Origin of the sequence: Pseudomonas sp. SWI36, from assembly GCF_002948105.1 — a bacterium.
In the GTDB taxonomy this organism is placed as follows: Bacteria; Pseudomonadota; Gammaproteobacteria; order Pseudomonadales; family Pseudomonadaceae; genus Aquipseudomonas; species Aquipseudomonas alloputida.
Window position 1 is genome coordinate 3,440,442 of sequence record NZ_CP026675.1, and the last position, 56,621, is coordinate 3,497,062.

Below are 56,621 nucleotides of genomic sequence, written 5' to 3' on the forward strand. Positions count from 1 at the left end.
GGTTGCCCAGGCGTTGACGTCACCGCTCTGCTTGCCGGTGGCGACCTGGTCGTCGCCCACCTGCTGGGTGCTCAGCTTGTCGCGGTCACCGGTCAGCCAGGTGACGCTGCCCCAGTAATTCACGGTGTGGTCGTTGCGCCAGTTGTAGGCGTCGCTGTTGGCCTCCAGACCCAGCCAGGTGAGGTCGCCAGTGCGGGTCTTGTCCAGCGCGTCGACCGTTTCGCCGGGGCTCTTCAGGCTGCCGCTGTCATGTGTGTGGTGAGCGCGCAGGCCAACCCAGTGGCCAGGGGTCCACTGCGTGGCGACGTTGCCGTAGATGTGTGTGCGGTCCTTGTCTTCCGGGGCCAGTTCGGTGAGGTCGGTGCGGTATTCGCTGAAACGCTGGGCTACGCCAAGGTCGGCCTTGAGCAGCGTGGTGTCGAAGGTCCAGTTCAGCGCTTCGATGTTGGTATCGCGCCACATGCCATCGTCGCTGCGCAGGCGCTGGCGACCGAAGCGCAGCTGCTCGCCAGGGTAGGCGGTAAGGCCGCTGTAGCCGACCCAGAACTCGCGCATGGCCAGGTAGCTTTTGTCTGGTTGGCGGCTGTCGTCGCCGGTGTCGGTGCTGGTGCCGTCGTCGTTCTGGCGCAAGGTGTCGGTTTCGATGGTGTCGGTCGCAGCGACTGCCTGGCCCATGGCGTAGGCACTCCAGTTACCGCGCTCGCCATACACCCACGGGCGCAGATCCAGACCCAGGCCGTTGACGTCGCCGCCAGAGCGGGTGCCGAGGTCACGGTCGTCTTCCGACTGGCCGGTGATTTTCACGTCCAGGCCGAAGTTTTTTTCAGCGGTCATTTCCGCCAGGGTCGGGCAGGACCACAGCAGGGCGAAGCTCAGGCCGATGCCGGCTTTCACGAAGGGATTGAGCGTCATAGCGAGTCCTCACCGTCTACTTCTTTTTCGTCGTCTTGCAAGGCTTCGAGGGCCAGGGTGCTGTTCGCGCCCTGCGCCATGCTGCCGCGTGCACGCTTTTCCTGGTCCAGCAGTTGCTGGGTCTGGTTGCGCTGGTCAGGTGTCAGTTGCTGGTCGAGCTGCTGCAGCAGTTCGGCTGATTGCGGCGTCGGGTTGGCCTGCGACAGCTGGGCGAACACCCAGGCGTTGCCCGGTTGCGGGCGGATGCCGTGACCCTCGCTGAACAGCTGGGCCAGGGCATAGTCGGCGCTGTTCTGCCCGCCACGGGCGGCGGCCAGCAGGTGGTCGACGGCCTTCTGCGGCTCGACATTGCCCAGGTAGCCGCGGCGGTAAAGCTGGCCCAGGTAGTAATGGGCGCTGATCTCACCGGCTTCGGCTGCGGCTTGCAGGTGCTGCTCGGCTTTTTGAGCGTCGGCTGGCAGGGTTTTGCCTTCGTAGTACAGACGGCCCAGCAGCAGTTCGGCGCGGGGCTGTTCAGCTTCGCGGCCTTTGTCGATGTAAGCCATCAACTGGTCGGTGTCGCCCAGTTCGGGGAAGTCGTATACCAGCTGTGCCAGGCTGACCCAGGACGCCGGGTTGGCCGGGGCTACTTGCTCGAGCAGCTCCTTGGCGGTTTTTTCGTCGGTCTGGCCAAGGCTACGGTCGGCCAGCACCCGGGCCACGCTGTCAACCCGGGTGGCCGGTACGGCGCCACGGGCATAGGCGGATTTCAGCTGGCCGAGCAGGGCGGCTTGCTGATCGGCCTGGCCACGTTTCTGGTACACGGTGGCCAGTTCGACGTAGCAGATGTCGGTGGTGTTCAGCGCGGCCTTGCAAATCTTTTCCACTTCACCCAGGTGCTGGTCATAGGTGCCCTGGGTGCGGTACAGCAGCACCTGGGCCAGGCCCGCTTCCGGGTTGCCGGCGGCGCGCCACTGGTCGATCTGCTGCTGCGCGTTGACCTTGGGGAAACTCTGCGGGTAGCTGAGGTAGAGCATTGCCAGCGGAATCAGGGTATTGCTTTGGCCCTGTTGCGCGGCCTGCTTGAGCAGGGTTTCGGCTTCCTCACGTTCGGCCTGGGTGCTGTCCGGCTTGGCCACCAACAGGCGGCCAAGGCGTGCCTGGGCGCGTGGCGACGTGGCGGCCGCAGCGCGATAGGTGGCCTCGGCTTCCTTGATTTGCGAGGGGTCGCGGGTGGCCACCTTGATGTCCGCCAGGCCGACTTGCGCTTCGCTGTAGCCCAGGTCGGCCAGCGCCTTGTAGTTGCGCTCGGCCAATGCCGTGTCACCGCGCTTCATGGCCTCGTTGGCCAGGCGCTGGTCGGGCAGGCCGGCACAGCCGGCCAACGTGATGGCGGCGGCCAGTGCACACAATCCCAGATTCACGCGGACCCTGTGGGAGCGGGCAAGCCCGCGAATTGGCATGGCCGACGATGCTGTCCCTGCTGGCCTCTTCGCGGGCATGCCCGCTCCCACAGGATAGGTGTTGGTATCAGAGATCATTGTCCGTCCCTCACAGGCCACGGGCCACGGCTTTGTCGATCAGCCAGTTCAGCGATGGGCCACGGTCGCTGTTGACCGAGGCCGGGCGGCCGGCCAGTTCGGCGGGCAGGCCGCTGTCTGGCTTGATCTGCACGCGGATGTCGGAGGACAGGTCTTCGCTGTTGAGGCTGGTGCTGCTGACGATCTGACCGGTGCGCACTTCGTCTTCGCCGGCCACCTGGAAGTTGACCCGGGTACCCGGCTTGACCTCGTCGAACTGGCGGTAGCTGAAGCGCGCCTCGACCATCGGGGTGGTGGTGCGTGGGATCAGCTGGAAGATTGGCTGGCCCTTGGCGGCGTACTGGCCGTCGTCCACCAACTGGCGCGCGACCACGCAATCGCAAGGGCTGGTGAGGGTGCCGGACAGCTGCTTGCCGAACAGTTCCTCGATCTTCGCCGGCTCCAGCTGTGCGTCTTCAAGGTTGCCCTTGAGCATGTCCAGCATGCTGGTGGTGAAGCTGGCCAGTGGCGCGCCCTTGGCGATCTGCCCACCGCTTTCGACCAGGCTGCTTACGGTACCGTCGCGCGGCATGGTGACGTTGGTGGTTGGCACTGCGACCACACCGGCTTCGGCGTGGCTGACGAAATACATGCCATACAACGATTTGGCGACGAAGCCGAAGGCCGCAACGCCGACCACGAACACGCCCAGTGTGACGGTGACTGCCTTGAAGCGGCCGAAGGCGCTCAGGCCCGACCCACCGTCCTTCTGCTTGCGCGCCTTGGTGAAGTTGTCACGCTGCAGGGTGCTGAGGACGTCGCCGATGCTGATCAGCTCACCCGACAGGTGGCTGGTGATGATGTGCCGCAACGTGGCGATGTCGCGAGGTTCAAGGTTCTGGAACTGCGCACCGATACGGCCATTGTCCGGGTTGTACGAGCGCACCTGGAACTCGATGTCCATCGACAGGCCCAGGTTGTCGACCACGAACTGCAGGCGCCCGCGCAGCACATCGCCCACCGACTGCGGTTGCTTGGCGTGGAAGCTCAGGCCGCCGGCAGAAAGGTCTTCGACCTTGACTTCGTGGACCTGGCGCTGGGCATCCAGGAACCGCAGCTTGGCGGGAATGCGTACCCGGGCGTGTTGGCGCTGGGCTTCGGACTCATGCACGACATTGACGTTCACGGCGGTATTCATGGTGGTTTGTTCCTGTTAGATCCGATCCGGGTTGGGCTCACACGACCATGAACAGCACAGCAACGAAGATGCTGGCAGCCGAGAAGGTCATGGTCCGCGAGGACCAGGTGTTGAACCATTGTTGAAAGCTGGCGAGGTCACGCTTGAGGGCAGTGGGCTGACGCGTCCACGACTGCTTGTCGAGGCGGAAGAACACGTAGATCTTCATCAGCGCGCCGATGATCTGGTTGTAATAGAGAATCAGCGGGTAGGCCGGGCCTACGTTGTGGCCGGAGCACAGCAGCATGATGGTGAGGATCAGGCGGGTGATGCCGATCCACAGCAGGTACACCAGCAAGAAGGCCATGCCGAACTTGAGGCTGGCGATCACCGCCACGGTCAGGCCCAGCAGGCTGGTCCACATCGACACGCGCTGGTCGAACAACACGATGCTGGTGAACAGCCCCAGGCGACGCAGGCCAAGGCCCAGTGCCCGTGAGTTCTGCCGCAGGTTGTTGCCGTACCAGCGGTACATCAGCTTGCGGCTGGCCTTGAGGAAGCTTTTTTCCGGCGGATGCTCGACCGTGTTGATGGCGGCGTCCGGCACGTAGAAGGTGTCGTAGCCCAGGCGCATCAGGCTGAACCAGCTGGACTTGTCGTCCCCGGTAAGGAACTTGAAGCGGCCCAGGCGCCAGTGCATCAGCGAGTCGCTTTCGACGTCGGCGATGAACTCGGGGTTGGTCACCACGCTGGCGCGGAACATCGACATGCGCCCGGTCATGGTCAGTACGCGCTTGGACAGGGCCATCGAGCACATGTTGATGTGGCGCTGGGCGAAGCGCAGCTTGTGCCACTCGCTCATGATGTAGCCGCCGCGCACTTCGCAGAATTCATTGGTGGTCAGGCCGCCCACATTGGGGAACAGCTTGAACCACGGCACGGTCTTGCGCACCACGCCGTCGGCCAGCACGGTGTCACCGTCGATCACCGCCACCACGGCGTTCTCGTCCGGCAGCATGCGCGAGATGGCGCGGAAGCCGTAGGCCAGGCCATCGCGCTTGCCGGTACCGGCAATACGCACGATGTCCAGCTTCACGTGGGCCGGCGGGTTGTACTTGGCCCACAGGCTCTTGACCAGCAGTTCATCGGACATTTCCACCAGCGAGCAGACCACGGTGGTGGGGAAGCCGCAGTTGATCGCCTCGCGGATCACCGAGCTGTACACCTGGGCGGTAGTCAGCGCTTCGATACGGAAGCTGGTGACCATCAGGTAGACATGCGACGGGTCGGTGGCATTACCCATTTTCTGCACCTTGCGGCGCAGGTACGGGTACACGCCGTAGAGGAAGATCATGCCGCGGATGAAATGGGTGGCGCCCATGGAGTAGCGCCAGATGCCGACTGCGCCGACCAGGAAGATGAAGTGCTTCGACTGCGAGTCGAAGATATCAGCTGGCAGGGCCAGGGCGATCAGCATGAGCAGGCTCATGTAGAGCAGCCACCCGGCGCACTGCAACAGCACTGTCTGGAGCCTTTGCATGTTCAGCATCCGTCGAGAATTCGGGAAAGGGTGGGCAGCGAGGAGGCGGCTCTTGTCGAGTGCCTCGTCGCTGCCCGGCCGGGCACTTACCAGCAGATGCCTTCGGTACGGGCGGTGGTGCTGGTCGGTTTGTTCATGAAGCCGACCAGGTCGATCACCTGCTTGCCGGCTGGCGCTTGCAGGGCCAGCGCACGGAACTGCTCGTCACGGTTGCCGAGGACGATGATGTCGGCGTTGTCGATCACCTGCTGCAAGTTGGCGTTGAGCAGCGACGACACGTGCGGGATCTTCGACTCGATGTAATCCTTGTTGGCGCCGTGAACACGGGCGTACTGGACGTTCTCGTCGTAGATGTCCAGCTGGTAGCCCTTGCCGATCAGGCGCTCGGCCAGTTCCACCAGCGGGCTTTCGCGCAGGTCGTCGGTGCCGGCCTTGAAGCTCAGCCCCAGCAGGGCGACCTTGCGCTTGTCGTGGGCTTCGATCAGCTCGAAGGCGTTCTGCACCTGCGATTCGTTGCTGCGCATCAGCGAGTCGAGCAGCGGTGCACGGACATCAAGGCTGGCGGCGCGGTAGGTGAGGGCGCGTACGTCCTTGGGCAGGCAAGAGCCGCCGAAGGCAAAGCCAGGGCGCATGTAGTACTGGGACAGGTTGAGGACCTTGTCCTGGCAGACCACGTCCATCACTTCGCGGCCATCGACGCCCACGGCCTTGGCGATGTTGCCGATTTCGTTGGCGAAGGTGACCTTGGTGGCGTGCCATACGTTGCAGGTGTACTTGATCATCTCGGCCACTTCGATCGGCTTGCGGATGATCGGGGCGTCGAGCTCTTCGTACAGGGCCTGGAGGATGTCACCGCTGGCGCTGTCCAGTTCGCCGATCACTGTCATCGGTGGCTGGTCGTAGTCCTTGATGGCGGTGCTTTCACGCAGGAATTCCGGGTTGACCGCCACGCCGAAGTCGACGCCGGCCTTCTTGCCCGAGCAATCTTCGAGGATCGGGATGACCACGTTCTTGACGGTGCCAGGCAGTACGGTGCTGCGCACCACGATGGTGTGACGGCGCGTGGTGTCACGCAGCACGTAGCCGATTTCGCGGCACACGGACTCGATGTACTCCAGGCCCAGGTCGCCGTTTTTCTTGCTGGGGGTGCCCACGCAGATCATCGACACATCGCTGGCACGGATGGCTTCGGCGAAGTCGGTAGTGCCGCGCAGACGGCCATTGGCGATGCCCTGTTGCAGCAGTGCTTCCAGGCCAGGTTCGACGATGGGCGACTTGCCCTGGTTGATCAGGTCGATCTTGGTGCTGGACACGTCCACACCGATCACTTCATGGCCACGCGCCGTCAGGCAGCCTGCACAGACTGCACCCACATAACCCAAACCAAAGATGCTGATACGCATCGCTATCACCTCATGTGTTTATCACGCCGACGCCTCCGCAGAGAGCCGGGCTGGGTTGATTAACAACAGTTTTCGGGCGCACGGATCCATGGCGAATGCACACTTCGCCGAGCGCAGGCAAAATAAATCCGGAACGCAAAAAGTTATGCGCTCAAAGTTGGCACTCAATAGCCATTCATTAAAAAACGTGCCCTGAAATGCAGCCGTCTTTATTGCAATGCGCTACTTGGCGCGTTGCTGTGCTTGTTTTTTCAAGTGAATAAATCCTTTGAAATCAACCACTAGGACGATTTGTAAGGGGCGCGTCTCTCCTGCATGGACAAGGTCTTCAGAGGTTTCCGTGATCCCTGTCGATTTTCTCATGGCGGGCAGTGGATACCCGCTGCTGTCATCTGTAAGTCATCTCTCACAGCCCGTAGGCAGGAAAATCGTTACGGCACTATGAGCGATTGGCGTTGGCAGAAGTTCCTGAGCCCGTTTCGCCCGAATGAAAGATTTCTAAATATTTATTCAGTTGCGGACAGTTTCAAATTGATAGCACGCGGGTGTTTCACCCCCGTGTATAAAGGACGTAACTGTTACGAGATATTTTTATGCCAGCATCTGAAAAATTTTTTCAGAATTCGTCAAAAAAGGTATGAACGGTCTTATGGCGTTTGGCGATAAAGGGAGGTGCGACGGATTTTTGGCGTCGGATTCGTGGCGTGATGGCGGTTTGCACAGTGCCCTGTTGCAGGGCAGAGGCGGATCACGGCGGCTGACCTCTTCGCGGCTTCAGCCGCGAAGAGGTCGTGACAGGCTCACTCCGAGGGGTGATCGCGCAGGAACACCAAATGGTCCGGCTTGGACTGCTCGGCACTGTAGTAGTACCCCTGAGCATCGAACTGCTTGAGCTGTTCCGGGGTGCTGATGCGCTGCTGGATGACGAAGCGGCTCATCATGCCGCGGGCTTTCTTGGCGTAGAAGCTGATGATCTTGTACTGGCCGTTTTTCTGGTCCTTGAAGTCGACGTTAATCACCCGGGCCTTCAGTGCACTGCGTTTCACTGCACTGAAATACTCGTTACTGGCCAGGTTCAACAGCACGTCATCGCCTTGGTCGGCCAGGGCCTGGTTCAGCCATTCGCTGATGCGCGTGCCCCAGAAGGCGTACAGGTCCTTGCCGCGGGCGTTGGCCAGCTTGGTGCCCATCTCCAGGCGGTAGGGCTGCATCAGGTCGAGCGGGCGCAGCAGGCCATATAGGCCCGAGAGCATGCGCAGGTGGCCCTGAGCGTAGCTGAAGTCGTCTTCACTCAGGCTCTGGGCATCGAGGCCGGTGTACACGTCACCCTTGAACGCCAGCAGCGCCTGCTTGGCATTGGCCGGGGTGAAGTCTGGGGTCCAGCTGCCAAAGCGCGCAGCATTCAGGCCGGCGAGCTTGTCGGACAGGTGCATCAGCTCGCTGATCTGCGCCGGCGACAGTTCGCGCAGCTGCTGGATCAGGGCCTGGGATTCATCCAGGTACTGGGGCAGGGTGAAACGCTCGGTCACTGGCGGGGTGTCGTAGTCGAGGGTCTTGGCGGGGGAAATCACCGTCAGCATCGGGTCGGCTCCTGGCATCGTTGGCCGAGGATTCTACGGGGTGGGCGGTACAAGTCCAAACTATGGCGACGATAGTCACAGCCCATGGTCGGTGCAGACGCTATAGTTCGCGTTTTGCCGTTGCGGAGCCTTCCACTGTGCGCATTGCTTCTGCCTTGCTGGCCGGCCTGCTGAGCCTGGCCGTGCAAGCCGCCCCTTCACCTCAGGTCAGCCTGGACCGCAGCCTGTGGCCCGAACAGCTGGACAGCCCGGCGCTGTTCGATGTGGCCTCTCGGGCAGAAATCCTTTCGTTCGCTCAAGCGCTGCACGAAAGCGAGTTGCTGGATGACGCAAGCCTGGCGGCCCGGCTGGGGTTGCGGCAGATCAACCTGCAGAAGGTGCGCCAGGTTCGGGCGCGCATGTGGCAGCGGTTGTGGGAGGGGTATCAACAGGCGCAGCGCAGCTGTGAGCAGGATGCATCATTCTGCTACCCGGTTACGTCCATGGCGGAGTTGCGCACACAAGCGGCGACGTTCGCTACCGATGTCGGTGCGTTCTATACCGGCTGGATCGAGCCGAGCCACCAGTTCCATGTCCGCTACCTGGACGAGCAACTGCGCAAGGCGGCGTTGCTGCCGCAGACCAGCAGCGAAATCGAGCGGCTGTCTTCGCGTGAGCGCAAGGGTGACGAACTGAACGACCGCATGTTCCTGCTGACCTTTGTCGGTGGGCCCGGGCCCGAGGGGGGCAGTACGGATCTACTCACCGATTACCTGCGCCGGCAAAAGCTCGAAGGCACGTTCTTCACGCTTGGTAACCGCTTGCAGCAACGCCGTGATGGCGCCTCGGCACACGCCTTGCGCCTGCTCTATGGCGGGCAGTGCGTGGGCATCCAGGGTTGGGAGTACCGCTCCCATGCGCAGTGGACCGACTGGCAGGATTCGCTGCGGCGCAGCCAGGCGCGGGTGCAGGCTGATCTGCCCGAGCAGTATGTGCCGCTGTTCCGCCCACCTTATGGCCAGCGCCGGGCTGACGGCGAGGCGTTCATGGCCCGCCAGAAGTTGCGGGTATCGTTGTGGGACATCGATGCCCAGGATGACGGTGCATTGAGCGCAGAGGCGTCCGCACAGCGCGTATTGACCCTGATGCTGTTGTGGCGCAAGGGCGTGATCCAGTTTCATGACAGCCTTCCCAAGGCGCAGCCGGCGGTGGATTGGCTGTTGCGCAATACCGCGCAAAGCGGCATCGGCTGGGAGGATTGCCGGGAATATGGATACCGCGAATAGAGGGTATGACTTCTGAGCGTAGTCCCCTCTGACGCTGGCGCCAAGGCCTCTTCGTCAATCGGAAAAATAAACTTCAAAAATGCGTAAAAGTGCTTTTTTCGGTCATGGTTTTTGCGGTATGAAGAAACCAGACAGCCGATTCCTGCAGCACAGGTGGCGTCATCCAGGCCCACCTAGCCAGGTTCGCTTCCCGCCCGTAACAACGCGGATACGGGGACAGCGGCAGTCACTCTGCGGCGTAACAGACCACGCCGTGTGGCTTCGACATAAGGTGACCGAGTATGGATGACCAAGGACGCAACCCTTCCTCCAGCAAGCCAATCCTGTATGTGCTCGATACCAACGTCCTGATTCACGACCCTAACGCGTTACTGAACTTCGAGGAGCACCATGTCGCCATCCCGATGACGGTGCTGGAGGAACTCGACAAGCTCAAGACCGGCAAACAGAGCATCGCCGCCGAATGCCGCCAGGCCATCCGCCTGATAGACCAGACCCTCGGTGACGCTTCGCCCAGCGATGTCGAGCAGGGCGTACCGATCCAGCGCAACAAGAGCGGCCCCAAGGGGTTCCTGTCCATCCTGATGACCCCGCGCAACGAGCCGAACAAGCTGCTGCCGGAAAACCTCAACGACAACATCATCATCAACCAGTTGCTCGAAGTCCGGGCCCGGCGCACCGACCTGGACGTCGTGCTGGTCACCAAAGACATCAACATGCGCCTGAAGGCGCGCGCTTGCGGTATAGCGGCTGAGGACTACAGCACCGACCAACTGGTCGATGACGTGTCCTTGCTGTCCAAGGGCTACCATTCGGTCACCGGCTCGTTCTGGGACCGCGTGAGCAAGGTCGATACCCGCCAGGAGCGCGGCCGCACCTGGCATCGGGTGCAGATGATCGACAACCTGCCAGCCGTGCACGTCAACGAGTTCATCATCGATGAGCAGGGTTTCGTCGGGTGGATCAAGGGCATTCGTGACGACGAACTGTTGCTGCTCGACCTGCACCAGGAGCCATTGCTGCACCAGGAAGCCTGGGGCCTGAAACCACGCGACATTCACCAAAGCCTGGCGTTGTTCGCCCTGCTGGACCCGGATATCCACCTGGTGAACCTGACCGGCGCCGCCGGCTCCGGTAAAACCATCCTGGCGCTGGCTGCGGCCATCGAGCAAACCATGGTCAGCAAGCGCTACCGGCGCATCATCGCCACCCGCAGCGTGCAGGGGCTGGACCAGGAGATTGGCTTCCTGCCGGGTACCGAAGCAGAGAAGATGGAGCCGTGGCTGGGCGCCATCACCGACAACCTCGAAGCCTTGCACATGGATGACGAAAGCACCCATGGCAGCGTCGAATACATCCTTGAGCGCGTGCCGCTGCAGTTCAAGTCGCTGAACTACATCCGTGGCCGTAGCTTCCAGCAGAGCCTGATCCTGATTGACGAGTGCCAGAACCTGACGCCGCACCAGATGAAAACCATCATCACCCGTGCCGGCTCCGGGTCCAAGGTGGTCTGCCTGGGTAACCTGGCGCAGATCGACACCCCCTACCTGTCCGCGACCAGCTCGGGCCTGACCTACCTGACCGAGCGCTTCAAGGACTTCCCCCATGGCGTGCACATCACCCTGCAGGGCGTGCCTCGCTCGGTGCTGGCCGAGTACGCCGAGTCTCATTTGTAAACCCTGTAGCCGGGCAGATTACTGCCCGGCCTCCTCGTGGACACGCCCGTTCACAGGATCTCCACTTGATTCGAGGCCGTGGAGCTCCTGTGGGAGCGGGCGTGCCTGCGAAGAGGCCAAACCTGCCGACACATACCTCTGCTCAAACCTGACCCACAGGTTTACACTGCGAACTCCCTTCACAGGAGCAGAGCAGTGCTGACACATCTTGATTCCCAGGGGCGGGCCAACATGGTCGACGTCACTGAAAAGGCCGTGACCGAGCGCGAGGCTACCGCCGAGGCGCGGGTGCGCATGTTGCCGCAGACCTTGCAGATGATCGTCGACGGTGAACACCCCAAGGGTGACGTGTTCGCCGTGGCGCGCATTGCCGGGATACAGGCGGCGAAAAAAACCAGCGACCTGATTCCGCTGTGCCACCCGCTGATGCTCACCAGCGTCAAGGTCGAGCTCAGCGCCGAGGGGCAGGATGCCGTGCGCATCGTCGCCCGCTGCAAGCTGGCCGGGCAGACCGGTGTGGAGATGGAGGCGCTGACCGCCGCCAGCGTGGCCGCGCTGACGATCTATGACATGTGCAAGGCTGTGGATAAAGGTATGGTCATCGAGCAGGTGCGCCTGCTGGAAAAACTCGGTGGCAAGAGTGGCCATTACAAGGTGGAGGCGTGATGAAGGTCAAGGTGATGTACTTCGCCCGTTACCGCGAACTGTTGGGCGTGGATGCCGAGCGGGTGGAGGGGGCGTTCAAGGTGCTCGATGATGTGCGCCAGGCCTTGGTAGCCAAGGGCGGGCAGTATGAAGTTCTGGCCGAGCAGAACCTGATGTGCGCGCGCAACGAAGAGCTGTGCAAGCTCGATGAACCGCTGGAAGAGGGCGATGAAGTGGCGTTCTTCCCACCGGTGACCGGAGGCTGAACATGGCTGTGCGAGTGCAGGAAGGCGCGTTCGACCCGGGGGCTGAGACCAATGCCATGCATGCAGCCAATGTGGGCGTGGGCGCGGTGGTCGGTTTTGTCGGCTATGTGCGGGATTTCAACGATGGCCGCGAAGTGGCGGGGATGTTCCTCGAACACTATCCGGGCATGACCGAAAAGGCCCTGGCCAAGATCGTGGTCGAGGCCGAGCAGCGTTGGCCGCTATTGAAGGTGGAGGTGCTGCACCGCATCGGTGCGCTGGAGCCGGGCGAACCGATTGTGTTCGTAGGGGTGGCCAGTGCCCATCGGCAGGCGGCGTTCGATGCCTGCAACTTCATCATGGACTACCTGAAGACCCGGGCGCCGTTCTGGAAGAAGGAGAATACCCAGGAAGGGCCAAGGTGGGTGGAGGGGCGGCAGAGTGACCAGGATGCGGCTGGGCGCTGGTAATCAAGGCGCCACCGGTCGCCTGTAGGAGCGGGTTTACCCGCGAAAGGGCCGGCCCTGCTGGCCAATCTCCACCCGCCGTTCACCGTTGCCGCCACTACCGTATTCGCGGGTAAACCCGCTCCTATGTATGGACTCGCCCACACTGTCTAGCTGCTTTTTTGAACATAGGAACCCGGTTGCATCTATGTATCAGGCCTGTTCGAGGAAGCTTTTTGCTTCTGGCCAACATCGTGGTGAGCTCGCAGTGTGCCGTTTACATGGAGGCCACTATCAGGCCTGTAGGAGCGGAGGCATCGGTCTGCGACGGTCTTACCTAGGGTCAATGTTCACTAGCAGGGGTTGGAGCGCCTAGCGCCCCGGTGGCATTACCCGGTTGGTCAGAGGCTCATAGCCGCCTCCGGTTTTTCGTTCGGTTTGCGTTGGTAAACCTGATCGCTCTGTAACAGGGCCCAGATAATCCGCAGATTTCGATTAGCCAGCCTGATCGCCGCCTCCTTGCGCCCAAGGCGGGATAGCCAGCGCAAGAGGCGGCGATCATCTGGCTGATCGGAATCAGGCCTTAACTGACTCAAGACAGCATGCGCGCCCTGGATCATCAGGCTGCGTATGTAGCCGTCACCGCGCTTGCTCATCTTGCCCAATCTGATTTTGTTTCCGCTGCTGTGCTGATCGGGCACGATACCGAAGAAGGCGGAATACATTCGGCCACTGGCGAAGCGGCTGGGGTCGGTCTGTTTCGCCACGATCGCCGTGGCAATGATAGGGCCGACGCCACGAATGGTGATCAGTCGCTGAGCGACTTTATCCTCTTGGGCAGTCGCTTCGAGCCGGCGGCTCAGCGCCGTTATGCGTTCACCTAGAGACAACCAGTCCATCAGCAACTCATCGAGCAACTCGCGCAACAGGTCGGGTAGAGGCAAGGAAGCATCCTCAAGCGCCTGAGGCACATGCTTATTGATCGCGGCATCGCCCTGGGGCATGGATACGCCATGCTCGAGTAGCAAACCACGGATCTGATTACCCAGCGCGGTATGTCGCTTGATGTTACCGCGCCGGATACGGTGCAGCGCTTGAATAGCCAGTGCTGTGGTGCTCTTGATCGGTATCGAAGCGATGCTCGTATCGCGACCGGCACGCAAAATGGCATAGCAGTCGTTACGATCGTTCTTAGCACCGCTGCGATGTTCGGCGACACGTTGCGCCGGCAGGATGCGAACCGGATTACCTTTGGCCTGCAGCAGTCTGGCCCAGGCTTGTGCACCTGGACCGCACTCCATCAAGACGGCCACGGTCGTTGGCAGCCTGAGCAGGAAATCGTGGAACGCTTGGCGGGATTTGATGCGATCTTCGTAGATCACCCGACCAGTAGCGTCCTCGCCTGCTAATTGGAAGACCTGTTTGGCCAGGTCTACGCAGATGGTTGTGCAAAGCTCCACATCAGTGGAAGACAGGGAATCGTGTTTCGAACTATGCTTTTTCATGGTCTCGCCCTCGCTGCCGTTGGCTTCTTCGAACACCACCGTGGCACTGTGATGCCTCGGCGGGGGCGAGTCCATCGATTACAGGGGGACCTTGTGTCGCGAAAGGGCCGCGTAGCGGCCCCCGACAATCTGCGCATCAAAGCCGAAATCCCGGGGCCGCTGCGCGGCCCAATCGCGACACAAGGCCGCTCCCACAGGGCGCAGGTAGCGCGCTGAAGGTCAGTGATGCTTGCGCGGCACCGGCTTGAGCAGTTCATCCGGCGGCATCTCGCACTTGATCTTGCGCCCCAGCAGCGCTTCGATCGCCGGCAGCTGATACGAGTCATCTTCACCGGCAAAGCTGATCGACACACCACTGGTGCCGGCACGGCCGGTACGGCCAATGCGGTGCACGTAGTCGTCAGGGTCTTCCGGCAGGGTGAAGTTGATCACGTGGCTGATGCCATCGATATGGATCCCGCGCCCGGCCACGTCGGTGGCCACCAGCACGGTGATGCGCCCTTCGCGGAAGCTCTCCAGGGTTCTGATGCGCTTGTGCTGCGGCACGTCGCCCGACAGCTGGGCCGCATTGATACCGTCGCGTACCAGCTTTTCCTCGATGCGCCGCACTTCGTCCTTGCGGTTGGCGAACACCATCACCCGTTCCCACTTGTTCTGGGTCACCAGGTTGTACAACAGTTTGTACTTGTCGCTGCCGGCCACCGCATACACGTGCTGCTCCACCGTTTCGCTGGCCACGTTCTCCGGCTCGATCTCGACGATGGCCGGGTTGGTGGTCCACTGCTTGGCCAGGTTCATCACATCGTCGGTGAAGGTGGCGGAGAACAGCAGGGTCTGGCGCTCGCTTTTCGGCGGTGTCTGACGAATGATTTGGCGGACCTGGGGGATGAAGCCCATGTCGAGCATGCGGTCGGCTTCGTCAAGCACCATCACCTCGACCATGTCCAGGTGCACTTCGCCACGCTGGTTGAAGTCCAGCAGGCGGCCCGGGGTAGCCACCAGGATATCGCAGTGGCGCGCTTCCAGGGCTTTGAGCTGCTTGTCGAAGTCCATGCCACCGACGAAGCTCATCACGTTCAGGCCGGTGTACTTGGTCAGGGCAGCGGCGTCCTTGGCGATCTGCACCACCAGCTCGCGGGTGGGGGCGATGATCAGCGCGCGCGGTTCGCCCATGTAGCGTTCTTTAGGCGGTGGCGTCTGCTGCAACTGGGAAATGATCGAGATCAGGAAGGCCGCCGTCTTGCCGGTACCCGTCTGGGCCCGGCCGATGGCGTCCTGGCCACGCAGGGTGTAACCCAGGACCTGCGCCTGGATCGGCGTGCAGTACGGGAAGCCCAGGTCGTGGATGGCGTGCATCAGCTCGTTGGACAGCTTGAAGTCGTGGAAGCGGGTTTTGCCTTCCTGCGGCTCGACCACGAAGTCTTCGGGCTTCCACAGGCTGGCCTGCGGCTTGGGCTTGCGTTCGCGGCGCGGTTTGTCCTTGGCCGGTTGTTCGGCAGGTGGCGTCGCGGCGGCAGGTTGCTCGGCCTTGGGGGCGGGGTTGGCATGTGGTGCGGCCGGTTTTGCCGCGGGCCGGGCTTCCGGCGTCACGCTGGCAGCAGGAGCGGCGGCTTGTGGCGCGGCCTCTCCCTTGCCGAATATTTTTCTGAGTGCTTTGAGCACGGTCGTCTCATCAACTGATTAAGGAATGTACGCCGGGCAGTGTAATGCAAGATCCGGGCGCGGCGTAGCGGAATACGCCCACAACTACAAGCGAGGCTGCCTATTGCAGCTGCTTGCTCAGCCAGTCGTGGATATCGTTCAGTTCTTCGACCACCACTTCGTGTTCCATCGGGTATTCGTACCAGCGGGCAGCGACGCCCCAGGTGTTCAGGTACTCGAAGGCGGTACGGCCCATGGACGGGATGACCACCGAGTCATGCACGCCATGCAGGCACAGGGCCGGGGTGCGTTGCTGGCAGGCACTCAACTGGTGCTGGTCATTGAACGTCGGGGCATAGGTGGACAGGGCGATCACCCCGCCCAGTGCTTCCTGCCACTTTATATAGGCAGTGTGCAGCACCACCGCGCCGCCCTGGGAGAAGCCGGCCAGGAAGATTCGCGTCAGGTCGATGCCTTTGGCCTGTTCGGCCTTGATCAGGGCAACCACCTGCTCGGCAGATTCTTCCAGCTGCGCTTCGTCGATGGCACGGGCCGGGGTCATGGCCTTGATGTCATACCAGCTGGGCATGGCATAGCCGCCGTTGATGGTCACGGGGCGGGTCGGTGCCTGGGGCATGATGAAGCGTGTGCTGAGCAAGCGCTCCTGCATGAATTCGGCCACAGGTAGGAAGTCGTAACGGTCGGCCCCCAGACCGTGCAACCAGATCACACAGGCGTCAGCGGTTTTCTGTGGTTCGAGAATCAGCGGGTTGGTCATGACTGCTCCGAAAGTGTGCGGGTCTTGTTATGGCGTGCGTGAAAACAAAGCACCGGAAATGATTGTCGGAAAAAGAATGTCGCAACGATACAACTTTTCCTACTTGACGAGCGCTTAAACGCTACAGCCAGAAAATTTGGTACGCGGTTTGCAACTACACCTGTGATGCAAAGGGCAGGCCGTGACGGTAACACCCTCTGCACGCGAAGGCTGTCACAGAACAGTCCATTGCGCCAATTGACCCAATAACAAGCCAATACGGGTCGGATACGCCTCAAAAGGGTGCGGTGCAATTCCGGCTCGATACAACAAGAGCGATTTGGAGGTTGTGAATGAAGATGTTGAAAACCACCCTGGCAGTCCTGACCGCTGCCGCCGCGCTGGGCGCCGTGAGCACTGCCCAGGCCGGCGCCACCCTCGATGCGGTAAAGAAGAAGGGCTTCGTCCAGTGTGGCGTGAGCGACGGTCTTCCAGGCTTCTCGGTACCTGATGCGCAGGGCAAGATCGTCGGCATCGATGCCGATGTCTGCCGCGCCGTGGCCGCCGCCGTGTTCGGCGATGCCACCAAGGTCAAGTTCAGCCAGCTCAACGCCAAGGAACGCTTCACTGCCCTGCAGTCGGGCGAGGTCGACGTGCTGTCGCGCAACACCACCTGGACCAGCTCGCGCGATGCCGGCATGGGCCTGGTGTTCGCGGGTGTCACCTACTATGACGGCGTCGGCTTCCTGGTCAACAAGAAGCTCGGCGTTTCCAGCGCCAAGGAGCTCGATGGCGCGACCATCTGCATCCAGGCCGGCACCACCACCGAGCTGAACGTGTCGGACTTCTTCCGCGCCAATGGCCTGAAGTACACCCCGATTACCTTCGACACCTCTGACGAGAGCGCCAAATCGCTGGAGTCGGGCCGTTGCGACGTGCTGACTTCGGACAAATCGCAGCTGTTCGCCCAGCGCTCCAAGCTGGCCGCGCCGACCGACTACGTGGTGTTGCCTGAAACCATCTCCAAGGAGCCGCTGGGCCCTGTAGTGCGTAAAGGCGACGAGGAGTGGTTCAGCATCGTCAAGTGGACCCTGTTCGCCATGCTCAATGCCGAAGAAGCGGGCATCACTTCCAAGAACGTCGAGGCCGAGGCCAAGTCCACCAAGAACCCGGATGTCGCCCGACTGCTGGGTGCGGATGGCGAGTACGGCAAGGACCTCAAGCTGCCCAAAGACTGGGTAGTGCAGATCGTCAAGCAAGTGGGTAACTATGGCGAAGTGTTCGAGAAGAACCTGGGCCAGAGCACTGACTTGAAGATCGACCGTGGCATGAACGCCCTGTGGAACAACGGCGGCATCCAGTACGCGCCTCCAGTGCGCTGATGGCTGCACCCTGCGGCGGCATCCCGCCGCCGCAGGCTGTTCGAATCCCTACTGTCCGGGGCACTTCATGCAAAATCAAATCGGCGCACCCAAGGGCTTGTCCCTTAACGATCCGCGTGTGCGCGCGTGGCTGTTCCAGATCCTCACGATCGTCTTCGTGGTCGGCCTGGGCTGGTACCTGTTCCACAACACGCAAACCAACCTGCAACACCGGGGCATCACCTCGGGCTTCGACTTCCTCGACCGCAGTGCCGGCTTCGGTATCGCCCAGCACCTGATCCCCTATGTGGAATCCGACAGTTATGCGCGGGTGTTCGTCATCGGCCTGCTCAATACGCTGTTGGTAACCTTCATCGGCGTCATTCTGGCGACGATACTGGGCTTCATCATCGGTGTGGCTCGCCTGTCACCGAACTGGATGATCAACAAGCTGGCGACCGTCTATGTGGAAACCTTCCGCAACATTCCGCCGTTGTTGCAGATCCTGTTCTGGTATTTCGCCGTGTTCCTGACCCTGCCGGGACCGCGGGGCAGCATCAACATCCAGGACATGTTCTTCATCAGCAACCGTGGCTTGAACATGCCTGGCGCGTCCATGGCCGATGGCTTCTGGCCATTTGTGGTGGCTTTGGCGCTGGCCATTGCCGCTATTGCCGTGATGGTGCGCTACGCCAACAAGCGTTTCAACGAGACCGGCGTGCCGTTCCACAAGTTCTGGGCGGGGCTGTTGCTGTTCATCGCCATTCCGAGCCTGAGCGTGCTGTTGTTCGGCAGCCCGGTAACTTGGGACATGCCGCAGCTCAAGGGCTTCAACTTCGTCGGGGGCTGGGTGCTGATCCCCGAGCTGCTGGCGCTGACCCTGGCGCTGACTATCTATACGGCAGCCTTCATCGCCGAAATCGTGCGTTCCGGCATCCGTTCGGTCAGTCATGGCCAGACCGAAGCGGCTCGCTCGTTGGGCCTGCGCGAGGGCCCGACCCTGCGCAAGGTGATCATCCCCCAGGCACTGCGGGTGATCATTCCGCCGCTGACCAGCCAGTACCTGAACCTGGCGAAGAACTCTTCGCTGGCGGCCGGTATCGGCTACCCGGAGATGGTCTCGCTGTTCGCCGGTACCGTGCTCAACCAGACCGGCCAGGCCATCGAGGTGATCGCCATCACCATGAGTGTCTATCTCGCCATCAGCATCAGCATTTCGCTGCTGATGAACTGGTACAACAAGCGCATTGCGCTGATCGAGCGGTGAGGATACGCCCGTGAATGCCCATGTTTTCAAACCCGATATGCCGCCACCGGTGAAAACTGTCGGCGTGCTCGCATGGATGCGTGCCAATCTGTTCTCCAGCTGGCTCAACACGCTGTTGACCCTGTTCGCCATCTACCTGGTGTGGCTGATCGTGCCGCCGTTACTGCAGTGGGCGTTGATCGATGCCAACTGGGTCGGCACCACGCGCGCCGATTGCACCAAGGAAGGCGCCTGCTGGGTGTTCGTGCAGCAGCGCTTTGGCCAGTTCATGTACGGCTATTACCCGACTGAGCTGCGCTGGCGTGTGGACCTGACCGTGTGGCTTGCCGTGCTCGGCGCCGCGCCGCTGTTCATCAAGCGTTTCCCGCGCAAAGCCTTCTACGGGCTGGGCTTCCTGGTGCTGTACCCGGTACTGGCCTATACCCTGCTGCACGGGGGGTATCTGGGCCTGGAAAGCGTACCGACCAGCCAGTGGGGCGGGCTGATGCTGACCCTGGTGATCGCCACCGTGGGCATCGTCGGCGCCTTGCCGCTGGGCATCCTGCTGGCACTGGGCCGGCGTTCGAGGATGCCGGCCGTGAAAGTGGTGTGCGTGACCTTCATCGAGTTCTGGCGGGGCGTACCGCTGATCACCGTACTGTTCATGTCGTCGGTGATGCTGCCGTTGTTCCTGCCAGAAGGCATGAGCTTCGACAAGCTGCTGCGGGCGATGATCGGTGTGATCCTGTTCCAGTCGGCGTACATCGCCGAGGTGGTGCGCGGCGGCCTGCAGGCCATCCCCAAGGGCCAGTACGAAGCCGCCGCGGCCATGGGCCTTGGCTACTGGCGCTCGATGGGGCTGGTGATCTTGCCGCAGGCGCTGAAGCTTGTGATCCCCGGCATCGTCAACACCTTCATTGCCCTGTTCAAGGACACCAGCCTGGTGATCATCATCGGCCTGTTCGACCTGCTCAACAGCGTCAAGCAAGCAGCCGCAGACCCTGCCTGGTTGGGCATGGCCACCGAGGGCTACGTGTTCGCCGCCCTGGTGTTCTGGATTTTCTGTTTCGGTATGTCCCGCTACTCCATGCATCTGGAGCGCAAGCTGGACACTGGCCACAAGCGTTAGGAGTTTCGAAATGAGTGAAGCGATCAAGCAGCCTGCTGGCCCCGAAGGCATCATCCAGATGCAGGGTGTGAACAAGTGGTACGGCCAGTTCCATGTGCTCAAGGACATCAACCTGAACGTGCGCCAGGGCGAACGCATCGTGCTGTGCGGGCCGTCCGGCTCGGGCAAGTCCACCACCATCCGCTGCCTTAACCGCCTGGAAGAGCACCAGCAAGGGCGCATCGTGGTCGATGGCGTGGAACTGACCAACGACCTCAAGCAGATCGAGGCCATCCGCCGCGAGGTGGGCATGGTGTTCCAGCACTTCAACCTGTTCCCGCACCTGAGCATCCTGGAGAACTGCACCCTGGCGCCGATGTGGGTGCGCAAAATGCCACGGCGCAAGGCCGAGGAAATTGCCATGCACTACCTGGAGCGTGTGCGGATTCCGGAGCAGGCACACAAGTACCCTGGCCAATTGTCTGGCGGCCAGCAGCAGCGTGTGGCCATTGCCCGCGCGTTGTGCATGAAGCCCAAGATCATGCTGTTCGACGAGCCGACCTCGGCACTGGACCCGGAAATGGTCAAGGAAGTGCTCGATACCATGGTGGGCCTGGCCGAGGATGGCATGACCATGCTCTGCGTGACCCACGAAATGGGCTTTGCCCGTACCGTGGCGAACCGGGTTATCTTCATGGACAAGGGCGAGATTGTGGAGCAGGCCGCGCCGGATGACTTCTTCGACCGGCCGCGCAGTGATCGGACCAAGTTGTTCCTCAGCCAGATCCTGCATTGATGCTGTTTGGGCTGCGCGGCAGCCCTTCGCGGGCACGCCCGCTCCCACAGGTTTAGCGCTGGCTTTGGAGCCTGCGTAATTCCTGTGGGAGCGGGCGTGCCCGCGAAGGGCCGCAACGCGGCCCTGGGTTTATTTCTCTTCCTGGCTGGCAGCCGGCGCCGGTGGCGGCCGCAGCCCCACCTCGGCGATCAGCTTCAACTGCTGCCCGTTGCGCATCACCTCGATGGTGATCTTCTCGTTGGGCTTGATCCGCGCTACCTGGTTCATCGACTTGCGCCCGTCGCCGGCCGGCTCGCCATTGATGCTCAGGATCACGTCACCCAGGTGCAACCCGGCCTTGGCCGCTGGCCCTTCGCGGAAGATACCCGCCACCACGATGCCTGGGCGGTCCTTCATGCCGAACGATTCTGCCAGCTCCTGGCTCAGTGGCTGCACTTCGATACCCAGCCAGCCACGGATCACCTGGCCGTGTTCGACGATCGACTTCATCACCTCCAGTGCCAGTTTTACCGGGATGGCGAAGCCGATGCCCTGCGAGCCACCGGACTTGGAGAAGATCGCGGTATTGATGCCGATCAGGTTGCCATTGGCATCCACCAGTGCACCACCGGAGTTGCCCGGGTTGATCGCCGCGTCGGTCTGGATGAAGTCTTCGTAGTTGTTCAGCCCCAGCTGGTTGCGGCCAGTGGCGCTGATGATGCCCATGGTCACAGTCTGGCCGACGCCGAACGGGTTGCCGATGGCCAGTGACACGTCGCCGATGTGAATGGTGTCGGAACGGCCGATGGTGATCGCCGGGAGGTTCTTCAAGTCGATCTTCAGCACCGCCAGGTCGGTTTCCGGGTCGCTGCCGATCACGCGGGCCAGGGTTTCGCGGCCATCCTTCAGGGCTACGACGATCTGGTCGGCGCCGCTGGTGACATGGTTGTTGGTCAGCAGGTAGCCCTCTGGGCTCATGATTACCGCCGAGCCCAGGCTTGATTCCCAACGGCGCTGTTTGGGCAGGTTATCGCCGAAGAAACGGCGGAACTGCGGGTCTTCGAACAGCGGGTGGGCGCTTTTGTTCACCACCTTGGTGGTGTACAGGTTGGCCACCGCCGGGGCGGCCAGGGTCACGGCGTCGGCGTACGACACCGGGCCTTGCATGATCCGCGTGGTCTGTGGCGCTTGCTGCAGGTTGACGTCCTGGCTGGGCAGCCCGACCCATTGCGGAAAGCGCTGGATGATCAGCATGGCGATCAGTATGCCGGTAAGCAGGGGCCAGCCGAAGTAACGCAAAGCCTTGAACATGAACGAATCCTGGAAAGAGCAGGGGCCAGCGGCCTGGCAGTGGGGCATGAGCGCGCGCGATCATACACCGGTTCCCCCAGTGACAGCGACGGCCCATAATGGCCGGCATTATACGGGCGTTCGTCAGGCGTTGCGCCCGAGAAAAGCGCAGTTTTCGAGGAGATTTTCATGGCCGTCGCTCTAAACACCCTGGTCGAGGAAGCCGAGCGTTACCTGGGCAGCGCGAAGATCCAGGATTATTGCCCAAATGGCCTGCAGGTCGAAGGCCGGCCGCAGGTCAGCCGTATTGTCAGTGGTGTTACCGCCAGCCAGGCATTGCTGGATGCCGCGGTCGAGGCCGAGGCCGATCTGGTGCTGGTGCACCATGGTTATTTCTGGAAGGGCGAGAACCCGTGCATCACCGGCATTCGCCAGCGTCGCCTGAAGACCTTGCTGAATAACGATATCAGCCTGTTGGCGTTCCACCTGCCCTTGGACGTGCACCCGGAAGTGGGCAACAATGTGCAGCTGGCGCGGCAACTGGAGATCACTGTCGAAGGGCCACTTGACCCGGAAAACCCCAAAGTGGTCGGCCTGGTCGGTTCGTTGGCCGAGTCGATGACCGCGCGCGATTTTGCCCGGCGGGTGCAAGAGGTGCTGGGGCGTGAGCCGTTGCTGGTCGAAGGCGATCAGATGATCCGCCGGGTGGGCTGGTGCACCGGCGGCGGGCAGGGCTATATCGACACGGCGATTGCCGCCGGGGTCGATCTGTACCTGACCGGCGAGGCGTCCGAGCAGACCTACCACAGTGCGCGCGAGAATGGCGTCAGCTTCATTGCTGCCGGGCACCATGCCACTGAGCGCTACGGGGTGCAGGCACTGGGCGATTACCTGGCACGACGGTTTGCCGTGGAGCACCTGTTCATCGATTGCCCGAATCCCATCTGAAGGCGGTGTCGCCCCCTTCGCGGGTGAACCCGCTCCTACGCGCGGGCCTCGTAGGAGCGGGTTCACCCGCGAAGAGGCCGGCCCTGCCAGCCCAAACCCCCAGTCATATCGTTAGACTTTTTCGATCTAGCCAGCCTCCTAAATAGAAGCAGCTGCTGTGATAAAGTGGCTCGCTCGAACACGGCCCGCAGGCCGTCCATAAGATCGTTTTTCGTGAGTAGCCATGGTCGACAAACTGACGCACTTGAAACAGCTGGAGGCGGAGAGCATCCACATCATCCGCGAGGTGGCCGCCGAGTTCGACAACCCGGTGATGCTGTACTCGATCGGCAAGGACTCCGCCGTGATGCTGCACCTGGCGCGCAAGGCCTTCTTCCCGGGCAAGCTGCCGTTCCCGGTGATGCACGTCGACACCCAGTGGAAATTCCAGGAGATGTACAGCTTCCGCGACAAGATGGTCGAGGAAATGGGCCTGGAGCTGATCACCCACGTCAACCCCGAGGGTGTGGCGCAAGGTATCAACCCGTTCACCCATGGCAGTTCCAAGCACACCGACATCATGAAGACCCAAGGCCTGAAGCAGGCGCTGGACAAGCATGGTTTCGACGCTGCCTTCGGCGGTGCGCGCCGCGACGAAGAGAAGTCGCGGGCCAAGGAGCGTGTGTATTCGTTCCGTGACAGCAAGCACCGCTGGGACCCGAAGAACCAGCGCCCCGAGCTGTGGAACGTGTACAACGGCAAGGTCAACAAGGGCGAGTCGATCCGCGTCTTCCCGCTGTCGAACTGGACCGAGTTGGACATCTGGCAGTACATCTACCTTGAAGGTATCCCGATCGTGCCGCTGTACTTCGCCGCCGAGCGTGAAGTCATCGAGAAGAACGGCACCCTGATCATGATCGACGACGAGCGCATCCTCGAGCACCTCTCCGAGGAAGAAAAAGCCCGCATCGTCAAGAAGAAGGTGCGTTTCCGTACCCTCGGCTGCTACCCGCTGACGGGCGCTGTCGAATCGGAAGCCGAGACGCTCACCGACATCATTCAGGAAATGCTCCTGACGCGCACTTCCGAGCGCCAGGGCCGGGTCATCGACCACGATGGCGCCGGTTCCATGGAAGACAAAAAACGTCAGGGCTACTTCTAATTTTCAGGGTTACTCCATGTCGCACCAATCCGATTTGATCAGCGAAGATATCCTCGCTTATCTGGCTCAGCACGAGCGTAAAGAACTGCTGCGTTTCCTCACCTGCGGCAACGTGGATGACGGCAAGAGCACCCTGATCGGGCGCCTGCTGCACGACTCCAAGATGATCTACGAGGACCACCTCGAGGCCATCACCCGCGATTCGAAGAAAGTCGGCACCACCGGCGAAGAAGTCGACCTGGCGCTGCTGGTAGATGGCCTGCAGGCCGAGCGCGAGCAGGGCATCACCATCGATGTCGCCTACCGCTACTTCTCCACCGCCAAGCGCAAGTTCATCATCGCCGACACCCCGGGCCATGAGCAGTACACCCGCAACATGGCCACCGGTGCGTCCACCTGCGACCTGGCGATCATCCTGGTCGATGCCCGCTACGGCGTGCAGACCCAGACCCGTCGCCACAGCTACATCGCGTCGTTGCTGGGCATCAAGCACATCGTGGTCGCGGTCAACAAGATGGACCTGAAGGGCTTCGATGAAGGCGTCTTCGAGTCGATCAAGGCCGACTACCTGAAGTTTGCCGAAGCCATCAACCTGACCCCGAGCAGCCTGCACTTCGTGCCGATGTCGGCGCTCAAGGGCGACAACGTGGTCAACCACAGCGAGCAATCGCCGTGGTACGCCGGCCCGACGCTGATGGAAATCCTCGAAACCGTCGAGGTTTCGGCTGACCGCAACTTCACCGACCTGCGTTTCCCGGTGCAGTACGTCAACCGTCCCAACCTGAACTTCCGCGGCTTCGCGGGCACCATCGCCAGTGGCGTGGTGCACAAAGGTGACGAGATTGTCGTGCTGCCGTCGGGCAAGAGCAGCCGGGTCAAGTCCATCGTCACCTACGAAGGTGAACTGGAAAACGCCGGCCCAGGCCAGGCCGTGACCCTGACCATGGAAGACGAGATCGACATCTCCCGTGGCGACCTGCTGGTACATGCCGACAACGTCCCGCCGGTCACCGACCAGTTCGACGCCATGCTGGTGTGGATGGCCGAGGAGCCGATGCTCCCGGGCAAGAAATACGACATCAAGCGTGCCACCAGCTACGTGCCAGGCTCGATTGCCAGCATCACCCACAAGGTCGATGTGAACACCCTGGAGCAGGGCGCTGCCAGCGCGCTGCAGCTGAACGAGATCGGCCGCGTCAAGGTAGCCCTGGACACCGCGATCGCCCTCGACGGTTACGACAGCAACCGCACCACCGGTGCGTTCATCGTCATCGACCGCCTGACCAACGGCACCGTTGGCGCCGGCATGATCATCGCCCCGCCAGTGTTGCCACACGGCAGCACCGGCCATCATGGCAAGCAGGCCCACGTGTCCACCGAAGAGCGCGCCCTGCGCTTCGGCCAGCAGCCAGCCACCGTGCTGTTCAGCGGCCTGTCGGGTGCTGGCAAGAGCACCTTGGCCTATGCCGTTGAGCGCAAGCTGTTCGACATGGGCCGTGCGGTGTACGTGCTCGATGGCCAGAACCTGCGTCACGACCTGAACAAGGGCCTGCCACAGGACCGCGCTGGCCGTACCGAGAACTGGCGCCGCGCCGCCCATGTGGCGCGCCAGTTCAACGAAGCCGGCATGCTGACCCTGGCTGCGTTCGTGGCCCCGGATGCCGAAGGCCGCGAACAGGCCAAGGCGCTGATCGGCAAGGAACGCCTGGTGACCGTTTACGTCCAGGCCTCGCCGCTGGTTTGCCGCGAGCGTGACCCGCAAGGCCTTTACGCTGCCGGTGGCGACAACATCCCGGGTGAAAGCTTCCCGTTCGATGTGCCATTGGATGCTGATCTTGTGATCGACACCCAGGCCACCAGCGTGGACGAGGGCGTGAAACAGGTGCTGGACGTGCTGCGTCAGCGTGGCGCGATCTAAGCGCTAGCCTGCAAGGAAAACCCCGCTTCGGCGGGGTTTTTTATTTGTGTTTTCCACAGGCTGGCGTGGGTTCTGAGCTGGCTTTTGTCGCGTTCTGATCCCTGAACAGTGGTAGCCCCCACGACTTTCTCCACTTCACGATGAGTGCCATTACTTTTTCGGCATTGCCATCCTCTTCGTTGCTTGGGTAAAAGACCAGGTCCGAACCGTCGGGATACGCCACAAATTCGATGAATGGCTCCAGCAGCCGTTCCTGCCAGTCTGGAGAACCTGTCGCCTGTATCAATTCTTCGACAATCGAATGGAACTGCGCGTATGAATAGTCTGCAAGGCAGTGCTTTTCACTGATCACCGTGGCGACTCCGATGATAGTGAATACTGCATGGCGCTCATGATCCGCAGGTTTTCAGGGTCGTACATCAGCCCACCCAATTCGGTTAGGCTCAGATGGACAATCTGCACCCCGCGTGAGCGGGGTGTCGGATTCATTCTGGTTTGAATCCTGGCTTGCCGTTGGCTGCACGCCACTCTTTTATTATGCGTAGAATTTCTTCAGGTGTATCAAGGCCGCCTGCCTCAGGCCAATATATTAGGTCTGAGCCGTTGGGGTGTTCGCTCAAAGCCTTGAATACCATGATTTGTGCATCAAGCTCTTGATCGCTTACGTTGTCTGGTGGGTTGATTATTGATTTGATAAAATTCAAGAATTCAAGTTCTGTATATTCGGAGATCGTGCTTTTTTGAGTCATTTGGAGGCTCCGTAGTGGATGTCGTGATGCGCCGCTGGCGTGACTACTCTTAAGTTGTCTACGTCGTATACAGCTCCATTTTCGGAAATTGGAATCACGTGGTGGAGTATGAAGGTTGCGTGACCTTTGTGGTGATCTTTGTCGCGCGCTTTGGGCGCGCGCCCTTTGGCGATGAGAATTTTGTTTGCATCATTGAACTGGCTAGAAAACTCTTGTGTATCTGATATCGCCTTCCAGAATGCGGTTCTAAATGCATCGAAATCTCCAAACTCTCTTCCCCTCAGCGCACTTGCAATTTGTGTCGGGATTTTTGCTCCGGTCTCCCTGGTTATGTCCCCAAGCCAGATACCATCGATCTGCGCGCCTGAGCCCGTGGCAATACCCGGCTCATATCTCGGGCTCTTGAACACCACCAGAATAGGTGGTAAACCCGAGTCCATGGGGAAGGTGATGATCAGTCGTTCCTGGTCCAGCAGATCGAGTGCGGGGTAACCCTCCTGTTCGGAAATGACAGGGTCCAGGCTGCTGCCCGTGTAAACAACGGTGCCGGGTGGGACTTGCGGCAAGCTGGTGGAGCTTCCGCCTTCACCACCCGGCGCGTTGGCCGGTGTCCAAGTCAGAATCCGCTGCGGATTTTCCAGTGCAAGGCTGTAGACCAGACGTTCAGTGTCGAATGTCGCCGTGCGCACCGGTACTGGCCTGCCCCCAGGCACCACATACAGGTCCAGGCCGTTGTCATGCTCGGCGCCTGCCAACAAATAGGGTAAGTCGATGCTGGCTGATGACAGAGCCAAGGCTGAAAGGTCCGGCCCGCCGGGCGGCGTAAGGCTGGCTAGTGGGGTGCTGATCAGGTACCTGCGCTCACTGTTACCCATTGTTGATGGCCAGGCCATCGCGAGGGTGCCTACCGCAAGCGAGGAGATGGTAGTCGCAACGAGGCGGGTAATCGCCGCTGTGATCGCTTCGCTCAAAGCCTTATAAGACGTTTCGGCCACCGCGAATGTTGCTGTACCAATCGGGATTACGGCTGGCGTCGATCCCGATAAACGCGCTTCATTGATATAGGAGATATTACGCCGCAGCGTCTCTTGCCTTTGCCGCTCGGCTTCTGCAGCCAAGCGCTCGGCTTCGGCCTGCTGGCGTGCAGCTTCTTCCTGTGCAGCAAGTTGGGTCTGGAGGTTTTCCACCTCAGCGGCGCGCTGCATCAGGTTTTGCGTGGCACCTGCATATACGCCCAAAAACCTGATCGATTCGGTTAGCGCGAGTGCCAGATGGTATTCCTGCCAGCGCGGACCAGCCCTTCAAGTTGGGGCTTCGACAGGGGCCCGCTGATTCGGGGGTTGTAATCAGAGTGTTGCGGAATTTGTGATTGCTTGGCCTGCACCAAGGCAGCCGCGGTTGCCAGGTAGGCACTGAAGGTCTGGGCAAGCGTAAGCGCGTCGTCGATGACGGTTTGCCCCAGTTCATGCTGAAGAACATTGGGTAAACAATCGAAGTGTATTTGCCGCTCTGTGTGAATCTGCGCCGTTCTGCGCGATATCATTTTCGACAGATCTGGAGGTTGGTGGCTGAGCTCTTCCTGATCTACTTGGTCTGCCAGCCCTTGAAGTTCGTCTGCCAGTGCCTGGTGTTTCTGAGCTTCCAGATGTAGGCGGTATGCGCCATCCCAAGACTTCTCCAGCCTCGTGGCCCATTCAATACCTAACTCTTCGCCCGTTGTGGCAGCGAAGAAACCCGGGTCCAAAAACCGGCTCATCATTGAGTCGCCGCGCTTGTAGAATGCGGGTACGCCAAAGTAGCTGTTGGCGTCGGGCAAAATTTGTAAATAATTCTCTCGAAGCTGACTGATTCGCGATGATAGGATTTGCTGTTCTGCTGTGCGTGGTGGTACCCCGCCATTTGTACTGTTCGCCTCAGCTTTGATCTGGGCTTTCAATGCATTGATGGTTTCAGGGAGCTGGTTTATTTCGTGAGCATACTTATCTGAAGAGCCCTTCTCGATGCCTTGAAATTCTTCTGTCAGCACCCTGCGCGTGGAAATAACCCTGGCAATATCGGGTTTGGTAGGGCTGGTGCCCGGCGGGATGCCTTCGCTAAATCCCCATCCCCCGCTACCTGGGCCACCTCCACCATTACCGATTAACCGTAGTTCAGCGCCGGTGGGGGCCTGCGCATTAATAAATAAAGCCTCGTTAAGATAATACGTGTTGTCCCGTGCCATGTAGGTTCTCCTGATCACTACATGGGCTAGGTTTACGTATATCGAATTTGCGGTATGTCAGCTGCAGCCTGTCAATCAGTAGGAAGCTTCGTGTTGCTCGGAAAGATCCGTCTCAGATATGTTTCTCCGACACCGGTATCACCCGTCTTTCCTTCACCGCTTTGTACGAAAAACTCGAATAGATCTCCTTCACCCCCGGCAACCGCTGCAGCACCTCCCGGGTAAATTCCCCAAACGACTCCAGGTCCCGTGCCAGGATCTCCAGCAGAAAGTCATAGCGGCCGGAGATGTTGTGGCAGGCGACGATCTCGGGGATCTCCATCAGGCGCTGTTCGAACGCCAGCGCCATGTCCTTGGTGTGCGAGTCCATCATGATGCTGACGAACGCGGTCACGCCAAACCCCAGCGACTTGGGCGAGAGGATGGCCTGGTAGCCGGTGATGTAGCCGTTTTCCTCCAGTAACTTGACCCGTCGCCAGCAGGGCGAGGTGGTCAGTGCCACCTGGTCGGCGAGTTCGGCAACGGTGAGACGGGCATTGTCCTGCAAGGCGGCGAGCAGGGCGCGGTCGGTGCGGTCGAGGCTTGAAGGCATTTTTTGCCCTCCTGGTCCGTTGATTATTGTTTTTGTTCCAGCAAGCACGTGTATGCGTAGGCTATTTTGGAAAAAATCGGGCAGCTCGGTGGCATAAGCTTATAGCAAACCACAAGAGGCTGTTGCCATGCGCGACTCCCACCACAACACCGGTTTTTCCACGCGGGCCATTCATCATGGCTATGACCCGCTTTCCCATGGTGGCGCCCTGGTGCCACCGGTGTACCAGACGGCTACCTATGCCTTCCCCACTGTCGAATACGGTGCTGCCTGCTTCGCCGGGGAGGAGTCTGGGCATTTCTACAGCCGCATTTCCAACCCCACGCTGGCCTTGCTGGAGCAGCGCATGGCGTCGCTGGAGGGCGGTGAAGCGGGGTTGGCGTTGGCCTCGGGGATGGGCGCGATTACCTCAACCCTCTGGACCCTGCTCAGGCCTGGCGATGAGCTGATTGTCGGGCGCACCCTGTATGGCTGTACCTTCGCTTTTCTGCATCACGGTATTGGTGAGTTCGGGGTGAAAGTTCGCCATGTCGATCTTAACGATGCCAAGGCTCTTAAAGCGGCGATCAACAGCAAAACACGGATGATCTACTTCGAAACACCGGCCAACCCCAACATGCAACTTGTGGATATCGCGGCGGTTGTGGAGGCGGTGCGGGGGCATGATGTGCATGTGGTGGTCGATAACACCTACTGTACGCCGTACCTGCAGCGGCCACTGGAGCTGGGGGCGGACCTGGTGGTGCACTCGGCAACCAAGTACCTCAGTGGGCATGGTGATATCACTGCCGGGTTGGTGGTGGGGTGCAAGGCGTTGGTAGACCGTATCCGCCTGGAAGGGCTGAAGGATATGACCGGCGCGGTGCTGTCACCGCATGACGCGGCGTTGCTGATGCGCGGTATCAAGACCCTGGCCCTGCGCATGGACCGGCATTGCGCCAATGCCCAGCAGGTGGCTGAGTTTCTCGCTCGGCAGCCGCAGGTGGAATTGATTCATTACCCGGGGCTACCGTCTTTTGCCCAGTACGCGTTGGCCCAGCGACAGATGCGTTTGCCTGGCGGGATGATTGCCTTTGAGCTCAAGGGTGGCATTGAGGCGGGGCGGCGCTTCATGAATGCGCTGCAGCTCTTTGCCCGGGCGGTGAGCCTGGGGGATGCCGAGTCGCTGGCGCAGCACCCGGCGAGCATGACGCATTCCAGCTATACGCCGCAGGAGCGGGCGCATCACGGGATATCGGAGGGGTTGGTGCGTCTGTCGGTGGGGCTGGAGGATGTGGAGGACCTGCTGGCAGATGTCGAACAGGCATTGCAGGCCTGCTGTTAGGTTGTCTGCACCGGCCCCTTCGCGGGCACGCCCGCTCCCACAGGTATTCCACAAGTTTCACATGCTGTGGTGTACCTGTGGGAGCGGGCGTGCCCGCGAAGGGGCCAGTGAATCCAGCCCACAAAAAAGGCCTCTTGCGAGGCCTTTGTCACATTCAGATCAACGCTTGAGCCCGTAGCTTTCGTCGAGCATGCCCGGCGAGTTTGGCGCTTTCGGTGCATAGTCGCGCGGCACTTCGGCGGTGTCTTTAGGTGGGGTCAGGCGGTCACGCGGGCCTTGCGGTGCATCGGAGTGCAGCGCAGCCAGCAGGCGTTGGCGGGTGACGTCATCGAGGGCCAGGCTGTTGGCGCCTTCAGCCAGGTGATCCTGTACGTCCTGATAGCTCTGGGTCAGTTTCTTGACCAGCATGGCGGTGCTGTTGAAGTGGGTGACCACTTCGTTCTGGTAGCTGTCGAAGCGCTTCTGGATGTCATCCAGTTGACGTTGGGTGTTGCTCGGGGCCGCATTGGGCAGCAGGCGGGCAACAATGAAACCGACTGCCACACCGATGACCAGGGCCAGGGTTGGCAACAACCAAACAAGGAGCGAGAGTTCCACGAGTCCTTCCTCTATAAACGGCTTTGCTTTACGTTAACGGCTCAGACCTGCGCTGTATACCGCGAGCGATCGCAAATCAGAACAGAATTTCACACCTAGACGAATCGACCCTTCCCGAGGTCACGGAGTAGTGCCTTGCTTGTCCGCGAAACCCCCTTGTTCATCGATGGCCCCAGCGGCCAGCTGGAAGCCTTGCACCTGGACGTGGCCAATGCCCGTGGCGCGGTGCTGATCTGCCACCCCAACCCGGTCCAGGGCGGCACCATGCTCAACAAGGTGGTCTCGACCCTGCAGCGCACCGCACGTGATGCCGGTTATGTGACCCTGCGTTTCAACTACCGTGGCGTCGGCCAGAGCGCCGGCAGCCACGACATGGGCGCTGGCGAAGTGGCCGATGCCGAGGCCGCAGCAGCATGGCTGCGTGCCAGCCACCCCGGGCTACCGTTGGTGCTGATGGGCTTTTCGTTCGGTGGTTTCGTTGCCACCAGCCTGGCCGGGCGTCTTGAAACTGCCGGCGTCGAGTTGCAGCACCTGTTCATGATCGCCCCGGCAGTCATGCGCCTGACCGCCGAATTTCCGCTGCCGCAGCGCTGCCCGCTCACCGTGGTGCAGCCGGACGCCGACGAAGTCGTCGCGCCGCAGCTGGTTTACGAATGGTCCGACAGCCTGCCGCGTCCCCATGAGCTGCTGAAAGTGGCAGAATGCGGACACTTCTTCCATGGCAAGCTGACCGATCTGAAGGATCTGCTGCTGCCGCGCCTTTCGAACTGAGCCAAGCCTGAATAAGCGAACACCCATGACCACGCGCATTCTTACCGGTATCACCACCACCGGCACTCCGCACCTGGGCAACTACGCCGGCGCCATCCGCCCGGCGATCCGTGCCAGCCAGCAGCCCGGTGTCGACTCGTTCTACTTCCTGGCCGACTACCACGCCCTGATCAAGTGCGACGACCCGCTGCGCATCCAGCGCTCGCGCCTGGAAATCGCCGCCACCTGGCTGGCCGGTGGCCTGGACCCGGACAAGGTGACCTTCTATCGCCAGTCCGACATCCCGGAAATCCCCGAGCTGACTTGGCTGCTGACCTGCGTTGCCGCCAAAGGCCTGCTGAACCGCGCGCATGCCTACAAGGCCTCGGTGGACAAGAACGTCGAGAACGGTGAAGACCCGGACGCCGGCGTGACCATGGGCTTGTTCAGCTACCCGGTGCTGATGGCCGCCGATATCCTGATGTTCAACGCCAACAAGGTGCCGGTCGGTCGTGACCAGATCCAGCACGTGGAAATGGCCCGCGATATCGGCCAGCGCTTCAATCACCTGTTCGGCCAGGGCAAGGACTTCTTCGCCTTGCCGGAGGCTGTGATCGAGGAAAGCGTGGCGACCCTGCCGGGCCTGGACGGGCGCAAGATGTCCAAGAGCTATGACAACACCATCCCGTTGTTCACCAGCGCCAAGGACATGAAAGACGCCATCTCGCGCATCGTCACCGATTCGCGCGCGCCCGGTGAGGCGAAGGACCCGGACAACGCGCACCTGTTCACCCTGTACCAGGCCTTCTCCACGCCTGAACAATGCGCCGGTTTCCGCGAAGAGCTGCTGCAGGGCCTGGGCTGGGGCGATGCCAAGCAGCGCCTGTTCCAGCTGCTGGACGGCCAGCTGGCCGAGAAGCGCGAGTACTATCACCAGTTGATCGCCCGGCCGGCGGACCTGGAAGACATCCTGCTGGCTGGCGCCGCCAAGGCCCGCAAGATCGCCACGCCGTTCCTCGAGCAGCTGCGCGAGGCCGTTGGCCTGCGTTCATTCCGCAGCAGCGTGCAGGCCACCGCCGAAGTGAAGAAAAAAGCCACCAAGAGCGCGCGTTTTGTCAGCTTCCGTGATGAAGACGGCAGCTTCCGCTTCCGCCTGCTGGCCGCTGACGGCGAGCAACTGCTGTTGTCGCGCAGCTTCGCCGACGGCAAGAGTGCCGGCGCCGTGAGCAAGCAGCTGCAGCAAGGTGGCGAGGTTGATGTGCGCGTCGAAGGCCTGAGTTTCGGCCTGTGGCTCAATGGCGAGCAGGTCGCCGACGGGCCGCAGTTCGACAACGCTGAAGCCCGTGATGCGGCCATTCAGAGCCTGAACGAAGCCTTGGCACCACAGCAGGACTGAGGCTGCCAAACGGTGGGAGTAACTGTCTTGCTCAATTTCTGAAAGCTGGCGCGATCCGTGTGGGAGCGGGCATGCCCGCGAAACAGGCGCCGCAGTGCATGGCACCGGCTTTGCCGGTGTTCGCGGGCACGCCCGCTCCCACAGACTGATTGCCATTAAGCGGGCCTGTCGCTACAGTGACGGCCCGTTTTTTGTTGCCTCGCTAACGAATCATGACTCCCTTAGAACGCTATCAAGCAGATCTGAAACGTCCCGACTTCTTCCATGACGCGGCGCAGGAAACTGCGGTGCGTCACCTCCAGCGCCTGTACGACGACCTGGTGCACGCGCAGAACAACAAGCCGGGCGTGTTCGGCAAGCTGTTCGGCAAGAAGGAGCAGACTCCGGTCAAGGGCCTGTACTTCTGGGGTGGGGTGGGGCGAGGCAAGACCTACCTGGTTGATACCTTCTACGAAGCGCTGCCGTTCAAGCAGAAGATGCGTACGCACTTCCACCGCTTCATGAAGCGTGTGCACGAGGAGATGAAAACCCTCAAGGGCGAGAAGAACCCGCTGACCATCATTGCTAGGCGCTTCAGCGAAGAAGCCAAGGTGATCTGCTTCGACGAATTCTTCGTGTCGGACATTACCGACGCCATGATCCTCGGCACCTTGATGGAAGAGCTGTTCAAGAATGGCGTGTCGCTGGTGGCCACCTCCAACATCGTGCCGGACGGCCTGTACAAGGACGGCCTGCAGCGTGCGCGCTTCCTGCCGGCCATCGCCATGATCAAGCAGTACACCGACGTGGTGAACGTCGATAGTGGGGTCGACTACCGCCTGCGTCACCTGGAGCAGGCCGAACTGTTCCACTTCCCGCTCGATGACGCGGCGCACCAGAGCATGCGCGCCAGCTTCAAGGCGCTCACCCCTGAGTGCACCCAGGCGATCGAGAACGACGTGCTGATGATCGAGAACCGCCCGATCAATGCCCTGCGTACTTGCGACGACGTCGCCTGGTTCGACTTCCGCGACCTGTGCGACGGGCCGCGCAGCCAGAACGACTACATTGAGTTGGGCAAGATCTTCCACGCCGTATTGCTCAGCAACGTGGAGCAGATGGGCGTCACCACCGACGACATCGCCCGCCGCTTCATCAACATGGTGGACGAGTTCTACGATCGCAACGTCAAGCTGATCATCTCGGCCGAGGTGGAGTTGAAGGACCTGTATACCGGTGGGCGTCTGAGCTTCGAGTTCCAGCGTACCCTGAGCCGGTTGCTGGAGATGCAGTCGCACGAATTCCTGGCGCGCGCGCACAAGCCCTGACGCCAGCGGCAAGCTTCAGGCGGCAAGGAAAATTCAGGGCAATGCGCGATCCGCTCTGGTTTTTCCTTGTCGCTTGAAGCTCGAAACCTGCCGCACCGGAAGCCTTTCAGGCTTCCTGCATGAACTGCTGCCGATACTGGTTCGGCGACAAATCGGTATGCTGGCGGAACAGCCGCGCAAAGAAACTGGCATCGTCATAGCCCACCTCGTAACTGATGGTCTTGATGCTCTTGCGCGTACTCGACAACAACCCCTTGGCTGTCTCGATGCGTAACCGTTGCAGGTAATGCAGCGGCTTGTCACCCGTTGCGCCCTGGAAGCGACGCATGAAGTTGCGGATGCTCATGCCGTGGTTGCGGGCCACATCCTCGAAGCGGAACTTGTCGGCGAAGTGCTCCTCCAGCCAGTGCTGGATCTGCAGGATGATCAGGTCCTGGTGCAGCTTCTGCCCGCCAAAGCCCATGCGCCCTGGGGTGTAGTTGCGTTGCACTTCGTAAAGGATATCGCGGGACACCGCACGGGCCACGTTGGCACCGCAGAAGCGTTCGATCAGGTAGATGTACAGGTCGCAGGCTGAAGTTGCACCGCCGGCGCAATAGATATTGTCGGCATCGGTCAGGTGCTTGTCCTGGTTCAGGCGGATCTGCGGGAAGCGTTCGGCAAAGCTGTTGAAGAAGCGCCAGTAGGTGGTCGCCTCCTTGCCATCGAGCAGGCCGGATTCGGCCAGCCAGAACACACCACTGGCCTCGGCGCACAGCACCGCGCCACGCGCGTGCTGTTCACGCAGCCACGGCAGCACCTGTGGATAACGTTGCAGCAGGTTGTCGAAATCATCCCAGAAGGCAGGGAGGATGATTACATCAGCGTCGTCCAGGCCGCCGTCAACCGGTAACTGCACATTGCTGAAGCTGTCCACGGGCTGGCTGTCGGGGCTCACCAGACGGATTTCGAACATGGGCTGCAAGCCCAGGCCCAGCTGCTTGCTGTAGCGCAGGCTGGCGAGGTGGAAGAAGTCCTTGGCCTGCATCAAGGTCGAAGCGAACACCTTGTCAATGGCCAGGATGCTGACGCGCCGCAGCGACGCTGAGGGTTGGGTAAACATCATTGTCATTGTTCTTATAGGGTAGAGTGGTCAATCACCGGCTGGATCGTCTTATTTTTTGGCGATTGTGTCTACCCCATGTAACAGCGGCGCGAAGCGGGGCGCAGTGTTTGGCTCAAGGCGCCGGGTTGGGCTGCTCCTGATGAATGGCTTCGATCGCTGTCAGCAGATCGGCGCTCAGGTTCAGTTCAAGGCTGGCCAGGTTGCTGTCCAGTTGCTGCAGGCTGGTGGCGCCAATGATATTGCTGGTCACGAACGGCTGTCGGGTGACGAACGCCAGGGCCATTTGCGCCGGGTCCAGGCCGTGCTCGCGGGCCAACTGCACGTAGCGGCTACAGGCCGCCACGGTCTGTGGGTTGGAGTAACGGGCAAAGCGGCTGAACAGGGTCAGGCGTGCATTGTCTGGCCGTGCGCCGTTCTCGTACTTGCCCGAGAGCATGCCGAAGGCCAGCGGCGAATAGGCCAGCAGGCCACATTGCTCGCGTATGGCCACTTCTGCCAGGCCCACCTCGAAGCTGCGGTTGAGCAGGTTGTACGGGTTCTGGATCGATACCGCCCGTGGCCAGCCCCGGCTCTCGGCCAGTTGCAGGAACTTCATGGTGCCCCACGGCGTTTCGTTGGACAGGCCGATGTGGCGGATCTTGCCCGCACGCACCTGCTCGTCGAGCACTTCGAGGGTTTCTTCCAGTGGGGTGAAGTGATCCTGCGGCAGGTGCTGGTAGCCCAGCTTGCCGAAGAAGTTGGTGCTGCGCTCTGGCCAGTGCAGCTGGTACAGGTCGATACGGTCGGTCTGCAGGCGCTTGAGGCTTTCGTCCAGCGCCGCGACGATGTGCTGACGGTTGTGCTTGAGCTGCCCGTCGCGGATATGGCTGATGCCGTTGCCCGGGCCTGCCACCTTGCTGGCCAGGATCCACGCGTCGCGGTCGCCATGGTCACGGAACCAGTTGCCGATGATGCGCTCGGTGGCCGCGTAGGTCTCCGGGCGGGGAGGGACCGGGTACATCTCGGCGGTGTCGATGAAGTTGACCCCGGCAGCCTTGGCCCGGGCAATCTGTTCGTAGGCCTCGGCCTGGATGTTCTGCTCGCCCCAGGTCATGGTGCCCAGGCACAGGGCGCTGACGTTGAGGTCGGTACGGCCGAGCTGGCGGTATTCCATCGGTTATTCACTCCTTGGCAATAGAAGCCAATCAAAGCAGGTTGAAATTTTTCGCGCAATCTGGATAATTCAGCCCCTCTCCGCGTGGCGGAAGTGATGCACCATCACGCAGGAAGAACCCCGTCGAACATTGGCGTGCCCGACCCGAGCCCCCAAAAGCGTCTGTGTTCGGCTGCGCGCTTGCCCTTGGCAAGCTGTGCACTATCCAGTAAGATTCGCCGTCTATTTTTCGCTGGGCGGCCTCTGAGGCTTTAGAGAATGAAAACTTTTACTGCTAAACCGGAAACAGTAAAGCGCGAGTGGTTCGTAGTCGACGCCGCTGGCCAGACCCTGGGTCGTCTGGCTACCGAAATCGCTACCCGTCTGCGTGGCAAACACAAACCAGAATACACCCCTCACGTTGACACCGGCGACTACATCGTCGTTATCAACGCCGAGCAGGTTCGTGTGACTGGTGCCAAGTCTTCCGACAAAATGTACTACTCCCACTCCGGTTTCCCAGGCGGTATCAAGGAAATCAACTTCGAGAAGTTGATCGCCAAGGCCCCTGAGCGTGTTATCGAAACTGCGGTCAAAGGCATGCTGCCTAAGAACCCGCTGGGTCGCGACATGTACCGCAAGCTGAAAGTGTACGCGGGTGCTGCTCACCCTCACACTGCTCAGCAGCCTCAAGAACTGAAGATCTAACGGGATAGTTCATTATGTCGGCGACTCAAAATTACGGCACTGGCCGTCGCAAGACCGCAACCGCTCGCGTATTCCTGCGTCCGGGTACTGGTAACATTTCCATCAACAACCGTTCTCTGGACGTGTTCTTCGGTCGCGAAACCGCTCGCATGGTTGTTCGCCAGCCGCTCGAGCTGACTGAATCCGTTGAGAAATTCGACATCTACGTCACCGTTTCCGGTGGTGGTGTCAGCGGTCAGGCCGGTGCGATCCGTCACGGTATCACCCGCGCTCTGATGGAATACGACGAAACCCTGCGTGGCGCTCTGCGTCGTGCTGGTTACGTCACCCGCGACGCTCGTGAAGTTGAGCGTAAGAAAGTGGGTCTGCGTAAAGCGCGTAAGCGTCCTCAGTACTCCAAGCGTTAATACCGCTTCGGCAGTCGAAAAAAGCCCGGTTCCTTGGAACCGGGCTTTTTTTTTAGCCTTGAACTAACCTGTCAGCAGTCAGTGGCCGCTTGTCGCATAGACGTAGATCAAGCAAAGCGTGGGTTGTCGCCCTTGCCGGGGTAATCACCTTGTCAGTGTGTGGATTTGTTTCTTACCATGACGGCCAATTTTTAGTGCCATTGACACAACCTAAGTACAGGCCAGGTCCAACTGGCCAAGCAAGCTGATGGGAGAGGACTGAATGAGCAATGACGGCGTCAACGCAGGCCGGCGCCGCTTCCTCGTAGCCGCGACATCCGTGGTCGGGGCGGCGGGGGCAGTGGGGGCTGCGGTACCGTTCGTGGGGTCATGGTTTCCCAGTGCCAAGGCGAAAGCCGCGGGTGCACCGGTGAAGGTCAACATCGCCAAGGTCGAGGCAGGGCAGCAGATGGTGGCCGAGTGGCGTGGCCAGCCCGTATTCATCGTGCGGCGAACGGAGGAAATCCTTGGCAATCTGAAAAAAATCACGGGTGACCTGTCCGATCCCGAGTCCAAGGCCTCGGTACAGCCAGCGTACGTCGACCCTGAGGTTCGCTCGATCAAGCCGGAAATTCTCATTCTCGTCGGCCTGTGCACGCACCTGGGCTGCTCGCCCACCTTCCGGCCAGAAGTGGCGCCCGCCGACCTTGGGCCGAAATGGGTGGGTGGTTACTTCTGCCCGTGCCACGGCTCTCACTATGACCTGGCTGGTCGTGTCTACAAGTCCCAGCCGGCGCCTCTCAACCTGCCCGTGCCACCGCACTCTTATGAGTCGGACGAGATCATCGTCATTGGCGTCGACCAGGAGAACGCATGATGAGCAAGTTCATGGACTGGATTGATGCTCGCTTCCCCGCCACCAAGATGTGGGAAGACCACCTCAGCAAGTATTACGCACCCAAGAACTTCAACTTCCTGTACTTCTTCGGCTCCCTGGCATTGCTGGTGCTGGTCAACCAGATCGTGACCGGCGTGTGGCTGACCATGAGCTTCACGCCCTCGGCGGAAGAGGCGTTCGCCTCGGTCGAGTACATCATGCGTGACGTGGAATACGGCTGGATCCTGCGCTACCTGCACTCCACGGGGGCGTCAGCGTTCTTCATCGTGGTCTACCTGCACATGTTCCGCGGCCTGCTCTATGGCTCCTACCAGAAGCCACGCGAGCTGGTCTGGCTGTTCGGCATGCTGATCTATCTGGCGCTGATGGCTGAAGCGTTCATGGGCTACCTGCTGCCATGGGGGCAGATGTCGTACTGGGGCGCCCAGGTGATCATCTCGCTGTTCGGTGCCATCCCGGTGATCGGTGATGACCTTACCCAGTGGATCCGTGGTGACTACCTGATCTCGGGCATCACCCTGAACCGCTTCTTCGCCCTGCATGTGGTTGCCCTGCCAATCGTGATTCTCGGCCTGGTGGTATTGCACATCCTCGCCTTGCACGAAGTGGGTTCGAACAACCCTGATGGCGTCGACATCAAGAAGAAAAAGGACGAAAACGGTATTCCGCTGGATGGTATTCCGTTCCACCCGTACTACACCGTCAAAGACATTGTCGGCGTGGTGGTGTTCCTGTTCGTGTTCTGCGCCGTGGTGTTCTTCTTCCCTGAAATGGGCGGTTATTTCCTGGAGAAACCTAACTTCGAGCAGGCCAACGCCTTCAAGACTCCAGAGCACATCGCGCCGGTGTGGTACTTCACACCGTTCTACGCAATCCTGCGTGCGGTGCCTGACAAACTGATGGGCGTCATTGCCATGGGAGCGGCCATCGCCGTGCTGTTCGTACTGCCTTGGCTCGACCGCAGTCCGGTGCGTTCCATGCGTTACAAGGGCTGGATCAGCAAGGTCTTCCTGCTGGTGTTCTGCGTGTCCTTCGTCATCCTCGGCGTGCTGGGCGTACTGGCACCGACACCTGGGCGTACTTTGCTGTCGCAGGTATGCACGGTGCTGTACTTCGCCTACTTCCTGCTGATGCCGTTCTACACAAGGCTCGAGAAGACCAAACCGGTTCCGGAAAGGGTGACTGGCTGATGAAAAAGTTGATTGCAGTATTTTTGCTGGCAGTGATGCCCGCCTTTTCCTTCGCTGCCGAACATGGCCTGGAGCTGGACAAGGTCGATATCGACCTGACTGACAAGGCCGCCATGCAGGACGGCGCGCGTACCTTCGCCAACTATTGCATGGGTTGCCACAGTGCCAAGTTCCAGCGCTACGAGCGGGTGGCTGATGACCTGGGTATCCCGCATGAACTGATGCTCGAGAAGCTGGTGTTCACAGGTGCCAAGATCGGTGACCACATGCAGATCGGCATGAAGCCCAGCGACGCCAAGACCTGGTTCGGTGCTGCGCCGCCCGACCTGACCCTGGTCGCCCGCGTGCGCGGTACCGATTGGCTTTACACCTACCTGCGCAGTTTCTATGAGGACCCATCCCGCCCTTATGGGGTGAACAACAAGGTATTCCCGAACGTCGGCATGCCTAACGTGCTGGTGGGTCTGCAAGGTAACCAGGTGGTGGGTTGCAAGCAGGTGCAGACGGTGGTCGATGGCAAGAAGCAATTCGACCCGTTGACCGGCAGCCCGTTGACCCATGAAGCTTGCGATCAGCTGACCATTACGCCGAATTCCGGTACCCTGACGGCCGAGCAGTTCGACGAGAAGGTCAAGAACCTTGTGACCTTCCTGGCCTATTCGGCCAACCCAGTCAAACTGGAAAGCCAGCGCATCGGCACCTATGTGTTGCTGTATCTGGCTTTCTTCTTCGTATTCGCCTACTTGCTCAAGCGTGAATACTGGAAGGACGTGCACTGATCACGCAGTAGTTTCTGGTTGTTGAACGCGCCCGGGGTGGCCTAGCAGTATTGCCAGGCCACCCCGGGCGCGTTTTCATTTAAAGTTGCACAAGCATCCGTGCGAGGAGCCGCTACATGGGCGCAACCAACAGGTTAGCCTGCTATTCCGATCCCGCTGATCACTATTCTCATCGGGTGCGCCTGGTTCTGGCCGAGAAGGGCGTCAGCGTGCAGTTGATCGATGTCGATCCCGCCCGCCTGCCGCCGAAGCTGGCCGAGGTCAACCCTTATGGCAGCGTGCCGACCTTGGTCGACCGTGACCTGGCGTTGTATGAATCGACCGTGGTGATGGAATACCTCGAGGAGCGTTACCCGCACCCGCCGCTGATGCCGGTATACCCGGTAGCGCGTGGCAACAGCCGTCTGCTGATGCACCGCATCCAGCGCGACTGGTGTGCCTTGGCCGATACCGTGCTTGACCCGCGTAGCAGTGAAGCTGCCCGAACCGAAGCGCGCAAGGCCTTGCGCGAAAGCCTGACCGGGGTCTCGCCGTTGTTCAGCGAGTTCGCCTGCTTCATGAGTGATGAGCAAAGCCTGGTCGATTGCTGTCTATTGCCCATACTCTGGCGTTTGCCGGTGTTGGGTATCGAATTGCCGCGGCAAGCCAAGCCGCTGCTGGATTACATGGAGCGCCAGTTCGCTCGCGAGCCTTTCCAGGCGAGCCTGTCCTCCGTAGAACGTGAAATGCGCAAGCTTTAAGGAGCCGTTGATGAACTCCAGTCGCCCCTATCTGGTTCGAGCACTGTACGAGTGGATCGTCGACAACGATTGCACGCCCCATATGCTGGTCAATGCCGAATTCCCGAAAGTTCAGGTGCCGGATGGTTTCGCCAGTGATGGCCAGATCGTCTTGAATATCTCGCCAAGTGCCGTGCGTAGCCTGCACATGGACAATGATGCAGTCAGCTTCGAGGGCCGCTTCAGTGGCGTGGCTCACTCGCTGTTCGTGCCAGTTGGTGCAATCCTGGGTATCTACGCCCGCGAAAATGGCCAGGGTATGGTCTTCGAGCTGGAGCCGTCTTCGATGGATGGCGACGAGCTGGAAGACGATGATGTGCAGCCGGATGACGATGGCCCGCCAGACGATGGAGGGCAGCCGCCGCGTCCGACTGGCCGGCCAAGCCTGAAAGTGGTCAAGTAACAAAAAAGGCGATCCGGATGGATCGCCTTTTTTGTTTGGCCTGTCCAGGCAATCACTGAGTCAATCGATGTACTCGAACAGCTTGACGATCTTCTGCACGCCCGACACGCCCTGCACCACGGCAGTGGCCGAGTTGGCTTCTTGACGGGTGACCAGACCCAGCAGGTAGACGATGCCGTTTTCGGTAATCACCTTGATGCGCGAGCTGGGCACGGCGTTGTCGGTCAGCATCTGGGTCTTGATCTTGGTGGTCAGCCAGGCGTCGTTGTTGCGCGCCAGAATGGAGGAGGGCTGCATCACTTGCAGCTCGTTGTGCACTTTCTTGACCCGCTGGACCTGGCTGGCGGTTTGCTCCGCGAGGCTCTTGAGGTCGGCGCGCGGGGTCTGCCCGGCCAGCAGGACGATACCGTTGTAGCTGCTGACAACGATGTGCGAGCCCTTGTCCAGGTCTGGGTTGGCTTTGGAAATGTTCACGGCAGCCTTGGTCTCGATCAGCGAGTCGTCGATCTTGCTACCGATGGTGCGCGTGCCGCGATCGTCCTCGATCGGCGAATTGCGGGTAGAGGTGAGTACCGAGCTGCAACCAGTGACGCTCAGGCACAGGGTCAGGGCCATCAGGCCGAGGCGCATAGGGGTCATTCTTCACTCCCGAACAGTTGGCTGTCGATCAGATCGCACAGGCAGTGGATCGCCAGCAGGTGGACTTCCTGGATACGCGCGGTAACTGTCGAAGGCACGCGGATTTCGACGTCCTCGGGCAGCAGCAGCGAAGCCATGCCGCCGCCGTCGCGACCCGTCAATGCTACGACAATCATTTCACGGTCATGTGCGGCCTGGATTGCCTGGATCACGTTGGCCGAATTGCCGCTGGTGGAGATCGCCAGCAGAACGTCACCGGGCTGGCCCAGGGCGCGGATCTGCTTGGAAAAGACTTCGTTGTAGCTGTAGTCGTTGGCGATCGAGGTCAGGGTCGAGCTGTCGGTGGTCAGCGCGATAGCTGGCAGGCTGGGGCGCTCGCGCTCGAAGCGGTTGAGCAGCTCCGATGAAAAGTGCTGGGCATCGCCGGCCGAGCCGCCGTTGCCGCAGGCGAGCATCTTGCCCTCGTTGAGCAGCGCATTGACCATGACCAGGCTGGCCTGCTCGATGTGCGGTGCCAGGATGTCCATTGCCTGTTGCTTGGTTTCGATGCTGGCCTCGAACAGCCGGCGAATTCGGGATTGCATGTCCATCTGGTGACCTTAAATGGGGCGGTGGCCTTTGCTACGCGCAACAACGACCAGCCCGCGATACATAGAGCAAAAAAAACGAAGTGGGTTCAGCATTCGAAGGCGTTTTTCAGCCATTGAAGCGGTCTGCCTGCATGGTGGCTACCCTGCAGGGCGACCACGTCGAAGCGGCAGGGGTAGTTGCCCCAGTGGGCCTCCTTCTGCAGGAACAGGGTGGCGGCAAGCACCAACCGTTTCTGCTTGCGCCCGTCGATACTGTCGAGAGCGCCTCCGAAGCCCGCGTGCAACCGGTAGCGGACTTCGACGAATACTACTGTATCGGCGTCGAGCATGACCAGATCAAGCTCACCGCCTTTGCATCGCCAGTTGCGTGCCAGCAACTGCAGCCCTTGCCCCTGAAGGTACTCAAGGGCTTGGGTTTCTGCCGCTTGCCCGGCACGGGTAGGCGATGCTGCGGCCATCAACGCACGGTGTCAGGCAGGCGCTTGACCTGGCCGCCGCTAAACTCGGCCCAAGGCAGCTGGCGTTCGACGCGCTGGTTGGCATTGATGCTCAGGCTGCCCGAAAGGCCAAGGACGCGGTTGTCCGGTAGCGCTTTCAGTTGGCCCAGGCGCGGCGCCAGGCTGTAGGCATCGACGCCCATGGCATACAGGCGGCCGAGGCTGCCAGCGGCTTGCGGCCACTGCTGTACAACCTGTTGACGCAGGCTGTTGCTGGTGTCGAGCAGCCACGGTGTTTCGCAGAAGCGGATGCCGTTCATGTCATTGTACTGGTTGATGTCACCGCTGGCGCTGTACAGGTTCGAGGTGGCATAGACCGGCACATCACCTGCGTATTGGAAGTTCAGGGTCGGCTTGATCTGTTGCGCCTGTTGTGGGGTCGAGGCGAGGAAGATGAAGTCGATGTCCTGGCGGCGCGACGGTTGTGCAGCGATGCTGCCGCCCACCGTGCTTTGCAGGCTCTTGGCGCGGCCTTCGCTCTGGCGCAGCTGGAACAGGTCGGCAATTTGCTGGGCCAGGGCGACCGGCTGGGCGATGCGCTCGGCGGCGAGCAGGGTTCCGCCATTGCCTTCCCAGTCCTGGCGGAAGGCGGCCAGGACACGGTCACCCCATTCGCCGCTCGGCACCAGGGCAACGGCGCGGACCATGCCATCGGCGCGGGCGCGGCGGGCCACTTCGCGGGCTTCGTCCTCGGCAGCCAAGCCGAACTGGAACAGTTGTGGCGGCGCCTTCTGGCCAGCGTCGGCGTAGTTCAGGGCCAGTGTGGTGATCGGCAGCTGTGGTTTGGCGGCCAGTTGTTTGACCAATGGCTTTTCAAGCGGGCCGATGACCAGTTGCACGCCGGCGGCTTGCGCCTGGCGATAGAAGTCGTCCAGCGAGCCGATGCGTGAGCTGTCGAACACCTGCACCGCAGGCGCTGGCTGGCCGCTTTGCTGGGCCTGGAAGTGGGCGGCCATGAAGCCATCGCGCAGGGCGCGGGCTACACCGGCCAGCGGGCCTTCCTGAGGCAGCAGCAGGGCGATCTTGGTCAGCGGCTGGCTGGCCAGCTCCTTGAGCTTGGTCAGGGCCAGCGGCAGTTGCTGGGCGGCAGGGTGGTCCGGGTGCTGTTTGACCCAGGCTTCGATGGCCGCTTGCTGCTGCTCCAGGGTGCCGGCGCTTTTCACGGCGAAGGCCAGGCTGGTCCAGCCAGCCAGGGTCTGATCGTTGGTTGGCTGCTGCAGTTGCTCTGCAGGCAGCGAGGCGACCAAGGCCCAGATGGCGTCATTGTTGGTGCTGGCGGCCTGGCCGCCAAGCAGCGGGGCCAGCAGAATGCGCTGCTGTGCAGCAGCCAGGGCCTGGCCATCGGCTTCGAGCGCGGCGGCGTGCACACTGTAGGTGCGCGCTTGCAGGTCTGCCGGCAGTTCGGCGAGGCGCTGCAGGCTGGGGTGGGCCAGGGCGGTCAGCGCTGCCTTGGGCTGGTTGCGGCTCATGGCCAGCTCGGCCGCGAGGGTGCTGGCGAACACTTGCTGGGCCGGCTTGAGCGTGTCCAGCGGGACCTGCTCGAGAATGCGTGCGGCGCGTGGGAAGTCCTTCTGCTTGTAGGCCAGGTCGGCCGCGCTCAGGCGCAGCAGCGCGGCGTCTTCCGCAGACTTGCTGGAAGCGGCCTTTTCGAGCAGTTGCTCGATGCTGGCGTCCGGGGTGCGTGGTAGTTCGCCCAGGCTGGATGAGGGCGAGCTGGCGCAGGCTGCCAGCAGGGCGGCGAGGCAGAGGGCTGTGAGCAGCCGCAGGCAAGCGATCATGTAAAGGTCCTGTTACTCGATCAAGTTGGCCGGCAATTGTACCCAAGCACTGGCCGGGGCGCGATGTTGCTGTGTCGATCCTTCACTATAGGTGGCGTGTTCCTGATCGCCGGCGAAGTTCTTTGCGCCCTGTTGCAGGCGCTCGGGCTACAATGGCGCCTTTGATCCGAATGACAGGTGTGCGCAGTGACTGATGTGGCAGGGGCTTCGAAATCCACGGTGGGGACGCTGTATGTGGTGGCAACCCCCATCGGCAACCTCGACGACATGAGCGCCCGGGCGCTGAAGGTGCTGGCGGACGTGGCGCTGATCGCGGCCGAAGACACCCGTCATTCGATCCGCCTGCTGCAACACTTTGGCATCGATACGCCGTTGGCCGCTTGTCATGAGCACAACGAGCGTGACGAGGGCGGGCGTTTCCTCTCCAAACTGCTGGCGGGTGAAAATGTGGCGCTGGTCTCCGATGCCGGCACGCCCCTGATTTCCGACCCGGGCTATCACCTGGTGCGTCAGGCGCGGGCCGCGGGGGTGAGCGTGGTGCCGGTCCCGGGCGCCTGTGCCTTGATCGCCGCGCTATCGGCGGCAGGCCTGCCGTCGGATCGCTTCATCTTCGAAGGCTTCCTGCCGGCCAAGCAGGCAGGGCGCCGGGCGCGCCTGGAGCAGGTGAGGGAAGAGCCGCGCACGTTGATCTTCTACGAAGCCCCGCATCGAATCCTGGAATGTCTTGAAGACATGGAGGCGGTATTTGGTGGCGATCGTCCGGCGTTGCTGGCGCGCGAACTGACCAAGACCTTCGAGACCCTGAAGGGCTTGCCGCTGGCCGAGTTGCGCGCCTTCGTAGCCGGCGACAGCAATCAGCAGCGTGGTGAATGCGTGGTGCTGGTCGGCGGCTGGAGTGCGCCGGAGGGCGAGCAGGCCATCAGTGCCGAAGCGCAGCGCGTGCTCGATCTGCTATTGGCTGAGTTGCCACTGAAGCGGGCGGCGGCGCTTGCAGCGGAAATTGCCGGGGTGCGCAAGAACCTGTTGTATCAACTGGCCCTTGAAAAGCAGAAAGCCGAATAGTGGCAGTTTGATATAAATGCCGTTAGCGCTTGTTCTTGCGCCCGCGTGTCGGTAACCTTGGCGGCGGAGAGTCGATCGGACAGTCGCTGCCTGTTTTTGTTCCGCAACTTTTTGTTGTGTGAGCAGCAGGGGGAGGAAAGTCCGGGCTCCACAGGGCGGAGTGCCAGGTAACGCCTGGGAGGCGTGAGCCTACGGAAAGTGCCACAGAAAATAACCGCCTAAGCACTTAGGTGCCGGTAAGGGTGAAAAGGTGCGGTAAGAGCGCACCGCACGGCTGGCAACAGTTCGTGGCTAGGTAAACCCCACTCGGAGCAAGACCAAATAGGGTTCCATCAGGCGTGGCCCGCGTCGGAACCGGGTAGGTTGCTAGAGGCGTCCAGTGATGGCCGTCGTAGAGGAATGACTGTCCTCGACAAAACCCGGCTTACAGATCGACTCTCCACCTTTCTTTCCCTGCTTGAATCGATAGCAGATCCTCTCTGGTAATACCGAAAAAATCTTACTCTTAATAAATTACTTTAACTTCGAACTCCATTCGCTTGCGTGGGTTTGATTTTTCTCGTGTTTTTTTCTCTCTGGCAGTCCTTCCGCGTTCCCTTGTTGCGCTAAATCTCGGTCCTGTAAGGCTTTTCCTTATGAACGTGCCTTGACGGTGCTGCGGGCGGATTCCTATAGTGTGCGCAAGTGGCAGAAAGTGGGATGAAGTGGGTTTTCTGACACAAAAAAGCTAACATTGTGGGGAATCACAGCCGTGTTCCGCGGAGCCAACGCCGTCAGCCTCGATGCCAAGGGCCGTCTCGCCATGCCGAGTCGGTACCGTGACGAGCTCGACTCACGTTGCAATGGCCAACTGATCGTGACCATTGACGCCGTAGACCCCTGTTTGTGTGTTTATCCCCTCGATGAGTGGGAACAGATAGAAGCCAAGTTGCGTGCCTTGCCATCGTTGCGTGAGGAAAACCGCCGCCTCCAGCGTTTGCTGATTGGTAATGCGGTTGACCTGGAGCTCGATGGCAGTGGGCGTTTCCTGGTGCCGCCCCGCCTGCGTGAGTACGCCAAGCTCGACAAGAAGGCGATGCTGGTGGGGCAACTGAACAAATTCCAGCTGTGGGATGAAGATGCCTGGAACGCGGTTTCGGCAGCTGACCTTGCAGCTATTCAACAACCGGGCGCCATGCCCGACGAATTGCGTGACCTGATCCTGTGACCATAGATAGCGGCTTCAACCACATTACCGTCCTGCTCGACGAAGCTGTCGAGGCATTGGCCCTGCGCGCCGACGGTTGCTATCTGGACGGCACTTTCGGCCGGGGCGGACACAGCCGTCTGATACTCAGCAAGCTCGGGCCGCAAGGTCGGCTCTTGGGCTTCGACAAAGATCCACAAGCGATTGCCACGGGGCAAGCGCTGGCGGCCGAAGACGGCCGCTTTGTCATTGTGCAGCGCAGTTTTGCCGAGCTGGGTGCAGAAGTGGCAGCACGCGGCCTGCACGGCAAGGTCAGTGGTGTGTTGCTGGACCTGGGCGTGTCCTCGCCGCAGCTGGATGACCCGGAGCGTGGCTTCAGCTTCCTCAATGATGGCCCGCTGGACATGCGCATGAACCCGGACCAGGGCATCAGTGCCGCTGAGTTCATCGCCACTGCGCCCGTGGAAGAAATCGCCCGCGTCTTCAAGGAGTACGGCGAAGAGCGCTTTGCCGGGCGAATGGCGCGTGCAGTGGTCGAGCGCCGTGAGAAGCAGCCCTTCACCCGTACCGCCGACCTGGCGGAGGTGCTCAAAGTGGCCAACCCGGCATGGGAAAAGGGCAAGAACCCGGCTACCCGTGCCTTCCAGGGCCTTCGCATTCACGTCAACAACGAGCTGGGTGACCTGGAGGCCGGTCTTGAGGCTGCGCTCGATGCGCTCGAAGTCGGTGGTCGCCTGGCGGTCATCAGTTTCCACTCGCTGGAAGATCGTATCGTCAAGCTGTTCATGCGAAAGCTGGTGAAGGGTGAGGCCGACAACCTGCCGCGTAACCTGCCGGTTCAGCACAAGGCCTTCGAGCCGAAAATCAAGCTGATCGGCAAGGCTCAGTTCGCCTCCGAGGCCGAGCTCAAGGCCAACCCGCGGTCGCGTAGCGCCGTGATGCGCGTGGCGGAGAAGCTGCGGTGAGCAGGCTACTTGCCAAACCCTTGCCAGGCGGAAGCTTCCTGATGCTTTTGCTGTTCGTCGGCGTGTTGGTTTCGGCCATTGCCGTGTCCTACAGTGCGCACTGGAACCGTCAACTGCTCAACACCCTGTACGGTGAATTGAACGAGCGCGACAAGGCTCAGGCCGAATGGGGTCGGCTGATTCTTGAGCAGAGTACCTGGACCGCTGCCAGCCGCATCGAGAACCTGGCCTCCGAGCAGTTGAAGATGCGCGTGCCGTCAGCTGACGAAGTCCGGATGGTGGCGCCATGATGAAGCTCGAAGGCGCACTCTACCCGTGGCGCTTCCGCGTAGTGATCGGCTTGCTGGCGATCATGGTCGGCGCCATTTGCTGGCGCATCATCGACCTCCAGGTGGTTGACCGTGACTTCCTCAAGGGCCAGGGCGATGCACGCAGCCTGCGTCACATCCCCATCCCGGCGCACCGCGGCTTGATCACCGATCGCAACGGTGAGCCGTTGGCCGTGAGTACCCCGGTCACCACGTTGTGGGCCAACCCCAAAGAGATGCAGGCCTCCAAGGAGCGCTGGCCGCAATTGGCCGCTGCGCTGGGGCAAAACCCGCAGCAGTTGATCGAGCGCCTGACCCAGCAGGCCAACAAAGAGTTCATCTACCTGGTCCGGGGGCTGACCCCCGAGCAGGGCCAGCACGTGCTCGACCTCAAAGTGCCTGGTGTGTACGGACTGGAAGAATTCCGCCGCTTCTATCCGGCCGGTGATGTGACTGCGCACATGGTCGGCTTTACCGACCTCGACGACCACGGTCGTGAAGGGGTGGAGCTGGCCTATGAAGAGTGGCTGGCCGGCGTGCCCGGCAAGCGCCAGGTGATCAAGGACCGGCGCGGTCGGCTGATCAAGGACATTCAGGTAACCAAGAACGCCAAGGCCGGGAAGACCTTGGCGTTGTCGATAGACCTGCGCCTGCAGTACCTGGCTACCCGCGAGTTGCGCAACGCCATTGCCGAACAGGACGCCAAGGCCGGCAGCCTGGTGATCATGGACGTCAAGACCGGTGAGGTCCTGGCCATGGTCAACCAGCCGACCTACAACCCCAACAACCGCCGTAGCATGTTCCCGGCGGCCATGCGTAACCGGGCGATCATCGACGTGTTCGAGCCGGGCTCAACGGTCAAGCCGATCTCCATGAGTGCGGCGCTGCAGAGTGGCCGCTGGAAGCCGACCGACAAGGTCGAGGTGTACCCTGGCAGCCTGCAGATCGGCCGCTACACCATCAAGGACGTGTCGCGCAGCGAGGGCCCGATTCTTGATTTGACCGGCATCCTGATCAACTCCAGTAACGTTGGCATGAGCAAGATCGCCTTCGACATCGGCGGCGAGGCCATCTACCGGGTCATGTCCCAGGTCGGCCTGGGTCAGTACACCGGCCTTGGCTTTCCGGGCGAACGTGTCGGCAACCTGCCCAACCACCGTGAGTGGCGCAAGGCCGAGACCGCCACCCTGTCCTATGGCTACGGCGTATCGGTGACCGCCCTGCAGCTGGTGCATGCCTACGCGGCGCTGGCCAACGACGGCAAGATGGTGCCGCTGTCGATCATCAAGGTCGACAAGACGCCGGAAGCCGTGCAGGCCATTCCGAAGGAAGTCGCCGAAACCGTTCAGGGCATGCTGCAGCAGGTGATCGAAGCGCCGCGTGGCGTCTTCCGAGCCCAGGTGCCGTTCTATCACGTGGCCGGCAAGTCCGGCACCGCGCGTAAGGCCACCGTGGGTGCCAAGGGATACACCGAAAACGCCTACCGCTCGCTGTTCGCCGGCTTCGGGCCAATGAGCGACCCGCGCTACGCCATCGTCGTGGTCATCGACGAGCCAAGAAAGGGTGGTTACTTCGGTGGCCTGGTTTCGGCGCCCGTATTCAGCAACGTCATGTCCGGCACCCTGCGCCTGATGAACGTGCCGCCAGACAACCTGCCGCCACCTGCACCAGCACCAGCCGTGCCATCACAAGTCAATGCAGCAGCCGCCAAGGGAGGGCGTGGATGATGACAATGCCATTAAGCAAACTTTTCGCCCATGCCAGCCGTGATCCGTTGATTCGCGAGCTGACCCTGGACAGCCGTAGTGTGCGCCCGGGTGACTTGTTCCTGGCGGTGCCGGGTGCCAAGGTCGATGGCCGCGAGCATATCGCCGATGCCCTGGCCCGTGGTGCTGCTGCCGTGGCCTATGAAGAGCAGGGCGCCAACGTGCTGCCGCTGACCGATGTGCCCCTGATTCCGGTCAAAGGCCTGATCGCTCAGCTGTCAGATATCGCCGGGCGCTTCTACGGTGAACCGAGCCGCCAGTTGAATCTGGTCGGCGTGACCGGCACCAACGGCAAGACAAGTGTTACCCAACTGGTCGCCCAGGCGCTCGACCTGCTTGGCCAGCGCTGCGGCCTGATTGGCACCCTGGGTACCGGTTTCTACGGCGAGTTGCAGAGCGGCCGCCTGACCACGCCGGACCCGATTGCCGTGCAATCGACCCTCAACGACCTCAAGAAAGGCGGCGCCAGGGCCGTGGCCATGGAAGTGTCTTCCCATGCCCTGGAGCAAGGCCGGGTTGCCGCACTGGAATTCGACATCGCGGTGATGACCAACCTGTCCCGCGACCACCTCGACTATCACGGCAGCATGCAAGCCTATGAGGCCGCCAAGGCCAAGCTGTTCGCCTGGCCGAGCCTGCGTTGCCAGGTGGTCAACCTGGATGACGGGTTTGGTCGTCGTCTGGCGGCCGACTTCGCGCGTCGCCCGAGTGTCGACCATATCGAAACCCGGCTGCTGAGCTACAGCCTGGAAAGCCCAGAGGCCTCGTTGTTCTGCCGCGAAGCTGTGTTCAGTGACGATGGCGTGCGCGCCACGATCGTCACTGCCCAAGGTGAGCGTATCTTGCGCAGCCAGCTGCTGGGCCGCTTCAACCTGAGCAACATGCTTGCCGCTGTGGCGACCCTGCTGGCGCTGGACTATGCGCTGGACGAGATCCTCAAGGTCACGCCGCAACTGCAGGGGCCGGTAGGCCGCATGCAGCGCCTGGGTGGCGGCGACAAGCCGCTGGTGGTGGTCGACTATGCGCACACACCGGATGCACTTGAAAAAGTACTCGAGGCCCTGCGCCCGCACGCTCATGGCAAGCTGTTGTGCCTGTTCGGCTGCGGCGGTGACCGTGATCGCGGCAAGCGCCCGCTGATGGCCGAAGTGGCCGAGCGCCTGGCCGACCGCGTACTGGTCACCGACGACAACCCACGTACTGAAGATCCGTTGCGCATCTTCGATGATATCCGCCCCGGTTTCACCAGGCCTGACGACGTCGAATTCGTGGCCGGCCGTGGCGAAGCCATCGCGCACCTGATTGCCACCGCTGCTGCCAACGATGTGATCGTGCTGGCCGGCAAGGGGCACGAGGATTACCAGGAGATCAATGGCGAGCGCCATGATTTCTCCGATTTGACCGAAGCCGAAAAGGCACTTGCAGCCTGGGAGGCTCCACATGCTTAAGCCGCTGTCACTCAGCCAGCTGACCACAGCACTGAAGGGTCAACACATCGGTGACGACGCCACGTTCACCGGCGTCAGCATCGATAGCCGCAGTGTCAGCGCCGGGCAACTGTTCGTCGCCCTGGCCGGCCCGCGTTTCGATGGCCATGACTACCTGGCAGATGTGAAAGCCAAAGGCGCAGTAGCCGCCCTGGTCGAGCGTGAAGTAGCCGATGTCGACCTGCCGCAGTTGCAGGTGGCCGATTGCCGCCTGGCCCTCGGTCAGCTCGGTGCATTGAACCGCGCCGCTTTCGACAAGCCAGTGGTGGCCATTACCGGTTCCAGCGGCAAGACCACGGTCAAGGAAATGCTCGCCAGCATCCTGCGTACCCGTGGCCTGGTGCACGCCACCCGCGGCAACTTGAACAATGACCTCGGTGCACCGCTGACACTGCTGGAGATCGCCCCGGAACACAGCGCGGCAGTGATCGAGCTGGGCGCCTCGCGCATTGGCGAAATCCGCTACACCGTAGGCCTGACGCAACCGCAGGTGGTCATCATCAACAACGCCGGTACTGCCCACGTTGGCGAATTCGGCGGCCCGGACAAGATCGTCGAAGCCAAGGGCGAGATTCTCGAAGGCCTGGGCCAGGGCGGTATTGCCATCCTCAACCTGGACGACAAAGCCTTTGATATCTGGAAGGCGCGTGCCGGTGCGCACAAGGTCGTCAGTTTCGCACGCAGCAACCCGAAAGCCGATTTCCACGCTTCAGACATTGGTCGCGATGCCCGTGGCTGCCCGTCCTTCACCCTGCATGGCGCCGGTGAAACAGTAGCCGTGCAACTCAATGTGCTGGGTGAACACAACGTCAGCAACGCCCTGGCCGCCGCCGCCGCTGCACATGCCGTTGGTCTGAGCCTGAGCGGCATCGCCGCCGGCCTGGCGGCGGTGCAACCGGTCAAGGGGCGCACCGTGGCGCAGATCGCGCCGAACGGGGTACGGGTAATCGACGACAGTTACAACGCAAATCCCACCTCTATGTGCGCAGCCATTGATATACTCGCCGGCTTTTCCGGACGCACCGTTCTGGTGCTTGGGGATATCGGCGAATTGGGGCAATGGGCGGAAGAAGGCCACCGTCAGGTGGGTGACTACGCGCGTGGCAAGGTCGACGCCCTGTACGCAGTGGGTTCCAACATGACACATGCGGTCAAGGCGTTCGGCGCCAATGGCCGCCATTTCGCTACTCAAGCTGAGCTGATCGATGCGGTTAGCGCCGAGAATGCCAGTGACACCACTATCTTGATCAAGGGCTCGCGCAGCGCTGCGATGGAAAACGTCGTGGCGGCATTGTGCGGTGCCAGCGGGGAGAAACATTAATGCTGCTGCTGTTGGCCGAGTATCTGCAACAGTTCCACAAAGGCTTCGCGGTCTTTCAGTACCTGTCCCTGCGCGGGATTCTTGGTGTACTGACCGCGTTGTCCCTGGCGCTGTGGCTGGGCCCCTGGATGATCCGTACCCTGCAAATTCGCCAGATCGGCCAGGCCGTGCGTAACGACGGCCCGCAATCGCACCTGTCCAAGTCCGGCACCCCGACCATGGGTGGGGCGCTGATCCTGTCGGCCATCGCCGTCAGCACCTTGCTGTGGGCCGACCTGAGCAACCGCTATGTATGGGTTGTGCTGATCGTCACCCTGGCGTTCGGTGCCATTGGCTGGGTCGATGACTACCGCAAGGTGATCGAAAAGAACTCGCGTGGCCTTCCGAGCCGCTGGAAGTACTTCTGGCAGTCGGTGTTCGGCCTGGCGGCGGCGGTGTTCCTGTACAAGACGGCGCCCACCAGCGTCGAGACCACGCTGATCCTGCCGTTCATCAAGGATGTCACCATTCCGCTGGGCGTCGGCTTCGTCGTACTGACCTACTTCGTCATTGTCGGTTCGAGCAACGCGGTCAACCTCACCGATGGCCTTGACGGCCTGGCAATCATGCCGACGGTGATGGTCGGCGGCGCGCTGGGCATCTTCTGCTACCTGTCGGGTAACGTGAAGTTCGCCGAGTACCTGTTGATCCCCTACGTGCCGGGCTCGGGCGAGCTCATCGTGTTCTGCGGCGCGCTGATCGGTGCCGGCCTGGGTTTCCTGTGGTTCAACACTTACCCGGCGCAAGTGTTCATGGGCGACGTCGGCGCGCTGGCGTTGGGCGCCGCGCTGGGCACCATCGCCGTCATCGTGCGCCAGGAAATCGTGCTGTTCATCATGGGCGGCATCTTCGTGGTGGAAACCCTGTCGGTGGTGATCCAGGTCGCCTCCTTCAAGCTGACCGGCAAGCGCGTGTTCCGCATGGCGCCGATTCATCACCACTTTGAACTCAAGGGCTGGCCAGAGCCCCGGGTGATCGTCCGATTCTGGATCATCACCGTGATCCTGGTACTGATTGGCCTTGCAACCCTGAAACTGAGGTAGATGAGCGTGTCTTTGATCGCTTCCGACCAATTCCGCATCGTTGTCGGCCTCGGCAAGAGCGGCATGTCCCTGGTTCGCTTCCTGGCGAGCCGGGGCATTGCCTTTGCGGTCGCCGATACCCGCGAGCAACCGCCGGAACTGGAAACCCTGCGCCGTGATTACCCGCAGGTGGAAGTGCGCTGTGGTGAACTGGACGTGGACTTCCTGTGCCGCGCCAACGAGTTGTACGTGAGCCCCGGTCTGGCCTTGGCCACGCCGGCCTTGCAGCAGGCGGCCGCGCGTGGCGTGAAGCTGTCTGGCGACATAGAGCTGTTTGCTCGCCATGCCAAGGCGCCGATCGTTGCCATCAGTGGTTCCAACGCCAAGAGCACCGTCACGACGCTGGTCGGTGAAATGGCCGTCAAGGCCGGCAAACGCGTGGCCGTGGGCGGTAACCTCGGTACCCCGGCGCTCGACCTGCTGGCCGATGACATCGAGCTGTACGTGCTGGAGCTTTCCAGCTTCCAGCTGGAAACCACTGATCAGCTCAACGCCGAAGTGGCGACCGTTCTGAACATCAGCGAAGACCACATGGACCGCTATAGCGGCCTTCCGGCCTACCACCTGGCCAAGCACCGGATTTTCCGCGGTGCCCGCCAGGTGGTGGTCAACCGCCAGGACGCCCTGAGCCGGCCGCTGCCGGTGGAAGGCCGTCCATGCTGGACCTTCGGCCTCAACCCGCCCGACTTCAAAGCGTTTGGCCTGCGTGAAGTGGACGGTGAGAAATACCTGGCGTTCGAGTTCCAGACGCTGATGCCGGCGCGTGAACTGAAGGTTCGCGGTGCTCACAACCAGAGCAACGCCCTGGCGGCGCTGGCCCTGGGGCATGCTGCCGGCCTGCCGTTCGAGCCCATGCTCGAGGCCCTGCGCGAGTTTGGTGGCCTGGCCCACCGTTGCCAGTGGGTACGCGAGCGTAATGGCGTGAACTGGTACGACGATTCCAAAGCCACCAACGTCGGTGCAGCCCTGGCCGCCATCGAAGGCCTGGGCGCTGATATCGAAGGCAAGTTGGTGCTGATCGCCGGTGGTGACGGCAAAGGTGCTGAATTCACTGCGCTGCGCGAGCCGGTCAAGCGTTTCTGCCGCGCCGTGGTATTGCTTGGCCGTGATGCCGAGCGCCTGGCCGAGGCCTTGGGCGATGCCGTGCCACTGGTTCGGGTCAAGACCCTTGACGATGCCGTACAGCAGTGTGCCGAGCTGGCCCAGGCCGGCGATGCCGTGCTGCTGTCGCCAGCATGCGCCAGCCTCGACATGTTCAAGAACTTCGAGGAACGAGGGCGTCTGTTCGCCCAGGCAGCGGGAGGTCTTGCATGATCTTCGGCATCTTCAAACCCTACCCGTCGCCGCTGATCAGCGGCCGTGGCATCGACCTGGACTTCCCGATGCTCGCCGGTTGCCTGGCCTTGCTGGGCCTGGGCCTGGTGATGATCACTTCGGCCTCCTCGGAAGTGGCTGCGGTACAGTCCGGCAACCCGCTGTATCACATGTTCCGCCACCTGGTGTACGT

At 61.3% G+C, this 56,621-nt stretch carries 53 protein-coding genes, 1 other RNA gene and 1 pseudogene (2 of these 55 cut by a window edge); 34 read left to right on the forward strand and 21 right to left on the reverse strand.

Translation table 11 applies throughout. The features are described from left to right. The 6 genes from C4Q27_RS16425 to yaaA all read right to left on the reverse strand — a co-directional run. Positions 1-912: the 5' portion of an alginate export family protein gene (locus tag C4Q27_RS16425; RefSeq protein ID WP_064490718.1), read on the reverse strand. Its footprint begins 567 nt before the window's first position; 912 of the gene's 1,479 nt are visible here — the first part of the coding sequence; the start codon lies at positions 910-912; its stop codon lies beyond the left edge, outside the window. Further along, a complete protein-coding gene (algK, locus tag C4Q27_RS16430) occupies positions 909-2,354 on the reverse strand; it encodes an alginate biosynthesis TPR repeat lipoprotein AlgK (RefSeq protein ID WP_104887080.1) in 1,446 nt (481 codons plus the stop codon). Before algK ends, C4Q27_RS16425 begins: the two co-directional genes overlap by 4 nt. Positions 2,355-2,442: 88 nt before the next feature. Continuing rightward, positions 2,443-3,609, reverse strand: a complete 1,167-nt coding sequence (locus tag C4Q27_RS16435) for a PilZ domain-containing protein (RefSeq protein WP_020193026.1) — start codon at positions 3,607-3,609, stop codon at positions 2,443-2,445. A 37-nt stretch (positions 3,610-3,646) separates the two neighbouring features. Beyond that, entirely contained in the window at positions 3,647-5,128 is a 1,482-nt protein-coding gene (locus C4Q27_RS16440) for a glycosyltransferase family 2 protein (RefSeq protein WP_003251762.1), read from the reverse strand. 86 nt (positions 5,129-5,214) lie between these two features. Then, positions 5,215-6,531 carry a nucleotide sugar dehydrogenase gene (locus tag C4Q27_RS16445; RefSeq protein ID WP_010952417.1) on the reverse strand — a complete coding sequence of 439 codons (1,317 nt, stop codon included), beginning with the start codon at positions 6,529-6,531 and terminating at the stop codon, positions 5,215-5,217. An 800-nt stretch (positions 6,532-7,331) separates the two neighbouring features. Then, on the reverse strand, positions 7,332-8,111 hold the full coding sequence (yaaA, locus tag C4Q27_RS16450; RefSeq protein ID WP_104887081.1) for a peroxide stress protein YaaA: 780 nt from the start codon (positions 8,109-8,111) through the stop codon (positions 7,332-7,334). A gap of 137 nt (positions 8,112-8,248) precedes the next feature. Between yaaA and C4Q27_RS16455 the strand changes: the two genes are divergently transcribed. The 5 genes from C4Q27_RS16455 to moaE all read left to right on the forward strand — a co-directional run bounded on the left by C4Q27_RS16455 (position 8,249) and on the right by moaE (position 12,412). Further along, positions 8,249-9,376, forward strand: a complete 1,128-nt coding sequence (locus C4Q27_RS16455) for a polysaccharide deacetylase family protein (protein ID WP_104887082.1) — start codon at positions 8,249-8,251, stop codon at positions 9,374-9,376. Positions 9,377-9,657: 281 nt separating this feature from the next. Then, positions 9,658-11,052 (forward strand): PhoH family protein, encoded by a 1,395-nt coding sequence (locus C4Q27_RS16460; RefSeq protein WP_003251772.1) that lies wholly within the window; start codon positions 9,658-9,660, stop codon positions 11,050-11,052. A 195-nt stretch (positions 11,053-11,247) separates the two neighbouring features. Then, positions 11,248-11,718 carry a cyclic pyranopterin monophosphate synthase MoaC gene (gene moaC / locus C4Q27_RS16465; RefSeq protein WP_003251775.1) on the forward strand — a complete coding sequence of 157 codons (471 nt, stop codon included), beginning with the start codon at positions 11,248-11,250 and terminating at the stop codon, positions 11,716-11,718. Continuing rightward, on the forward strand, positions 11,718-11,963 hold the full coding sequence (moaD, locus tag C4Q27_RS16470) for a molybdopterin converting factor subunit 1 (protein WP_003251777.1): 246 nt from the start codon (positions 11,718-11,720) through the stop codon (positions 11,961-11,963). The genes moaC and moaD overlap by 1 nt, the downstream gene beginning before the upstream one ends. A 2-nt stretch (positions 11,964-11,965) precedes the next feature. Next, positions 11,966-12,412: a molybdopterin synthase catalytic subunit MoaE gene (moaE, locus tag C4Q27_RS16475; protein ID WP_010952421.1), complete on the forward strand. Its 447-nt coding sequence runs from the start codon at positions 11,966-11,968 to the stop codon at positions 12,410-12,412. A gap of 377 nt (positions 12,413-12,789) precedes the next feature. On the opposite strand, the gene C4Q27_RS16480 is transcribed toward moaE, so the two are convergent. The 3 genes from C4Q27_RS16480 to C4Q27_RS16490 form a co-directional block, all read right to left on the reverse strand. After that, positions 12,790-13,848 carry an IS110-like element ISPpu11 family transposase gene (locus C4Q27_RS16480; RefSeq protein WP_104887826.1) on the reverse strand — a complete coding sequence of 353 codons (1,059 nt, stop codon included), beginning with the start codon at positions 13,846-13,848 and terminating at the stop codon, positions 12,790-12,792. Positions 13,849-14,112: 264 nt separating this feature from the next. Then, positions 14,113-15,555, reverse strand: a complete 1,443-nt coding sequence (rhlB, locus tag C4Q27_RS16485; RefSeq protein ID WP_003251780.1) for an ATP-dependent RNA helicase RhlB — start codon at positions 15,553-15,555, stop codon at positions 14,113-14,115. Between the two features lie 100 nt (positions 15,556-15,655). After that, positions 15,656-16,312: an alpha/beta hydrolase gene (locus tag C4Q27_RS16490; protein WP_010952423.1), complete on the reverse strand. Its 657-nt coding sequence runs from the start codon at positions 16,310-16,312 to the stop codon at positions 15,656-15,658. 332 nt (positions 16,313-16,644) lie between these two features. Here C4Q27_RS16490 and C4Q27_RS16495 point away from each other — a divergent pair, with 332 nt between their 5' ends. The 4 genes from C4Q27_RS16495 to C4Q27_RS16510 all read left to right on the forward strand — a co-directional run bounded on the left by C4Q27_RS16495 (position 16,645) and on the right by C4Q27_RS16510 (position 20,802). Continuing rightward, on the forward strand, positions 16,645-17,673 hold the full coding sequence (locus tag C4Q27_RS16495) for an amino acid ABC transporter substrate-binding protein (protein ID WP_064490721.1): 1,029 nt from the start codon (positions 16,645-16,647) through the stop codon (positions 17,671-17,673). 67 nt (positions 17,674-17,740) lie between these two features. Continuing rightward, on the forward strand, positions 17,741-18,919 hold the full coding sequence (locus C4Q27_RS16500) for an amino acid ABC transporter permease (RefSeq protein ID WP_064490722.1): 1,179 nt from the start codon (positions 17,741-17,743) through the stop codon (positions 18,917-18,919). Between the two features lie 10 nt (positions 18,920-18,929). After that, a complete protein-coding gene (locus C4Q27_RS16505) occupies positions 18,930-20,027 on the forward strand; it encodes an amino acid ABC transporter permease (protein WP_010952426.1) in 1,098 nt (365 codons plus the stop codon). A gap of 10 nt (positions 20,028-20,037) precedes the next feature. Next, positions 20,038-20,802: an amino acid ABC transporter ATP-binding protein gene (locus tag C4Q27_RS16510; RefSeq protein WP_003251792.1), complete on the forward strand. Its 765-nt coding sequence runs from the start codon at positions 20,038-20,040 to the stop codon at positions 20,800-20,802. Between the two features lie 129 nt (positions 20,803-20,931). Here C4Q27_RS16510 and algW read toward each other — a convergent pair whose 3' ends face one another. Beyond that, positions 20,932-22,092, reverse strand: a complete 1,161-nt coding sequence (gene algW, locus C4Q27_RS16515) for a Do family serine endopeptidase AlgW (protein WP_014592300.1) — start codon at positions 22,090-22,092, stop codon at positions 20,932-20,934. Positions 22,093-22,260: 168 nt separating this feature from the next. Between algW and C4Q27_RS16520 the strand changes: the two genes are divergently transcribed. The 3 genes from C4Q27_RS16520 to cysN all read left to right on the forward strand — a co-directional run bounded on the left by C4Q27_RS16520 (position 22,261) and on the right by cysN (position 26,078). Beyond that, the gene (locus C4Q27_RS16520; protein ID WP_020191611.1) at positions 22,261-23,019 is read left to right on the forward strand and encodes a Nif3-like dinuclear metal center hexameric protein; all 759 of its coding nucleotides are present in this window, start codon (positions 22,261-22,263) and stop codon (positions 23,017-23,019) included. A gap of 223 nt (positions 23,020-23,242) precedes the next feature. Continuing rightward, a complete protein-coding gene (cysD, locus tag C4Q27_RS16525) occupies positions 23,243-24,160 on the forward strand; it encodes a sulfate adenylyltransferase subunit CysD (protein WP_003251799.1) in 918 nt (305 codons plus the stop codon). 16 nt (positions 24,161-24,176) lie between these two features. Continuing rightward, positions 24,177-26,078, forward strand: a complete 1,902-nt coding sequence (gene cysN / locus C4Q27_RS16530) for a sulfate adenylyltransferase subunit CysN (protein WP_104887083.1) — start codon at positions 24,177-24,179, stop codon at positions 26,076-26,078. 40 nt (positions 26,079-26,118) lie between these two features. On the opposite strand, the gene C4Q27_RS16535 is transcribed toward cysN, so the two are convergent. From C4Q27_RS16535 to C4Q27_RS16555, 4 genes and pseudogenes are all read right to left on the reverse strand, one after another. Continuing rightward, on the reverse strand, positions 26,119-26,430 hold the full coding sequence (locus C4Q27_RS16535) for a bacteriocin immunity protein (RefSeq protein WP_064490724.1): 312 nt from the start codon (positions 26,428-26,430) through the stop codon (positions 26,119-26,121). Between the two features lie 133 nt (positions 26,431-26,563). After that, entirely contained in the window at positions 26,564-26,827 is a 264-nt protein-coding gene (locus C4Q27_RS16545) for a bacteriocin immunity protein (protein WP_064490725.1), read from the reverse strand. Next, positions 26,824-29,048: pseudogene (locus tag C4Q27_RS30035) on the reverse strand (S-type pyocin domain-containing protein). The gene C4Q27_RS16545 and the pseudogene C4Q27_RS30035 overlap by 4 nt, the downstream one beginning before the upstream one ends. Positions 29,049-29,160: 112 nt before the next feature. Beyond that, a complete protein-coding gene (locus tag C4Q27_RS16555) occupies positions 29,161-29,640 on the reverse strand; it encodes an Lrp/AsnC family transcriptional regulator (protein WP_003251803.1) in 480 nt (159 codons plus the stop codon). 127 nt (positions 29,641-29,767) lie between these two features. On the opposite strand from C4Q27_RS16555, the gene C4Q27_RS16560 reads away from it, so the two are divergent. Then, positions 29,768-30,964: a methionine gamma-lyase gene (locus C4Q27_RS16560; RefSeq protein ID WP_104887084.1), complete on the forward strand. Its 1,197-nt coding sequence runs from the start codon at positions 29,768-29,770 to the stop codon at positions 30,962-30,964. Positions 30,965-31,123: 159 nt separating this feature from the next. On the opposite strand, the gene C4Q27_RS16565 is transcribed toward C4Q27_RS16560, so the two are convergent. Further along, positions 31,124-31,561, reverse strand: coding sequence for a YhcB family protein (locus tag C4Q27_RS16565; RefSeq protein WP_010952432.1), 438 nt, complete (start codon positions 31,559-31,561; stop codon positions 31,124-31,126). A 135-nt stretch (positions 31,562-31,696) separates the two neighbouring features. On the opposite strand from C4Q27_RS16565, the gene C4Q27_RS16570 reads away from it, so the two are divergent. From C4Q27_RS16570 to zapE, 3 genes are all read left to right on the forward strand, one after another. Next, positions 31,697-32,332, forward strand: coding sequence for an alpha/beta hydrolase (locus C4Q27_RS16570; RefSeq protein ID WP_064490727.1), 636 nt, complete (start codon positions 31,697-31,699; stop codon positions 32,330-32,332). Positions 32,333-32,357: 25 nt separating this feature from the next. Beyond that, positions 32,358-33,707: a tryptophan--tRNA ligase gene (locus tag C4Q27_RS16575; RefSeq protein ID WP_019752497.1), complete on the forward strand. Its 1,350-nt coding sequence runs from the start codon at positions 32,358-32,360 to the stop codon at positions 33,705-33,707. Between the two features lie 212 nt (positions 33,708-33,919). Next, positions 33,920-35,014: a cell division protein ZapE gene (gene zapE, locus C4Q27_RS16580; RefSeq protein ID WP_064490729.1), complete on the forward strand. Its 1,095-nt coding sequence runs from the start codon at positions 33,920-33,922 to the stop codon at positions 35,012-35,014. A gap of 106 nt (positions 35,015-35,120) precedes the next feature. On the opposite strand, the gene C4Q27_RS16585 is transcribed toward zapE, so the two are convergent. After that, positions 35,121-36,041 carry a GlxA family transcriptional regulator gene (locus C4Q27_RS16585; RefSeq protein WP_177410039.1) on the reverse strand — a complete coding sequence of 307 codons (921 nt, stop codon included), beginning with the start codon at positions 36,039-36,041 and terminating at the stop codon, positions 35,121-35,123. Between the two features lie 190 nt (positions 36,042-36,231). After that, positions 36,232-37,272 carry an NADP(H)-dependent aldo-keto reductase gene (locus C4Q27_RS16590; protein ID WP_003251817.1) on the reverse strand — a complete coding sequence of 347 codons (1,041 nt, stop codon included), beginning with the start codon at positions 37,270-37,272 and terminating at the stop codon, positions 36,232-36,234. Positions 37,273-37,530: 258 nt separating this feature from the next. On the opposite strand from C4Q27_RS16590, the gene rplM reads away from it, so the two are divergent. The 7 genes from rplM (at position 37,531) to C4Q27_RS16625 (ending at position 42,394) form a co-directional block, all read left to right on the forward strand. Beyond that, a complete protein-coding gene (gene rplM / locus C4Q27_RS16595) occupies positions 37,531-37,959 on the forward strand; it encodes a 50S ribosomal protein L13 (RefSeq protein ID WP_003251819.1) in 429 nt (142 codons plus the stop codon). Positions 37,960-37,973: 14 nt separating this feature from the next. After that, positions 37,974-38,366 carry a 30S ribosomal protein S9 gene (gene rpsI, locus C4Q27_RS16600; protein WP_003251821.1) on the forward strand — a complete coding sequence of 131 codons (393 nt, stop codon included), beginning with the start codon at positions 37,974-37,976 and terminating at the stop codon, positions 38,364-38,366. Positions 38,367-38,628: 262 nt separating this feature from the next. Beyond that, complete coding sequence (gene petA / locus C4Q27_RS16605; RefSeq protein WP_003251823.1) at positions 38,629-39,222, forward strand: ubiquinol-cytochrome c reductase iron-sulfur subunit; 594 nt, start codon at positions 38,629-38,631, stop codon at positions 39,220-39,222. After that, positions 39,222-40,433, forward strand: coding sequence for a cytochrome bc complex cytochrome b subunit (locus C4Q27_RS16610; protein ID WP_010952438.1), 1,212 nt, complete (start codon positions 39,222-39,224; stop codon positions 40,431-40,433). The genes petA and C4Q27_RS16610 overlap by 1 nt, the downstream gene beginning before the upstream one ends. Further along, complete coding sequence (locus C4Q27_RS16615) at positions 40,433-41,212, forward strand: cytochrome c1 (RefSeq protein ID WP_010952439.1); 780 nt, start codon at positions 40,433-40,435, stop codon at positions 41,210-41,212. Before C4Q27_RS16610 ends, C4Q27_RS16615 begins: the two co-directional genes overlap by 1 nt. 116 nt (positions 41,213-41,328) lie before the next feature. Next, the gene (locus C4Q27_RS16620; protein ID WP_014592290.1) at positions 41,329-41,952 is read left to right on the forward strand and encodes a glutathione S-transferase N-terminal domain-containing protein; all 624 of its coding nucleotides are present in this window, start codon (positions 41,329-41,331) and stop codon (positions 41,950-41,952) included. 10 nt (positions 41,953-41,962) lie between these two features. After that, positions 41,963-42,394, forward strand: coding sequence for a ClpXP protease specificity-enhancing factor (locus C4Q27_RS16625; RefSeq protein WP_003251830.1), 432 nt, complete (start codon positions 41,963-41,965; stop codon positions 42,392-42,394). Positions 42,395-42,454: 60 nt separating this feature from the next. Here C4Q27_RS16625 and C4Q27_RS16630 read toward each other — a convergent pair whose 3' ends face one another. The 4 genes from C4Q27_RS16630 to C4Q27_RS16645 form a co-directional block, all read right to left on the reverse strand. Then, positions 42,455-43,033 (reverse strand): BON domain-containing protein, encoded by a 579-nt coding sequence (locus tag C4Q27_RS16630; protein ID WP_003251832.1) that lies wholly within the window; start codon positions 43,031-43,033, stop codon positions 42,455-42,457. Then, positions 43,030-43,623 carry a phosphoheptose isomerase gene (locus C4Q27_RS16635; protein ID WP_012053657.1) on the reverse strand — a complete coding sequence of 198 codons (594 nt, stop codon included), beginning with the start codon at positions 43,621-43,623 and terminating at the stop codon, positions 43,030-43,032. The genes C4Q27_RS16630 and C4Q27_RS16635 overlap by 4 nt, the downstream gene beginning before the upstream one ends. Before the next feature lie 86 nt (positions 43,624-43,709). Next, positions 43,710-44,081, reverse strand: coding sequence for a YraN family protein (locus C4Q27_RS16640; RefSeq protein ID WP_020190054.1), 372 nt, complete (start codon positions 44,079-44,081; stop codon positions 43,710-43,712). Further along, positions 44,081-45,898, reverse strand: coding sequence for a penicillin-binding protein activator (locus C4Q27_RS16645; protein WP_010952444.1), 1,818 nt, complete (start codon positions 45,896-45,898; stop codon positions 44,081-44,083). The genes C4Q27_RS16640 and C4Q27_RS16645 overlap by 1 nt, the downstream gene beginning before the upstream one ends. A gap of 267 nt (positions 45,899-46,165) precedes the next feature. Between C4Q27_RS16645 and rsmI the strand changes: the two genes are divergently transcribed. The 11 genes from rsmI to ftsW all read left to right on the forward strand — a co-directional run. Then, entirely contained in the window at positions 46,166-46,960 is a 795-nt protein-coding gene (rsmI, locus tag C4Q27_RS16650; protein ID WP_256600107.1) for a 16S rRNA (cytidine(1402)-2'-O)-methyltransferase, read from the forward strand. Between the two features lie 67 nt (positions 46,961-47,027). Beyond that, positions 47,028-47,403, forward strand: an RNA gene (rnpB, locus tag C4Q27_RS16655) — RNase P RNA component class A. A 308-nt stretch (positions 47,404-47,711) separates the two neighbouring features. Further along, positions 47,712-48,167 carry a division/cell wall cluster transcriptional repressor MraZ gene (mraZ, locus tag C4Q27_RS16660; RefSeq protein ID WP_004575120.1) on the forward strand — a complete coding sequence of 152 codons (456 nt, stop codon included), beginning with the start codon at positions 47,712-47,714 and terminating at the stop codon, positions 48,165-48,167. Further along, positions 48,164-49,111 (forward strand): 16S rRNA (cytosine(1402)-N(4))-methyltransferase RsmH, encoded by a 948-nt coding sequence (rsmH, locus tag C4Q27_RS16665; protein ID WP_014592285.1) that lies wholly within the window; start codon positions 48,164-48,166, stop codon positions 49,109-49,111. The genes mraZ and rsmH overlap by 4 nt, the downstream gene beginning before the upstream one ends. Then, a complete protein-coding gene (gene ftsL / locus C4Q27_RS16670) occupies positions 49,108-49,401 on the forward strand; it encodes a cell division protein FtsL (protein ID WP_010952448.1) in 294 nt (97 codons plus the stop codon). Before rsmH ends, ftsL begins: the two co-directional genes overlap by 4 nt. Then, positions 49,401-51,146 (forward strand): penicillin-binding protein 2, encoded by a 1,746-nt coding sequence (locus C4Q27_RS16675; protein ID WP_162490564.1) that lies wholly within the window; start codon positions 49,401-49,403, stop codon positions 51,144-51,146. Before ftsL ends, C4Q27_RS16675 begins: the two co-directional genes overlap by 1 nt. Continuing rightward, positions 51,143-52,633: a UDP-N-acetylmuramoyl-L-alanyl-D-glutamate--2,6-diaminopimelate ligase gene (locus C4Q27_RS16680; RefSeq protein ID WP_177410007.1), complete on the forward strand. Its 1,491-nt coding sequence runs from the start codon at positions 51,143-51,145 to the stop codon at positions 52,631-52,633. The genes C4Q27_RS16675 and C4Q27_RS16680 overlap by 4 nt, the downstream gene beginning before the upstream one ends. After that, complete coding sequence (gene murF, locus C4Q27_RS16685) at positions 52,626-53,993, forward strand: UDP-N-acetylmuramoyl-tripeptide--D-alanyl-D-alanine ligase (protein ID WP_104887086.1); 1,368 nt, start codon at positions 52,626-52,628, stop codon at positions 53,991-53,993. Before C4Q27_RS16680 ends, murF begins: the two co-directional genes overlap by 8 nt. Next, positions 53,993-55,075 carry a phospho-N-acetylmuramoyl-pentapeptide-transferase gene (mraY, locus tag C4Q27_RS16690; protein ID WP_003251852.1) on the forward strand — a complete coding sequence of 361 codons (1,083 nt, stop codon included), beginning with the start codon at positions 53,993-53,995 and terminating at the stop codon, positions 55,073-55,075. Before murF ends, mraY begins: the two co-directional genes overlap by 1 nt. A gap of 6 nt (positions 55,076-55,081) precedes the next feature. Further along, positions 55,082-56,428, forward strand: a complete 1,347-nt coding sequence (gene murD, locus C4Q27_RS16695) for a UDP-N-acetylmuramoyl-L-alanine--D-glutamate ligase (protein ID WP_064491343.1) — start codon at positions 55,082-55,084, stop codon at positions 56,426-56,428. After that, a protein-coding gene (gene ftsW / locus C4Q27_RS16700; RefSeq protein WP_020190051.1) for a putative lipid II flippase FtsW crosses the window boundary here: on the forward strand, positions 56,425-56,621 show its 5' end (the start). The gene runs 1,018 nt beyond the window's last position; only the first 197 of its 1,215 coding nucleotides appear in the window; it begins with the start codon at positions 56,425-56,427; its stop codon lies beyond the right edge, outside the window. The genes murD and ftsW overlap by 4 nt, the downstream gene beginning before the upstream one ends.

Excerpts from the sequence above, each read along its gene's own strand:
- C4Q27_RS16490 (WP_010952423.1), bottom strand. The coding sequence starts at position 16,312 with ATGACCAACCCGCTGATTCTCGAACCACAGAAAACCGCTGACGCCTGT.
- algK (WP_104887080.1), bottom strand. The coding sequence starts at position 2,354 with ATGCCAATTCGCGGGCTTGCCCGCTCCCACAGGGTCCGCGTGAATCTG.
- C4Q27_RS16585 (WP_177410039.1), bottom strand. The coding sequence starts at position 36,041 with ATGCAGGCCAAGGACTTCTTCCACCTCGCCAGCCTGCGCTACAGCAAG.
- C4Q27_RS16435 (WP_020193026.1), bottom strand. The coding sequence starts at position 3,609 with ATGAATACCGCCGTGAACGTCAATGTCGTGCATGAGTCCGAAGCCCAG.
- C4Q27_RS16680 (WP_177410007.1), top strand. The coding sequence starts at position 51,143 with ATGATGACAATGCCATTAAGCAAACTTTTCGCCCATGCCAGCCGTGAT.
- C4Q27_RS16440 (WP_003251762.1), bottom strand. The coding sequence starts at position 5,128 with ATGCAAAGGCTCCAGACAGTGCTGTTGCAGTGCGCCGGGTGGCTGCTC.
- cysD (WP_003251799.1), top strand. The coding sequence starts at position 23,243 with ATGGTCGACAAACTGACGCACTTGAAACAGCTGGAGGCGGAGAGCATC.
- murF (WP_104887086.1), top strand. The coding sequence starts at position 52,626 with ATGCTTAAGCCGCTGTCACTCAGCCAGCTGACCACAGCACTGAAGGGT.
- C4Q27_RS16520 (WP_020191611.1), top strand. The coding sequence starts at position 22,261 with ATGGCCGTCGCTCTAAACACCCTGGTCGAGGAAGCCGAGCGTTACCTG.
- cysN (WP_104887083.1), top strand. The coding sequence starts at position 24,177 with ATGTCGCACCAATCCGATTTGATCAGCGAAGATATCCTCGCTTATCTG.
- C4Q27_RS16560 (WP_104887084.1), top strand. The coding sequence starts at position 29,768 with ATGCGCGACTCCCACCACAACACCGGTTTTTCCACGCGGGCCATTCAT.
- rplM (WP_003251819.1), top strand. The coding sequence starts at position 37,531 with ATGAAAACTTTTACTGCTAAACCGGAAACAGTAAAGCGCGAGTGGTTC.
- C4Q27_RS16610 (WP_010952438.1), top strand. The coding sequence starts at position 39,222 with ATGAGCAAGTTCATGGACTGGATTGATGCTCGCTTCCCCGCCACCAAG.
- C4Q27_RS16645 (WP_010952444.1), bottom strand. The coding sequence starts at position 45,898 with ATGATCGCTTGCCTGCGGCTGCTCACAGCCCTCTGCCTCGCCGCCCTG.
- C4Q27_RS16640 (WP_020190054.1), bottom strand. The coding sequence starts at position 44,081 with ATGGCCGCAGCATCGCCTACCCGTGCCGGGCAAGCGGCAGAAACCCAA.
- C4Q27_RS16625 (WP_003251830.1), top strand. The coding sequence starts at position 41,963 with ATGAACTCCAGTCGCCCCTATCTGGTTCGAGCACTGTACGAGTGGATC.
- mraY (WP_003251852.1), top strand. The coding sequence starts at position 53,993 with ATGCTGCTGCTGTTGGCCGAGTATCTGCAACAGTTCCACAAAGGCTTC.
- C4Q27_RS16590 (WP_003251817.1), bottom strand. The coding sequence starts at position 37,272 with ATGGAATACCGCCAGCTCGGCCGTACCGACCTCAACGTCAGCGCCCTG.
- C4Q27_RS16575 (WP_019752497.1), top strand. The coding sequence starts at position 32,358 with ATGACCACGCGCATTCTTACCGGTATCACCACCACCGGCACTCCGCAC.
- C4Q27_RS16630 (WP_003251832.1), bottom strand. The coding sequence starts at position 43,033 with ATGACCCCTATGCGCCTCGGCCTGATGGCCCTGACCCTGTGCCTGAGC.
- moaD (WP_003251777.1), top strand. The coding sequence starts at position 11,718 with ATGAAGGTCAAGGTGATGTACTTCGCCCGTTACCGCGAACTGTTGGGC.
- C4Q27_RS16445 (WP_010952417.1), bottom strand. The coding sequence starts at position 6,531 with ATGCGTATCAGCATCTTTGGTTTGGGTTATGTGGGTGCAGTCTGTGCA.
- petA (WP_003251823.1), top strand. The coding sequence starts at position 38,629 with ATGAGCAATGACGGCGTCAACGCAGGCCGGCGCCGCTTCCTCGTAGCC.
- C4Q27_RS16615 (WP_010952439.1), top strand. The coding sequence starts at position 40,433 with ATGAAAAAGTTGATTGCAGTATTTTTGCTGGCAGTGATGCCCGCCTTT.
- C4Q27_RS16635 (WP_012053657.1), bottom strand. The coding sequence starts at position 43,623 with ATGGACATGCAATCCCGAATTCGCCGGCTGTTCGAGGCCAGCATCGAA.
- rsmI (WP_256600107.1), top strand. The coding sequence starts at position 46,166 with ATGAGCGCCCGGGCGCTGAAGGTGCTGGCGGACGTGGCGCTGATCGCG.
- C4Q27_RS16545 (WP_064490725.1), bottom strand. The coding sequence starts at position 26,827 with ATGACTCAAAAAAGCACGATCTCCGAATATACAGAACTTGAATTCTTG.
- yaaA (WP_104887081.1), bottom strand. The coding sequence starts at position 8,111 with ATGCTGACGGTGATTTCCCCCGCCAAGACCCTCGACTACGACACCCCG.
- zapE (WP_064490729.1), top strand. The coding sequence starts at position 33,920 with ATGACTCCCTTAGAACGCTATCAAGCAGATCTGAAACGTCCCGACTTC.
- C4Q27_RS16675 (WP_162490564.1), top strand. The coding sequence starts at position 49,401 with ATGAAGCTCGAAGGCGCACTCTACCCGTGGCGCTTCCGCGTAGTGATC.
- C4Q27_RS16555 (WP_003251803.1), bottom strand. The coding sequence starts at position 29,640 with ATGCCTTCAAGCCTCGACCGCACCGACCGCGCCCTGCTCGCCGCCTTG.
- C4Q27_RS16495 (WP_064490721.1), top strand. The coding sequence starts at position 16,645 with ATGAAGATGTTGAAAACCACCCTGGCAGTCCTGACCGCTGCCGCCGCG.
- C4Q27_RS16460 (WP_003251772.1), top strand. The coding sequence starts at position 9,658 with ATGGATGACCAAGGACGCAACCCTTCCTCCAGCAAGCCAATCCTGTAT.
- moaE (WP_010952421.1), top strand. The coding sequence starts at position 11,966 with ATGGCTGTGCGAGTGCAGGAAGGCGCGTTCGACCCGGGGGCTGAGACC.
- C4Q27_RS16510 (WP_003251792.1), top strand. The coding sequence starts at position 20,038 with ATGAGTGAAGCGATCAAGCAGCCTGCTGGCCCCGAAGGCATCATCCAG.
- rpsI (WP_003251821.1), top strand. The coding sequence starts at position 37,974 with ATGTCGGCGACTCAAAATTACGGCACTGGCCGTCGCAAGACCGCAACC.
- C4Q27_RS16500 (WP_064490722.1), top strand. The coding sequence starts at position 17,741 with ATGCAAAATCAAATCGGCGCACCCAAGGGCTTGTCCCTTAACGATCCG.
- algW (WP_014592300.1), bottom strand. The coding sequence starts at position 22,092 with ATGTTCAAGGCTTTGCGTTACTTCGGCTGGCCCCTGCTTACCGGCATA.
- C4Q27_RS16620 (WP_014592290.1), top strand. The coding sequence starts at position 41,329 with ATGGGCGCAACCAACAGGTTAGCCTGCTATTCCGATCCCGCTGATCAC.